The organism is Nocardia jejuensis NBRC 103114 (genome assembly GCF_001613145.1).
GTDB classification, from domain to species: domain Bacteria; phylum Actinomycetota; class Actinomycetes; order Mycobacteriales; family Mycobacteriaceae; genus Nocardia; species Nocardia jejuensis.
This window is the reverse complement of sequence record NZ_BDBU01000023.1, coordinates 115,343-173,013: the sequence shown is the minus strand read 5'-3', so window position 1 is coordinate 173,013 and position 57,671 is coordinate 115,343. Positions and strand designations below refer to the sequence as shown.

The 57,671-nt window shown below is 68.3% G+C and carries 40 protein-coding genes and 3 pseudogenes (2 of these 43 running past the window's edge); 35 read left to right on the top strand and 8 right to left on the bottom strand.

From position 1 onward, the window contains the following. The 13 genes and pseudogenes from NJ1_RS40575 to NJ1_RS18620 form a co-directional block, all read left to right on the top strand. Positions 1-88, top strand: a pseudogene (locus NJ1_RS40575) (condensation domain-containing protein) (its annotated part extends 1,493 nt beyond the left edge of the window); the annotation flags it as partial. 270 nt (positions 89-358) lie between these two features. Beyond that, positions 359-1,990, top strand: a pseudogene (locus NJ1_RS40570) (non-ribosomal peptide synthetase); the annotation flags it as partial. Positions 1,991-2,121: 131 nt separating this feature from the next. Then, complete coding sequence (locus tag NJ1_RS18670; protein WP_084478474.1) at positions 2,122-3,096, top strand: ABC transporter substrate-binding protein; 975 nt, start codon at positions 2,122-2,124, stop codon at positions 3,094-3,096. A 29-nt stretch (positions 3,097-3,125) separates the two neighbouring features. Continuing rightward, on the top strand, positions 3,126-4,805 hold the full coding sequence (locus NJ1_RS18665; RefSeq protein ID WP_067695832.1) for a condensation domain-containing protein: 1,680 nt from the start codon (positions 3,126-3,128) through the stop codon (positions 4,803-4,805). Next, the gene (locus NJ1_RS18660) at positions 4,802-9,475 is read left to right on the top strand and encodes a non-ribosomal peptide synthetase (protein ID WP_245717454.1); all 4,674 of its coding nucleotides are present in this window, start codon (positions 4,802-4,804) and stop codon (positions 9,473-9,475) included. Before NJ1_RS18665 ends, NJ1_RS18660 begins: the two co-directional genes overlap by 4 nt. Positions 9,476-9,754: 279 nt before the next feature. After that, positions 9,755-13,219 carry a non-ribosomal peptide synthetase gene (locus NJ1_RS18655; protein WP_067695827.1) on the top strand — a complete coding sequence of 1,155 codons (3,465 nt, stop codon included), beginning with the start codon at positions 9,755-9,757 and terminating at the stop codon, positions 13,217-13,219. 83 nt (positions 13,220-13,302) lie between these two features. Further along, the gene (locus NJ1_RS18650) at positions 13,303-19,413 is read left to right on the top strand and encodes a non-ribosomal peptide synthetase (RefSeq protein WP_067695822.1); all 6,111 of its coding nucleotides are present in this window, start codon (positions 13,303-13,305) and stop codon (positions 19,411-19,413) included. Positions 19,414-19,486: 73 nt separating this feature from the next. Beyond that, the gene (locus NJ1_RS18645; protein WP_067695819.1) at positions 19,487-20,251 is read left to right on the top strand and encodes a thioesterase II family protein; all 765 of its coding nucleotides are present in this window, start codon (positions 19,487-19,489) and stop codon (positions 20,249-20,251) included. Next, positions 20,248-21,624, top strand: coding sequence for a beta-ketoacyl [acyl carrier protein] synthase domain-containing protein (locus NJ1_RS18640; protein WP_067695816.1), 1,377 nt, complete (start codon positions 20,248-20,250; stop codon positions 21,622-21,624). Before NJ1_RS18645 ends, NJ1_RS18640 begins: the two co-directional genes overlap by 4 nt. Continuing rightward, entirely contained in the window at positions 21,617-25,162 is a 3,546-nt protein-coding gene (locus NJ1_RS18635) for an SDR family NAD(P)-dependent oxidoreductase (protein WP_067695813.1), read from the top strand. The genes NJ1_RS18640 and NJ1_RS18635 overlap by 8 nt, the downstream gene beginning before the upstream one ends. 46 nt (positions 25,163-25,208) lie before the next feature. After that, positions 25,209-26,183 (top strand): ATP-binding cassette domain-containing protein, encoded by a 975-nt coding sequence (locus tag NJ1_RS18630; protein ID WP_422615760.1) that lies wholly within the window; start codon positions 25,209-25,211, stop codon positions 26,181-26,183. Then, complete coding sequence (locus NJ1_RS18625; protein ID WP_067695810.1) at positions 26,180-26,974, top strand: ABC transporter permease; 795 nt, start codon at positions 26,180-26,182, stop codon at positions 26,972-26,974. The genes NJ1_RS18630 and NJ1_RS18625 overlap by 4 nt, the downstream gene beginning before the upstream one ends. Next, entirely contained in the window at positions 26,971-27,810 is an 840-nt protein-coding gene (locus NJ1_RS18620) for an ABC transporter permease (RefSeq protein ID WP_067695807.1), read from the top strand. Before NJ1_RS18625 ends, NJ1_RS18620 begins: the two co-directional genes overlap by 4 nt. 56 nt (positions 27,811-27,866) lie before the next feature. On the opposite strand, the gene NJ1_RS18615 is transcribed toward NJ1_RS18620, so the two are convergent. The 3 genes and pseudogenes from NJ1_RS18615 to NJ1_RS18605 all read right to left on the bottom strand — a co-directional run bounded on the left by NJ1_RS18615 (position 27,867) and on the right by NJ1_RS18605 (position 33,103). Next, the gene (locus tag NJ1_RS18615) at positions 27,867-29,993 is read right to left on the bottom strand and encodes an amylo-alpha-1,6-glucosidase (RefSeq protein WP_067695804.1); all 2,127 of its coding nucleotides are present in this window, start codon (positions 29,991-29,993) and stop codon (positions 27,867-27,869) included. Positions 29,994-30,294: 301 nt separating this feature from the next. After that, positions 30,295-31,350: pseudogene (locus tag NJ1_RS18610) on the bottom strand (glycosyltransferase family 4 protein); the annotation flags it as partial. Between the two features lie 613 nt (positions 31,351-31,963). Then, on the bottom strand, positions 31,964-33,103 hold the full coding sequence (locus tag NJ1_RS18605) for an AMP-binding protein (RefSeq protein WP_157574081.1): 1,140 nt from the start codon (positions 33,101-33,103) through the stop codon (positions 31,964-31,966). A 182-nt stretch (positions 33,104-33,285) separates the two neighbouring features. Between NJ1_RS18605 and NJ1_RS18600 the strand changes: the two genes are divergently transcribed. Together NJ1_RS18600 and NJ1_RS18595 are read left to right on the top strand one after the other, a co-directional pair. Continuing rightward, positions 33,286-34,284 carry an ABC transporter substrate-binding protein gene (locus tag NJ1_RS18600; RefSeq protein ID WP_067695798.1) on the top strand — a complete coding sequence of 333 codons (999 nt, stop codon included), beginning with the start codon at positions 33,286-33,288 and terminating at the stop codon, positions 34,282-34,284. 163 nt (positions 34,285-34,447) lie between these two features. Then, positions 34,448-34,807 (top strand): MmcQ/YjbR family DNA-binding protein, encoded by a 360-nt coding sequence (locus tag NJ1_RS18595; protein ID WP_067695796.1) that lies wholly within the window; start codon positions 34,448-34,450, stop codon positions 34,805-34,807. Between the two features lie 42 nt (positions 34,808-34,849). On the opposite strand, the gene NJ1_RS18590 is transcribed toward NJ1_RS18595, so the two are convergent. Together NJ1_RS18590 and NJ1_RS18585 are read right to left on the bottom strand one after the other, a co-directional pair. Next, on the bottom strand, positions 34,850-36,907 hold the full coding sequence (locus NJ1_RS18590) for a M13 family metallopeptidase (RefSeq protein ID WP_067695793.1): 2,058 nt from the start codon (positions 36,905-36,907) through the stop codon (positions 34,850-34,852). Positions 36,908-37,018: 111 nt separating this feature from the next. Further along, positions 37,019-39,076, bottom strand: coding sequence for a M13 family metallopeptidase (locus tag NJ1_RS18585; RefSeq protein WP_245717453.1), 2,058 nt, complete (start codon positions 39,074-39,076; stop codon positions 37,019-37,021). A 388-nt stretch (positions 39,077-39,464) separates the two neighbouring features. Between NJ1_RS18585 and rplN the strand changes: the two genes are divergently transcribed. The 15 genes from rplN (at position 39,465) to map (ending at position 48,899) form a co-directional block, all read left to right on the top strand. Beyond that, the gene (gene rplN, locus NJ1_RS18580) at positions 39,465-39,833 is read left to right on the top strand and encodes a 50S ribosomal protein L14 (protein ID WP_067695790.1); all 369 of its coding nucleotides are present in this window, start codon (positions 39,465-39,467) and stop codon (positions 39,831-39,833) included. A 3-nt stretch (positions 39,834-39,836) separates the two neighbouring features. Then, on the top strand, positions 39,837-40,151 hold the full coding sequence (gene rplX, locus NJ1_RS18575) for a 50S ribosomal protein L24 (protein WP_067695787.1): 315 nt from the start codon (positions 39,837-39,839) through the stop codon (positions 40,149-40,151). A 1-nt stretch (position 40,152) separates the two neighbouring features. Further along, the gene (gene rplE / locus NJ1_RS18570) at positions 40,153-40,719 is read left to right on the top strand and encodes a 50S ribosomal protein L5 (protein ID WP_067695784.1); all 567 of its coding nucleotides are present in this window, start codon (positions 40,153-40,155) and stop codon (positions 40,717-40,719) included. Between the two features lie 4 nt (positions 40,720-40,723). Beyond that, entirely contained in the window at positions 40,724-40,909 is a 186-nt protein-coding gene (locus tag NJ1_RS18565) for a type Z 30S ribosomal protein S14 (RefSeq protein ID WP_067695781.1), read from the top strand. 224 nt (positions 40,910-41,133) lie between these two features. Beyond that, positions 41,134-42,051 carry an LLM class F420-dependent oxidoreductase gene (locus NJ1_RS18560; protein ID WP_067695778.1) on the top strand — a complete coding sequence of 306 codons (918 nt, stop codon included), beginning with the start codon at positions 41,134-41,136 and terminating at the stop codon, positions 42,049-42,051. Between the two features lie 232 nt (positions 42,052-42,283). Then, on the top strand, positions 42,284-43,066 hold the full coding sequence (locus NJ1_RS18555; protein WP_157574080.1) for an LppU/SCO3897 family protein: 783 nt from the start codon (positions 42,284-42,286) through the stop codon (positions 43,064-43,066). Positions 43,067-43,326: 260 nt separating this feature from the next. Next, positions 43,327-43,725, top strand: a complete 399-nt coding sequence (rpsH, locus tag NJ1_RS18550; protein ID WP_067695772.1) for a 30S ribosomal protein S8 — start codon at positions 43,327-43,329, stop codon at positions 43,723-43,725. 14 nt (positions 43,726-43,739) lie between these two features. Then, on the top strand, positions 43,740-44,279 hold the full coding sequence (gene rplF / locus NJ1_RS18545) for a 50S ribosomal protein L6 (RefSeq protein ID WP_067695769.1): 540 nt from the start codon (positions 43,740-43,742) through the stop codon (positions 44,277-44,279). 3 nt (positions 44,280-44,282) lie between these two features. Beyond that, positions 44,283-44,690: a 50S ribosomal protein L18 gene (gene rplR / locus NJ1_RS18540; protein WP_067695767.1), complete on the top strand. Its 408-nt coding sequence runs from the start codon at positions 44,283-44,285 to the stop codon at positions 44,688-44,690. A 31-nt stretch (positions 44,691-44,721) separates the two neighbouring features. Continuing rightward, positions 44,722-45,378 (top strand): 30S ribosomal protein S5, encoded by a 657-nt coding sequence (rpsE, locus tag NJ1_RS18535; protein WP_067695764.1) that lies wholly within the window; start codon positions 44,722-44,724, stop codon positions 45,376-45,378. Between the two features lies 1 nt (position 45,379). Continuing rightward, positions 45,380-45,565, top strand: coding sequence for a 50S ribosomal protein L30 (gene rpmD, locus NJ1_RS18530; protein ID WP_067695761.1), 186 nt, complete (start codon positions 45,380-45,382; stop codon positions 45,563-45,565). Continuing rightward, positions 45,562-46,008, top strand: a complete 447-nt coding sequence (rplO, locus tag NJ1_RS18525; protein ID WP_067695758.1) for a 50S ribosomal protein L15 — start codon at positions 45,562-45,564, stop codon at positions 46,006-46,008. The genes rpmD and rplO overlap by 4 nt, the downstream gene beginning before the upstream one ends. 228 nt (positions 46,009-46,236) lie before the next feature. After that, complete coding sequence (secY, locus tag NJ1_RS18520; RefSeq protein ID WP_067695755.1) at positions 46,237-47,556, top strand: preprotein translocase subunit SecY; 1,320 nt, start codon at positions 46,237-46,239, stop codon at positions 47,554-47,556. After that, entirely contained in the window at positions 47,553-48,098 is a 546-nt protein-coding gene (locus NJ1_RS18515; protein WP_067695752.1) for an adenylate kinase, read from the top strand. The genes secY and NJ1_RS18515 overlap by 4 nt, the downstream gene beginning before the upstream one ends. Then, on the top strand, positions 48,099-48,899 hold the full coding sequence (map, locus tag NJ1_RS18510) for a type I methionyl aminopeptidase (protein WP_067695749.1): 801 nt from the start codon (positions 48,099-48,101) through the stop codon (positions 48,897-48,899). Between the two features lie 154 nt (positions 48,900-49,053). On the opposite strand, the gene NJ1_RS40060 is transcribed toward map, so the two are convergent. From NJ1_RS40060 to dtd, 3 genes are all read right to left on the bottom strand, one after another. Continuing rightward, a complete protein-coding gene (locus tag NJ1_RS40060; protein WP_176580407.1) occupies positions 49,054-49,584 on the bottom strand; it encodes a hypothetical protein in 531 nt (176 codons plus the stop codon). Positions 49,585-49,966: 382 nt separating this feature from the next. Beyond that, positions 49,967-50,929: a hypothetical protein gene (locus tag NJ1_RS18500; protein WP_218025227.1), complete on the bottom strand. Its 963-nt coding sequence runs from the start codon at positions 50,927-50,929 to the stop codon at positions 49,967-49,969. Between the two features lie 375 nt (positions 50,930-51,304). Then, positions 51,305-51,748 (bottom strand): D-aminoacyl-tRNA deacylase, encoded by a 444-nt coding sequence (gene dtd / locus NJ1_RS18495; RefSeq protein WP_067695741.1) that lies wholly within the window; start codon positions 51,746-51,748, stop codon positions 51,305-51,307. Positions 51,749-51,946: 198 nt separating this feature from the next. Between dtd and NJ1_RS18490 the strand changes: the two genes are divergently transcribed. The 5 genes from NJ1_RS18490 to NJ1_RS18470 form a co-directional block, all read left to right on the top strand. Beyond that, complete coding sequence (locus NJ1_RS18490) at positions 51,947-53,896, top strand: hypothetical protein (protein WP_067695738.1); 1,950 nt, start codon at positions 51,947-51,949, stop codon at positions 53,894-53,896. Continuing rightward, complete coding sequence (locus NJ1_RS18485) at positions 53,893-54,681, top strand: ESX secretion-associated protein EspG (RefSeq protein ID WP_067695735.1); 789 nt, start codon at positions 53,893-53,895, stop codon at positions 54,679-54,681. Before NJ1_RS18490 ends, NJ1_RS18485 begins: the two co-directional genes overlap by 4 nt. Before the next feature lie 132 nt (positions 54,682-54,813). Beyond that, the gene (locus tag NJ1_RS18480) at positions 54,814-55,128 is read left to right on the top strand and encodes a hypothetical protein (protein ID WP_157574078.1); all 315 of its coding nucleotides are present in this window, start codon (positions 54,814-54,816) and stop codon (positions 55,126-55,128) included. Positions 55,129-55,138: 10 nt separating this feature from the next. Then, positions 55,139-55,636, top strand: a complete 498-nt coding sequence (locus NJ1_RS18475; protein ID WP_067695729.1) for a YbaB/EbfC family nucleoid-associated protein — start codon at positions 55,139-55,141, stop codon at positions 55,634-55,636. Between the two features lie 30 nt (positions 55,637-55,666). Next, positions 55,667-57,671: the 5' portion of a WXG100-like domain-containing protein gene (locus NJ1_RS18470; RefSeq protein ID WP_067695726.1), read on the top strand. 20,450 nt of this gene lie beyond the right edge of the window; the window shows 2,005 of its 22,455 coding nt (coding positions 1-2,005); the start codon lies at positions 55,667-55,669; its stop codon lies beyond the right edge, outside the window.

Genomic DNA, 57,671 nt, shown 5'->3' with positions numbered 1-57,671 from the left:
CACCCACTACGTGAGCCTGCTCGCCGACGGTGTGACCAATCCCGATCGCACCCTCGGCGCACTCGACATGCTCGGCGACGCCGAACGCGCTGAGCTGCTGACGATCTCGCACGGCGACCAGTCGCCGCTGCCCCCGACGACGCTGGTGGCCCTGTTCGAGGAGCGCGCTCACCTCTGCGCCGGGTCCATCGCTCTCGTGGCCCCCGACGGGGCGGGCACGACGTCGTCGCGGGCGAACCCGGCCGCGTCGACGACGTCGCCCAGCGGCCGTGCCGCCGGTACCTCGGGTGTCGGCGGAGCGTCGGCAGGTGCTCGCGGTTCGAGTGTGGGCCTCGGCAGCGCACCCCGCGCGGGCGCGGATCTCGAGCTGACCTACGGCGAGCTGAATCGGCGCGCGAATCGCCTGGCGCACTGGCTGATCGGCGAGGGCGTCGGCACGGAGGACGTCGTCGCGCTGCGGCTGTCGAACTCGGTGGAGTTCGTGGTGGCGGTGCTGGCGGTGCTCAAGTCCGGTGCGGCCTATCTGCCGATCGATCCGGCCTATCCGGACGAGCGGATCGACTTCCTGATCGAGGACGCGAAGCCCCGCCTGGTGCTGGGCCGGGTGGAGTTGGACGCGGCCGAGGAGCAGGCCTCCGGTGCGGCGGAACACGATCCGTCCGACGCCGACCGGCTGCGGCCGCTGCGGCCGGGCAATCTGGCCTATGTCATCTACACCTCCGGTTCCACCGGCCGCCCCAAGGGTGTTCCGGTCAGCCATGCCGCGATCGCCGATCATCTGGTCGGTTTCATCGGCCAGTGGGGGATGACTTCGCGGGACCGCCTGCTGCAGGCGTCCTCGGTGAGCTTCGACGCCTCGCTGCTCGACGTCTTCGTGACGCTGACTCTCGGTGCGCGCCTGATCATTCCGCGTGCGGGCGGCTTCTCGGACCTGGCCTACATCGCGGGCCTGATGCCGCGCTACGGCGTGACGGTGCTGCACATGGTGCCGTCCCTGCTGCGCACCTTCCTCTCGCTCCCACAGGTGAGCGACTGGCGCACACTGCGTTTCGTGCCGGTGGGCGGTGAGGCGCTGCTGGGCGAGGTCGCCGATCGCTTCGCGGGTGTGCTGGACGCGGAGTTGCGCAATCACTACGGCCCGACCGAGGCGGTGGTCAGCGCCACCCACATGCCGGTGCGGGGCCCGCAGGGGGGCCGTATCGTGCCGATCGGCGGACCGAACCGCAATGTGGATCTGTACCTGCTGGACGAGCGCATGCGCCTGGTCCCGGCCGGTGTGATCGGTGAGATCTACCTGGGCGGTGCGCAATTGGCGCGCGGCTACCAGGACCGCTCGGCGGCGACCGCGGAACGTTTCGTGGCCGACCCGTTCGCCGCGGGAGCGCGTCTGTACCGGACCGGGGACCTGGCCCGCCGCAACCTCGACGGTGAGCTCGAATTCGTCGGCCGTGCGGACGAACAGGTGAAGGTGCGCGGCTATCGGGTGGAACTCGGCGAGGTGCAGGCCGCGCTGGTCACGCATCCCGAGGTGCGCGACTGCGTGGTGACCATAGCCGGTGACGCGGCCCTGGGCCCGGTGCTGGCCGCCTACCTGGTGCCGAGCTCGGACGCGCTGCGGGTGGAGTCGGTGCGCGCGCACGCGGCGCGCTCGCTGCCGGAGTTCATGGTGCCCACCGCGTTCGCCCTGATCGAGGCGATCCCGCTGACCGAGCACGGCAAGCTGGACCGCCGCGCCCTACCCGAGCCGGTCCGCCTGGCGGCCCTGCCGTACCGGGAACCGGTGACCGGCACCGAGATTCGGCTCGCGGCGCTCTACGGGCAGCTGCTCGGGCACGCCGTGGTCGGTGCGGACGATTCGTTCTTCGAGCTAGGCGGGCACTCGCTGCTGGCCAATCAACTGGTGGCGCGCATCCACGCCGAGTTCGACTTCGAGATCGATGTGCGGGTGGTGTTCGACACCCCGTCGGTCTGCGGTCTGGCAGCCGTGCTGGAGGCCTCGGCGGTCTCCGCCGCCGTGCCCGTGCGCGAGTCGCTGTCGCGCCCCACCGAACTACCGTCGGGCGGTAGAGCAACGCAGGGGACCGCGAGGTCCTCGTCCAACGGATTCGAGGAGCGAACACGATGAGAACAGGTCGACTGCGGGGACTGATGCGCCGCGCCGGACTCGGGGTGCTGGCCGCGGGACTCGTGATCGGCACTGCCGCTTGCGGTTCCGGTGACGGTGACAACGGGGGCGGTGAGATCACGGTCAAGCACGTGATGGGGGAGACCTCCATCAAGGGCACTCCCAAGCGCATCGTGACCCTGGGTCCGCAGTGGTTCGACGCCGTGCTCTCGCTGGGGGTCACCCCCGTCGGTTACGCGGTGCCCGGTCTGACCGCGGGCACCACGGTGCCGTGGGAGCCCAAGATCCCGGAGTCGGCCAAGGTCATCAACATGGGCGGTGACTACAGCGAGCAGATCGCCGCGCTGGAACCGGATCTCATCGTGGCCCCGGCCTTCATGGCGGACAAGAACGTCTACGAGAAGCTGTCCAAGCTCGCGCCGACCATCGATTCGCTCTCCTCCGCCCAGATCGACTCCTGGCAGGACCAGGTGACCACGCTGGGCAAGGTGCTCGGCAAACAGGACGAGGCGGCCAAGGTCGTCTCGGACGTCAACGGCAAGTCCGACGCGGTTCTCGCCAAGTACCCGGGTCTGAAGGGCAAGACCTTCCTGACCTGCATGCTGACCGGTCCGGCCCAACTGATGGTGCTGGCCGATCCCAAGGACGGCTCGGCCGAGCTGTTCGAACGCCTGGGCCTGACCATGCCGGCGAAGATCGTCGCCGAGGCCCCCACCGGCGGGCGGCTCGCACTGTCCCCGGAGCGCCTGAGCGATCTCACCGCGGATCTGCTGGTGTGCGGCGCGATGCCGGCGCTGGAGGCCAAGTTCAAGGAACTGCCGGGTTACGGCGATCTGCCCGCGGTGCGCCACAACGGAATCGCTTTCGTCGACGTGGTCACCATCAACGCCATCAACCAGCCGACGCCGCTCTCGGTGCCGTACGTGCTGGAAAAGCTGGATTCGACGTTCGCGAACGTCGCCGGCAGCTAGTCGCCGGTCGCAGGAAGGACTCTCTCGTCATGTCGCTCGATACCCACGCCGTGCCCGCCGCCCCGGCCCGGTCCGCCGATCGCGGTGTGCCGCTGTCGCCGGCCCAGCAGGCCGCGCTGCTGCCGGAAAGGCTGGCCCGCACCGCCGCCGCCAATGTGTTCGTGGCCCTGGAGATCTCGTCGGGACTCGCGGACGGTGTGGTCGAGCGGGCCGCGGCGCTGCTGGGCGACAACGAGATCCTGCGCACGATCTATCCGGATGATCGCCGGGTGCCGTACCAGCGGGTCGAGGCCGCTCCGGCCGTGGCCGTCGAGGTGCTCGAGCTGGATGCGGCGGCGCTGCCCGTCGCACTCATGACCGACGCCGGTCATCGCTTCGACCTGGTGCGGGAGCTGCCGATTCGGATGCGGTTGTACCGCCTCGCCGACCACGCGGTGCTGTCGGTCGCGGCGCATCCGGTCGCGGCCGATGACCGAACCCTGGATCTGCTGGTGTCGGAGCTGTTCGAGGACTCCGCGGGCGAACCCGCCGCGCAATACCGGGATTTCGCCGCCGTGCAGATGAAACTGCTGGCCGCCGAGGATGATTCGCTGGCCTACTGGAAGCAGCGATTGGCCGGACTGCCCGAGCAGACCCTGCCGATGCGTGAGCGCCCGCGGACGCCGCGCAGCGCCCGCGCCGAGGTGCGGATTCCGGCCGCGACGCTGGCCGCCCTGCCCTTCGAACCCGACGCCGTGCTCACCGCGCTGATCGCGGACGCGCTGCGGGAACTCGGCGCCGTGGCCGATGTGCCGATCGGCATCGCCGCCCCGGCCCGCCCCGACGGCGCGGAGCGGGTGCTCGGAAATTTCGCCAACTACCTGGTGCTGCGGGTGGATTCGCCGCGAGCGGATGCCCCGGCACGCCTGATCGCCGACACCGCCCGGCTGCTGGACGAGGCGCGTGAGCACGCGGGCACCCGCATCGAGCGGCTCACCCATCAGTTGCGCGGTCCCGGCGGAGCCGCCAAGGGCGGTCTGTTCCAGGTGCTGGCCTCGGTGCGTCCGGCGGTCCTCGGCCTGGACCTGCCGGGTGGTTCGGTGCGCGAGATCGCGCGCGCCGCGGCCCGCCCGCACGGCGTCGATCTGATCGTGGACGCGATCACCGGCGAGGACGGCTGGATCCTCACCGTCGATCTCGCCGAGGAGCTCTCGCGCCGGTATTCGGCACAGGACTTCTCGCTCGCCCTGCTCGAGACCATCGAGTCGTGGTCGGCCGCACCGGATTCCGCGCTCGGCACCGATGTCCCGGTGCGGCCGTGCGGCTGGTTCGAGGCCGACGACGATGATCTGGCACTGGATCCCCTGGCCATCTCCGGGCTCGGCGGCCCGCCGCAGACCCCGAACGAGCAGGCCGTCGCGGACGCGCTGCGCGAGATCCTGGAGTTGGACGAGGACGACGAGGTCGGTCGTAAGGACAACTTCTTCGCACTCGGCGGGGACAGCGTGGCCGCGCTGCGCTTCGTGACCGTGCTGGCCGAGCACGGCCACATACTCGATGTGCAGCAGGTTTTCGAGTTCCCGACGGTGCACGAGATGGCCGCCAATATCGGCGGCGCGGACGCGGCGGCCACGCCCGCCGAGCCGGTCGCCGAGGTCGCCCCGCTGGCCGCCTCCGGCCTCGACGCGGGTGCGCTCGCGGCCCTGGCCGGAAAGCTCGCCGGCCGGTGAGCGTGGAGATTCTCGATGTGGTCGCGCTGTCTCCGCTGCAGCGCGGCCTGTACTCGGTCAGCACCATGTCCGGGGCGGTGGACCCGTACCTGGTCACCTTCGCGGTGCGGATCGAGGGCCTGACCGACATTTCGAAGCTGCGTGCGGCGTTCGACGGTGTGCTGCAGCGCTATCCGCATCTGGGCGGCTCGGTGGTGACCGACGGTCTTCCGCATCCGGTGCTGGTGATCACCACCGGCGGCCGGATCGGCTGGCGTGAGATGGATCTGCGCTCGGCCGTGGATCCGGCCGAGGCCGCGCGCAAACTGTACTGGGACGAGGGCCGCCGCCGCATCGATCTGGACAACGGTCCGCTGTTCCGGGTGGTGGCCGCGCGCGTCGGCGAGCACGACTACGAGCTGATCTGCACCGCGCACCACATCATCATCGACGGCTGGTCGATCCCGCTGTTGTTCGCGGATCTCATCGCGCTGCACACCGATCCGGCGGTCGCACTGCCGCCCGCGCCGCCGTTGCGCGCGCACGCCGCCTGGCTGGCCTCCCGCGATACGGCCGCCTCGACCCGCGCGTGGTCCGACGCACTGGACGGCCTCGCGCCGATGTCCATGCTGGCCGCGCCCGCGCCCGCGGACATCCCCGTGCTGGGCGAGGCCCGCTTCGATCGCGCCGAGACCGACCGGGTCACCGCCTGGGCTCGCAGCCACGGCCTCACCCTCAACACCGTCCTGCAAATGGCCTGGGGCCGAATCCTTTCCGGGCTGACCGGCCGGGACGACGTGGTCTTCGGCCAGACCACCTCCGGCCGCGACGCCTCCCTGCCGGATGCCGAACGACTGGTGGGCGCCCTCGTCACCACCATCCCGGTCCGGGTCCGCCCCGACGAGCGCGCCCCCGCCGAGATCGGCGCGGCCCTGCAGCGTCAGGTCGCGCAACTGCGCGCCCACGAATACCTCGGCATCGCCGAGATCACCCGTGCCTGCGGCGGCAGCCAGCTCTTCGACACCCTCCTGGTCTTCGAGAACACCCCGCTGGGCGGCGTCACCGCCGACATGCCCATGGGCCACGGCGCGCGCCTGATGCCCCGCCGGGTGGATTCCCCGAGCCACTACCCGATCGCGGTGGTCCCGGTGGTCGAACAGGGCGAGTTGATCACCCGCGTCGAGATCCGTCCCGACCTCACCGCACGCTTCGACCCCGACAGCCTCGCCCGCCGCATGCTCGCGGTCGTCAGCCGCATCGCCGACGCCACCCGCGCCAGCGACGTCAGCCTCCTGCTCGACACCGAGCCCGCGACCCTCACTTCCCCTGCGGGGCAAGCGACTTCCATCGATGCGAGTGCCGTGCCCGATACGCGGGCCCATCTCGAGGCCGGAGCCTCGGATGCCGCATCGCCGCACACGACTTCCCCCGCTGCGGTGGGCGGAGCGCACCTCTCTCCCGCGCACCAGGCGTCGCGGGGCACCTCAGCGGTCTCCGATGCGGGTGCCGCGGTGGCGACAGCGACCGGCGCCGACGTCACCGTGACCGGAGCGGAACACGTTGGCCGCATTGCCGATTCCGCCGCGGTCACTGTCGGTGGCGGGCCGGTGTCCGAAGTTCTGCTCGCCGCCGCCGCGCGCGCGGGTGACACGGTCGCCGTCGTGGACGGGGAGGGCGATCAGACCTTCGCCGAATTCGGCGCTGCCGTGCTGACTCTGGCCGCGAACCTGCGCGCGAGCGGTCTGAGGCCCGGCGAGGCCGTGGCCGTGGTGCTCCCGCGTGATCGCCGAGTTCTGCACGCGCCCTTCGCCATCGCGCACGCGGGCGGTCTGACCGTGCACGTCGATCCCGGCACCCCGGCCGACCGCATCGCCTACCTGCTGGAGACCTCGGGCGCGCGCCTGGTCCTGGGCGCCGACTCGCTGGTGGACGTGCTGGTGCAGGTTCGCGCCCAGGGCGTGGACTGCGTGCACGGGGTGACCGGCGGCGACGGCTCGCTGCGCCTCATCGGCTCGGTTGACGGGTTGCACACCGGAGCAACGGATCTCGCCGACGCGGTCTCCGCCACCCTCAGCCCTGCCGCCGCGCTCGGGATCGGTGGTGTCGCGACCGACAGCGACCGGAGCCCGGTGATCACCACCCCGGACACGCCGTTCTACGTGATCTTCACCTCCGGCACCACGGGACGCCCGAAAGGCGTCGTGGTGCCCCATCGCGCGCTGCTCAACCACTGGGCCAACCACGAACGCCGGATCTTCGCCCCCGCCGCCGCGCGGACCGGCAGGCAGTTGCGGATCGGCCACGGCTGGTCCACCGGTTTCGATGCCGCCTGGCAGCCGACCGTGGCCCTGCTCAGCGGCCACACCGTGGTCATGCTGGGGGAGCACGAGCGCACCGATGCCGAGCAGATCGCGGCGGCCATCACGCACCACGGCATCGACATCTTCGACACCTCGCCCTCGATGTTGCCGCGCCTCATCGCATTCGGGCTGTTCACCGAGCGCGACGGCGTGGAGCACTGCCCGCTCGCGGTGCTCGCGCTGGGCGGCGAGGCCATCGACCCGGACACCTGGAAGCGTCTGCAGGGCCTGCCCGAAACCCGCGTCATCAATTTCTACGGCCCCACCGAAACCACGGTCGAGGCACTGATGGCCGATGTGCGCGACCATGTTTCGCCCACCATCGGCCACACCTTCGACGGGATGACCGCCGAGATCCTCGATCACCGGCTGCGTGCGGTGCCGCCGGGCGGTCTGGGCGAGCTGTACCTGTCGGGCCCCCAGCTGGCTCTGGGTTATCTGGGGCGTCCCGCCACCACGGCGGCGACCTTCGTGGCGGGGGCGGCCGGAAGGCGTTACCGCACCGGGGATCTGGTGCGCCGCGCCACCGATGGCACCGTGATCTACGAGGGCCGCATCGACAGCCAGGTCAAGATCAACGGCTATCGGGTGGAACCCGACGAGGCGGCCGTCGTGCTGCGCGAACTCGACGGCGTCGAGCACGCCGCCGTGCTGGCCTACACCGACAACGGCCGCACCCGGCTGGGCGCGCTCGTGGTCAGCGCCGTGCCGGTTCCGCAGTTGCGGGCGAGCCTGGCGCGGCGCCTGCCGCGCTTCCTGGTGCCCACGGCCATCATCCCGGTCGACGAGATTCCGTTGAACCGCAACGACAAACTGGATGTGCACGCCGCGACCGCCCTGCTGACCGCGCCCGTCGCGGGCTCGGGCGGTGCGGAGCCCGCCACCGACACCGAACGGGCGCTGCTCGAGGTCATCTCGGCCCTGAGCTCGACCGCCGGTCCGGGCATCACCGACAGCCTGGTCGATCTGGGTATCGACAGCATCGGCGTGATCGACCTGGTATCGCGTTTGCGCGGAGCCGGTTTCCGCGTCGCGGCCCGAGACATCCTGGGCGCCGGTCATCTTCGCGACCTGGCCACCCGTCTGGACGAACTGGCCGCGAACGGCGGCGAGGAGGAGCTCGCACCGGTCACTCCGGCCGGGACGATCCTGCCGCTCACCGCACTGGCCCGCGAGATCATCGCCAACGGCGACTACCGCTATCTCGCTCAGTCCCAGGTCATCTCGCTGCCCGCCGAGGCGACACGGGCAACGGTCGAGCCCACCCTGACCGCACTCGCCACCGCGCACCCGACCCTGCGCTCACGTCTGACCATCGACGCGGACGGCGCCCCGTCCCTGGTGGTCGGTGATCTTCCGGAGTCGGGCGAGTGGCTGCACAGCGCCCCTGAGACCGATTCCGCCGCGGCACAACTGACCGCGTCCGTGGCGCGCCTGGATCCACAGGACGGCCGCATGGTGGCCGCCACGATCCTGGAGGGCCCCGATCCGCGTCTGCTGCTCTCGATCCACCACTTGGCGGTGGACGTGGTGTCCTGGCTCATCCTGGTGGACGATCTGCGCATGCTGGCGCAGGATCGCCAGCCGCTGAACGAAACCCCGTACGGCGATACCGATTCGGTGACGGTCACCTCCGGAACCGAGGTGCTGGGCGCGCCCTTGGCGGGCCGTCTGACCGATCCGGCCGTGGACCGGGCGGGCGCCACGGTGCAGCGCGTTATCGACCTGGGGCCCGACCTGACCGAACGCCTGCTGGCGCACTGCGCGGACACCGGCGTCGCCCTCGAGGAAGCGCTGATCCTGGCCTGCGCCAGAACCTTTCCCGATATCGCCGACGACGCGGGCCGGATCGCCGTCACCCGCGAATCGCACGGCCGCCCCGGTGACGACGACACCCGTCGAGTCGGCTGGTTCACCGTCGAGGAGACCGTTCTGGTCCCGCCCACCGCGATCGCTCGCGGTCTCGAGTCCGGCACGCCGGATCTGTCGGACCGCACCTTCGAGGCCCGAGGCCAGTTGCGCGTCAACCACCTCGGCCGCTTCGACGTGCTCCAATTCGGCACCGGCCCATGGTCGCCGCTCCCGCTGGCCGAGTTCACCAGCGAGTTCGGCGTCGCCGCGCACCCGTCCCTGCCGCTGCGCTTCACGGTCGACGTGACCACGGCGGTCGTCCCGCGCGAGGGCAGGCCGTCCCTGGTCACCCAGTTCGACGTGAACGCGGCCGTGCTCGGCGATTCCCTCGTCGATGCCCGCGCGCAGGCGTGGACCTCCACTCTGACGGAGTTCGCCGAAGCCTCCACGAGTATCGAGAACACGGAGTTCGCCAGGTAGTCGGCACCGCAGAGCGGCCCGATTCCTCCCGGTGGCACGGTCGCCGCCGGACCGGGTCGCTCGCGGACCCGGAGGTGCCCTCGGGGCCGGTGCGGCAGGTAGCCACACCGGCCCCGTCGGCGTATTCGCTTGTCAGAGGCGTGAAACCATCGCATTAGGTTAGCCAAACCACACCGCTGTACCCGGCGGGTGGCCATGGGCTACCATCCCTTTGAGGTTAGGCAAGCCTTGCCTACTGCATTTGGACGAAGGCTGACGGTTAGCTGATGAGGGAGTTCCATGCTCGACATTGCTGAGGTTCGCGACACCGTGGCGACGGCGCTGGACGTGGCGCCCGCCTCGATCGGGGACGACGACGATCTCGTGAGCCTGGGAATGCACTCCATGATGCTCATGAAGCTTTCGGCCAAGTGGCGCAAGCAGGGCTATGAGGTCCGCAGCTCGGCACTCGCGCTGGAACCCACCATCGCCGCCTGGGCCGCCCTGCTGGGCGCGGGCCGGGTCGAGGCCCCCGAGGCCCCCGCGGCCCCCGAAACCCCCGAGGCGCCCGCACAGCCCGCCGCCGCACCGGGTACGCCCGGCGAGGAATTCGCCCTCGCCACCATGCAGCACGCCTACTGGATGGGCCGCCGCCAGGATCAGGCCCTGGGTGGGGTCGCCGCTCACCTCTACGTCGAATTCGACGGCGCCGGTCTGGAACCCGACCGCCTGCGCCGCGCCGTCACCCGCCTGGTGCGCCGGCACGAGCAGCTGCGCGCCCAGTTCACCGACAGCGGCACACAGCGCACCCTGCCCGAGCCGCGGCGCCCGGTCTTCGAATCGGTCACCCTCACCGCCGAATCCGAGATCTCCGAGCTCGAGCGCCTGCGTCAGGCCAAGAGTCATCAGCGCATGGACGTGGACGCCGGTCAGGTCATCGACATCACCCTGTCCTCGCTGCCGGGCGGCCGGCACCGTCTGCACGTGGACGTGGACATGCTCGCCGCCGACGCGCAGAGCTACCGCCGCATCCTCGAGGATCTGGCCACCCTGTACGAGTCGGACGAGGACACCCTCGCCCCGCTCGGCTACTCCTTCCGCGACTACCTCTCGGCGAAAGACCAGGCCGCGCCCGACAATTCGGCCGACCGTCGCTGGTGGGCCGAGCGCCTGGGCGATCTTCCCGACATCCCGGCGCTGCCGGTGCTGCCCGAGGCCGAGCGTCGCGATCCCAGCGCCAGCGTGCGCCTACACCACTGGTTCGACGCCGAGGCCAAGGCTCTGCTGCACAAGGCCGCGCACGGCCACGGCGTGACCCCCGCGGTCACCCTGGCCACCGTGTTCTCCGAGGCCATCGCTCGCTGGTCGGCCCGGCAGCGCTTCCTGCTGAACGTCCCGCTGTTCAACCGCGAGCCACTGCACGACGACGTCGAACAGGTGGTCGGCGACTTCACCAACTCCGTGCTGATCGACGTGGACGCGAGCGAACGCGAGTCCACGGTCTCGCGCGCCAAGCGCCTGCAGCGCGAATTGCACACCTGCGCAGCACATTCGGTCTACGAGGGTCTGGACGTGCTGCGTGACCTCGGCCGTCTGCGGGGCGCCCCGGTCACGCCGTCGGTGGTGTTCACCTCCGGCCTGGACCTGGGCGAACTGTTCTCCGAGCGAGTGCTGCGCACGTTCGGTGAGCCGGTGTGGATCATCTCGCAGGGCCCGCAGGTGGACCTCGACGCACAGGTCGTCGAGCTCAACGGCGGCATCCTGGTGAACTGGGACATCCGCCGCGACGCGCTGCCCGAGGGCGTGGCCGAGGCCATGTTCGCCGAATTCCGTTCCCTGCTGGAGGGTCTCGTCGCGCCCGGCGCGGACTGGAACGCGGAACTGGCCATCGCCCTCCCGTCCGCCCAGCGCGCGATCCGCGACTCGGTCAACGCCACCGATATAGAACTCGGCGGCCCGCGCACCCTGCACGAGGCGTTCTTCGCGCTGGCGCAACGGCATCCGGACCGCCCCGCGCTGCGCCGGCAGGGCGCGGCGAGCACCTACGCGGAACTGGCCGGCCAGGCGCTGGCCGTCGGCCACGCGCTGGCCGAGGCGGGGGTGCGTCCCGGCGACACCGTCGCGGTGATGATTCCCAAGGGGCACAGGCAGATTCCGGCCGTACTCGGCGTGCTGGCCGCGGGTGCGACCTACCTGCCGATCAGCACCGAGCAGCCGCGGGCCCGTCGCGACCGCATCCTGGAGCGCGGTGGCGCTCGCGTGGTGCTGCTGGAGGCTCCCGTGGAGCTGCCCGCGCGGGTCACCCCGCTGCTGCTGGCCGACGCCGTCGCGGGCGAGCGTATGGACTCCGCCGTGATCGCGCCCGCCGACTCGATCGCCTACGTGCTGTTCACCTCCGGCTCCACCGGTGAGCCCAAGGGTGTCGAGGTGAGCCACCGCGCCGCGGCCAACACCATCGACGCCATCATCACCCACTTCGGCCTCGGCTCGGACGATCACACCATCGGCCTGTCCGCGCTGGAGTTCGATCTCTCGGTCTTCGACATCTTCGCTCCGCTGTCGCTGGGCGGCGCGGTGGTCGCGATCGAGGCGAGCATCGAACGCGACGCCGTGGCCTGGTCCGAGCTGATCGCGGAAACCGGTGTGACCGTGGTGAACTGCGCCCCCGGTCTGATCACCATGCTGCTGGACACCGCCTCGGCCCAGCAGCTGCGCACCGTGCGCGTGGTGATCACCGGCGGTGACCGCGTGAAATCCCAGCAGGGCCATCGCTTCCGGGAACTCGTCCCGGCCGTGCGCTTCGCGGGTCTCGGCGGCACCACCGAGACGGCCATCCACTCCACCATCTGCGAGATGACCGACGACTATCCGGCCGACTGGGCCAACGTGCCCTACGGCACTCCGATGGCCAATGTGCGCTGCCGCGTGGTCAATACGCGCGGGGAGGACTGCCCGGACTTCGTCCCGGGTGAACTCTGGATCGGCGGCGTCAGCGTGGCCGACGGCTACCGCGGCGATGCCGAGCGCACCGCGGACCGCTTCGTCACGGTCGAGGGCATCCGCTGGTACCGCACCGGTGATATGGCCCGCTACCTGCCCGACGGGTCCCTGGACTTCCTGGGCCGCGCGGACCACCAGGTGAAGGTCCGCGGCTTCCGCGTGGAGCTGGGCGAGGTGGAATCCGCGCTCGCCGAACAGCCGGGCATCGGCGAAGCCGTTGCGCTGGTGACCGATTCGGGCCGCCTGGCCGCGGTCGCCGCCGCCGGAGCCGAGGTGCGCGCCGACGAGGTGAGCACCGCACTGCGGGATCTGCTGCCCGCGCACATGATTCCCGAGATCCTGGAACTGGTGCCCGCGATCCCGCTGACCGGCAACGGCAAACTGGACCGCGCCGCCATTCGCCGCATGGTCGCCGCCGGCGACGAGGCCGCCCGCGACACCTACTCCGCACCCGAGACCCCGCTCGAAGCGGCCGTGGAATACATCGCGGCCCAGGTGCTCGGTATCGAGAAGCTCGGCGCGACAACCGATTTCTTCGATGTCGGCGGCAACTCGATCCTGGCCACCACGCTCACCGCCAAGCTGCGAGGCCTGCTCGCGGTGGAGGGCTTCGGCGTCACCGGCGTGCTGGAGGGCCGCACCGTGCGCGGCATCTGCGCGGCGCTGTCGGCCGGGGAGAGCGAACCCGGCCGCCTGGATCAGGTGGCCCGCATTCTGCTCGAACTCGCCGAGGTCGCCCTGCCCGAACCGGTGGCCGTGCACTGAGCATCGCCGCCGGGACCGCGGGTTCGGGCGGAACACGCTGCGGTGCAAGGGATTATCGAGAACAAGGATTGGTTCGACATCAGATGAGATCACTGGAAGACCTACAGGAAGCCATGCTCGCCCGGTTGGCGCGAGAAGGCCTGTCCACCACTCCTGCGGTTCCGGCTCGCCGTGATCCCACCCGTGCGCCGCTGTCCTTCGGGCAGCGCAATGTCTGGGCGCATCAGCAGATCTCGCCCGACAGCGCCGCCTACAACCTGTGCCTGGCCCTGACCTTCGACGGCGAGGTGGACGGCGACGCGCTGCGCCGCGCGTTCGTGGCCCTGGTGCGGCGGCACGAGGTGCTGCGAACCACCTATCACACCGACGAATCCGGGGATCCCTATCAGCTCATCCACGACGAGCTGCCCCCGCGCCTGACCGACGCCGACCTGACCGGCGGTGATGCCGCCGAGGTCGATGTCCGGCTGCGTGAGCTGGCCCGCGCCGCCGCGTACGAGACCTTCGACCTCACCGCCGAGTCCTCGCTGCGCATCACCTTCGCCCGCACCCGGCCGGACCGGCTGGTCGCGATCCTGGTGATCCAGCACATCGCCTGGGACGGCATGACCCTGCCGGCCCTGTCCCGCGATGTGGAGAACTACTACCGGCAGGCGCGCAGCGGCGACATCACGGTGGAGCCGCTGCGCCTGCAGGTCGCGGATTTCGCCGAATGGGAGCAGGACCGCTTCCGCGACGGTGACCACAGCGCCGATACCGCCTTCTGGGAGAACCAGTTCGACGGCGAGGTGCCCGAACTGCAGCTGCCCTACGACCGCCGGCCGGTCACCGTCAGCGAGCGCGGCGAACGCTTCGACCGGCTGCTGGGCGCGCGGGCCGACGCGAATCTGCGCCGCCTCGCCGCGGACCTGCACAGCACGCCGTTCTCGGTGTTCCTGGCCGCCTACTACCTCGCCCTGCGCCAGACCACCGGTCAGCGCGACATCGTGGTCGGCACCACGGTCGCCAACCGCGAGGAGTCCGGTCAGGAACTGCTGATCGGCAACCTGTCCAACATGATTCCGCTGCGCTTCACCGGCGCGGGCGCGGGCAGCTTCGCCGAACTGGTCGAGCAGGTGCGTGGCACCACCACCGAGGCGTTCCGGCACAAGCACTTTCCGCAGGAGCGCATCATCCGCGCGGCGAACCGCGCGACCGGCCACGTCGGCTCCAAGCTGTTCGACACCATGGTGCTGTTCCTGCACCAGAAGATCGACGGCCCCCAGTTGCCCGGCGTGGTCACCAGCTGGGAGCTGATCGACAACGGCGGCGCGCTGCTGCCGCTGGTGGTCGAGACCTTCATGCACCACGACCGCACCGATGTCCAGATCACCTACCGCACCGACCTTTTCGACCAAGGCACCATCGAGCGCCTGCACGAGTACATCGATCAGGTGCTGGCCGCCGCGACTCCCGGTGCGAGCCTGGAGTCGCTCGAGACGCTGTCGGCGTCCGATCGCGCCCGCCTGGACGACTGGTCCCACGGTGACCGCCCCGCCATCACCCCCGAGACCGTCGACGCCATGATCCGCACCTCGGCGCGGGATCATCCCGAGCGGGTGGCCGTGGTGTTCGAGGACACCGAGCTCGACTACGCCGAATTCGATTCCCGGGTCAACGGACTCACCCGCATGCTGCTGGAACGCGGTGTGCGCAACGGTGATCGAGTCGGCGTCTACGCCGAGCGCAGCGAATGGCTGCCGGTGATCTTCGCCGCCGTGCTGCGCGCGGGCGCGGTCTACGTGCCCGCCGATCCCAGCTACCCCCTCGATCGCATCGAATACATGCTCGGGGACTCCGAACAGCGCCTGATGGTCACCGCGGTGTCCCCGGAACGCCGGCTCGCCGCCGAAATCTCCATCCCGGTCCTGGATCTCGCGGACGAGGCGGTGCGCGCCGAACTGGCCGCCGCCGAGCGCACCCCGATCCGCGCCGACGAGCTGGCCCGCCCGATCCATCCCCTGGACGCGGCCTACCTGCTCTACACCTCCGGCACCACCGGCCGCCCCAAGGGCGTGGTGGTCCACCACCGGGCCGTCGCCAACCACGTGCAGTGGATGCGCGACTACCTCGGCTTCGGGGTGGAGCGCATCCTGCAGAAGGCCCCGATCGGCTTCGACGTGTCGGTGTTCGAACTGGTCAACGCGCTGTGCACCGGCTCGGCCACGGTGCTGCCGCATCCACAGTGGTGGCAGGCCGATGTCGAGGCGCTGGCCGGAATCATCGAGCGGCACAGGGTGACTCAGCTGTCGCTGGTGCCCAGCGTGACCCGCGCCTTCCTCGACGCCGGTCCCGATCCGGCCCGGCTGCAATCGATGCGCTATGTCTACCTCGGCGGCGAATCGGTGCCCCCCGCCCTGGTCGAGGAGGCGAGCCGGGTCTTCGGCGGCACGGTGCTGGGTCTGTACGGCCCGACCGAGGCCGCCATGGACCTCACCCATGAAGACTTCGCGGGCACCAGCGGCGGCGACGAGATCCGTTCCGCCCTCATCGGCGTTCCCGAATCGAATTCGTCGGTCTATGTGCTCGACGAGCAGCTGCGCCAGGTATCTCCCGGTGTCACCGGCGAGCTCTATCTGGGCGGCGTCCAACTTGCCCAGGGTTATCACCACCGTCCCGGATTGAGCGCGGCCACCTTCGTGGCCTGCCCGTTCGCCGGTGAGCCCAGCGCCCGCATGTACCGCACCGGCGATATCGTGCGCTGGAACTCGCGCGGCCGGCTCGAGTACCTGGGCCGGGTCGACGACCAGGTGAAGATTCGCGGGCATCGCATCGAACTCGGCGAGATCGGCACCACCCTGCGCCGCATGCCGGGGATCGGCTCGGCCGCCGCCGTGGCGCTCCCGCGCGGCAACGACGCGGTGCTGGTCGGCTACTACGTGGCCGAGCCGGCCACCGAGTCCGCCCTCGAGCCCGAATCCGCCGTGGCCGGCCGGATCCGCGCCTACCTGGCAGAACGCCTGCCCGACTACATGATTCCCGCCGCTCTGGTTCGCCTGCCCGCTCTGCCGCTGACCGCCAACGGCAAGCTGGATCGCCGGGCGCTGCCGGAGCCGGATCTGGGCGGCAGCTCCGGTCGCGGTCGTGAGCTCGCCAACGGCGCGGAGACGATCGTCGCCGAGGTGACCCGTCAGGTTCTGGGCCTGAGCGAGGATGTCGACCTCGCGGCCGACGACGATTTCCTCGCCCTCGGCGGCGATTCCATCACCGCCATCCGGATGGCCTCCGCACTCAAGAAGCGCGGGCTGGCCATCACCACGAGCGCCCTGTTCGAGGCCCGCACCATCGCGGCCATCGCCGCGGCCACCGAGCCGATCACCGACATCGGCGCACCGGCCCTGATCGACGCGGGCGCGGCGACCGGCTGGATTCCGCTCAATCCGATCGCCGCCATGCTCGTCGAAAAGGTCGGCGAATACACCGGATACAGCCAGGCCACCGCCGTGGTCACGCCCGCCGACGCCACCGTCGAGCGGCTCACCGCCGCCGTGCGCGGCCTGTTGGACCGGCACGCGCTGCTGCGCGCCCGGATCGGCGTCGATCCCGAAGGCGCTCTCGCGTACTACGTTCCGGCCCTGGACGAACCGCAGGTGGCGGTACCGGTCACCGAGGTCGTGATCGATGCCGCCGAATGGGATTCGGTCACACCGGAACTCCTGCAGGAGCAGTTGCACGCCACCGGCGCCGGTCTCGATCCCGCTTCGGGGCGCATGGTCGGCGCGGTGTGGGCGCGCACTCCGGACCGCTCCACCGGCCGCCTGCTGCTGGTCGTGCACCACCTGGTGGTGGACGGCGTCTCCTGGCGCATCCTGCACGACGATCTGCGCCAGTTCTGGCGGGACGGCGCGCTGGAGCCGGAGACCGGCACCTCGGTGAAGACCTGGAACACCAACCTGGTCCGCTATGCGGGCGGCGAGGAACTGGCCGCGGAGCTCCCGCACTGGCAGGGCGTCGCCGCGAGCGAGGACCCGCTGCTGGGCAACCGCGCCTTCGATCCGGCCGTGGACACCATCGCGACCCTGCACGAGGTGACCACCGAGCTGGACTCCGAGGACACCCGCTTCCTGATGACCACCGGCGCACAGGCGTTCGGCTGTGACTTCCTGGACATCCAGGTGGCCGCGCTGGCCGTGGCCGTGCACCGCTTCCGGCGCTCCCGCGACAACGACACGAAGACCGTCTCGCTCACCATGGAGCGGCACGGCCGCGCCGAATCCCTTTTCGCGGGAGCGGATCTGGCCAATACCGTCGGCTGGTTCACCAGTGCCTACCCGGTCGCTCTCTCCGTTTTGAGGGGCGGGGAGGCCGAGGTGGTGGACGCGGTGAAGGCGGTCAAGGAGCAGCTGCTCGCAGTCCCCGACGCCGGAATCGGCTGGGGCCTGCTGCGCTGGCTGAACCCCGAGACCCGCGAGGTACTCGGCGACCGGCCGGTGCCGCAGCTCAGCTTCAACTACATGGGCCGCTTCGCCGTGGCGGCCGCGGCCGAAACCTGGGAGGCCGCACCGGAGTTCGGTTACCTCGGTGGCCACGCCGACCCCGCCATGCCGGTGGCGGCGGTGCTGGACGTGAACACCGTGACCGTCACCGACGGCGACAGCGCCACCCTGCGGGCCTCGTTCCGCTTCCCCGGCGGCGTGCTCAGCGACGCCGAGGTGCACGAACTGGCGGACCTGTTCGCCAATGGACTGCGCGATTTCGCGAAGACGGTGCGGGACAACCCGGTTCGCCGCTTCACCCCCAGTGATGTGCTGGCCCGCTCGGTCACCCAGCTGGATCTGGATCGCTGGCAGAGGCTCTACGGCGCGTTCGCCGACGTGCACCCGCTCGCGCCCATGCAGGCCGGGCTGTACTTCACCGCCCTCGGGTCCGGTGGCAAGGACTTCTACAACGTGCAGACCATGATCGCCGTGCGCGGCGCACTGGACCTGCCCCGGCTGACGTCCGCGCTCGACACCGTGGTGAACCGCTATCCCAATCTGCGCGTGGCGATTTCGGTCTCGCACGCCGGTGAGCCGTTCGCCATCGTCACCGAGCACGTGGACGTCCCGGTTCGCGTGGTCGACTTCGCCGATCACCCCGACGCCGATCAGAGCCTGCGCGAGTTCCTGCTCTCGGATCAGGGCGAACAGTTCGACCTCTCGCGCGGACCGCTGACCCGTGCCACCGTGGTGCATCTGCCCGATGCGGTGCACATGCTGGTGCTCACCTCGCACCACCTGCTCACCGACGGCTGGTCCGGACAGCTGCTGCCACAGGAGATCTTCGGCGCGTACCTCAGCGACGGCGCCGCCGCACCGCTGGGCGATCCGAACACCTTCGCGGACTTCCTGCGCCTGACCCAGGATCGCGAAGCCGCCACCGAGGCGGCCTGGTCCGGCTACCTGGACGGCGTGCAGCCGTGCCTGGTCGCCCCCAACCGGGTGCCCGAGGGCGGCGGCGTGCCGACCGGCCGCTCCGCCCCGATCGACACGGAGGTGGTGGACCGGCTCACCGCGCTGGCCGCCGAGCTCGGCACCACCTTCAGCGTGGTCTGCCAGCTGGCCTGGGCCAATGTGCTGCACTACGTGACCGGCTCGGACACAGCCGTTTTCGGTGAGGTCGTCTCCGGTCGCCCGGCCGATCTCGACGAGGTGGACAATGCCGTCGGCTGCTTCGCCAACACCATCCCGGTCGCGGTCGGGCTGCGCCCGGACGCGAGCTGGCGCGAACTGCTCACCGAGGTGCAGCGTCGTCGCATGGAACTCATGGAGTTCCACCAGTATCGGATGACCTCGGCCATCAAGGCCACCGGCGTTCGCAAGCTGTTCGACTCCATGTTCGTCTTCCAGTCCTACCCGCCCGGTCGCGAGGAGCTGGAAAGCCTGCTGGCACAGGCGAATCTGGAGCTGGTCACCTTCGAAGGCGGCGGCGCGACGGACAACGCGCTACTGGTGATGATCTTCCCGGCCAACTCGCTGCTGCCCGCCGACGGCGTGCAGGCGGTGGTCTTCTACGCGGAGGACTCCTTCGATCCCACCGAGGCCGAGATCATCGAGGCCGCTTTCCACGACACGTTGCGCGCCATCGCCTTCGACCCCGATCGGCCGACCGCCGAGACCGCCGTGGTGAACGACGAGGACCACGGCCTCCTGGTGATGCGGCGGATGTGGCAGTGAGCATTCGGCCGAACACCCCGATTCCAGCAGTGAGCGCCGCCCACCGAGCGCCGAAAACAGGAGCAGACAACCGATGAGCAACGCACTCGGATGGATCCGGAAATTCCATCGGCCCCGTACCGCAGGCAACCTGCCTCTGGTGATCTGCCCGCACGCGGGCGGCGGCGCATCGACCTATCGCCCCTTCTCCAAGGCGCTCAGCGAGCAGTTCGACGTGTCGATCTTCCAGTACCCGGGCCGTCAGGATCGCGCCCGCGAGGAGGCGCTGCGCAGCGTGCCCGAGATCGCGGCGGGCGCGTTCGCCGAATTCGTGCGCTCACCGGCGAACAACGGTGCGCCCGTGACGGTCTACGGGCACAGCATGGGCTCGGTCGTCGCGTTCGAATTCACCCGCCTGGCCGAATCCGCCGGTATTCCGGTGCGGATGCTCGGCGTCTCCGGCGCGGTCGCGCCGTGGCGGGTGGCGGACATGCCGCCGCATCCGACCCAGGACGAGCAGCTGCTCGATCATGTCGGCGGGCTCCAGGGCACCGGTGCGGACGTACTGGGCAATCGTGAACTGATGCGCATGGCGCTGCCGGCCCTCAAGGCCGACTATGCCGCGTTCGATGCCTACACCTGCGAGAAGGATGTGCTGCTCGACGTCCCGCTGCACGCCATGGGCGGGGAGGACGACGAGTTCGTGACCATGGGCGACCTGTACGGCTGGCAGGCGCACACCCCGCACGAACTCCAGGTCACCATGTTCGAGGGCGGCCACTTCTATCTGCACGACCATGTCGCGGCCATCGCGGAAACCCTGGCGGCGGAACCGATCCGGGAGCCGGTGGCACGATGAGCACGAACAACGACGACCCGATCGTCATCACCGGGATGGCCGTGGAGGCTCCCGGCGGTGTGGAAACCCTCGCGGACTACTGGGCGGCGCTGGCCGAATCGCGGGATCTGCTGGGACCTTTCCCCCGAGATCGCGGCTGGCCGCTCGAGCGGTTGCTCTCGCTCTCGGAGACCGAGGGCTGGGGCATGGTGCGCGACTCCGGCGGATTCCTGGACGGCGCGGCCGATTTCGATCCGCAGTTCTTCGGCATCACCCCGCGCGAAGCGGTCGCGATGGATCCGCAGCAGCGCGTCGCGCTGCGGGTGGCCTGGCGCGCGCTCGAGAACGCCGGCATCAATCCCTCCGATCTCGGTGACGACGAGATCGGTTGCTACATGGGCGCTTCCAACACCGAGTACGGTCCGCACGGCGCGGAGGTCAACGACTACACCGGCTATCGCGCCGGTGGCGCGGCCCTCGGCGCGGTGGCCGGTCGACTCTCCAACGTCCTGGGCCTGAACGGGCCCTCGGTGGTCGTCGATGTGGCGTGCGCGTCCTCGCTGGCCGCGGTGCACATGGCCGCCTCCGCCATCCGCAACGGGGAGTGCGACTGGGCACTGGCCGGTGCGGCCTGCGTGATCGGCTCGCCCGGCGCGTTCTTCGAATTCTCCAAGAACAACGCGCTCGCCGCGGACGGGCAGTGCAAGCCCTACGCCGAGGACGCGCAGGGCACGCTCTGGGGCGAGGGCGTGGGTGTGCTCGTGCTGGAACGTGAATCACGTGCCCGCGAGCTCGGTCACCGGATCTACGGCCGCCTGCTCGGCTCGCGGATCAACCACAACGGCAAGGGCGCGCCCATCGCGGTGCCCAGCACCGAGGCGCAGGAGCGGCTCATGCGCGCGACCGTCGCCGCATCGGGCGTCGCCCCCGAACTGATCGACATGATCGAGGGCCACGGGACCGGAACCGCCGTCGGTGATCCACTGGAACTGACCGCGCTGCAACAGGTTTACGGCGGACCCCGGCCCGACGGCAGCGGCCCGCTGCTCGGCTCGGTGAAATCCAACCTGGGCCACGCGCAGGCCGCCGCCGGCCTGCTCGGCCTGATCAAGGTGCTGCTCAGCGGAGTGCACGGGCAGATCGCGCCGACCCGCCACGCCGCCAATCCCACCACCCGCGTCGACTGGAACGCGTCCGGTCTGCGACTGGCCTCCGAACTGCGCGACTGGGCGCCGCGCGACGGCGTGCGCTACGCCGCCGTCTCGTCCTTCGGCGTCAGCGGCACCAATGCGCACGCCGTACTCGCCATGCCGGTGCTGCAGGAGCCCGCTCTCGCGGGTGCGACGTCCGGTGGCGCTGCCGAAAGCTCTGCTGAAGGAAACACTCATGCCTGACTACCGACTTCCCGACGGCAGCATCCCGATTCCGCTGTCCGCCGACACCCCGGACGCCCTCGCCCGGGAAGCCGCGGCGCTGGCGGCCTATCTGCTCGAGCGCCCGCGGGTGACGCCGGACGAGGTCGCGGACATGCTGCTGCGCACCCGCGGCGGGCGTCGCCATCGCGCGCTGGCCATGGTGCGGGACCGGGAGCAACTGCTCACCGCGCTCGACGCCATCGCCGCCGGGCGGCCGAATCAGGCTGTGATCACCGGTGACAGCGCGGCCTCGGCCCGCCGCATCGCCTACGTGTTCCCCGGACAGGGCAGCCAGCGTCCCGGCATGGGCCTGCTGTACTACCGCAATTCCGAGGTCTTCCGCACCACCGTGCGGGAGTGCGACGCGAAATTCCAGGAGCAGCACGGCATCTCGCCGCTCGCCTACCTGCTGCACGAGGAGGGCGAGGCCGACGAGGGCGTCGAGATCGTGCAGCCCGCGCTGTTCATGCAGATGCTCGGCCTGGCCGCCATGTGGCGTGCGGTCGGCGTCGAACCGGACGTGACGATCGGCCACAGTCAGGGCGAGATCGCCGCCGCGGTGGTCTCGGGCATCATCTCCCTGGCCGACGGCATCCGGGTGGTCACCCTGCGCGCGCAGCTGGTCGGATCGCTCGAGCGTGAGAACGACTGGACCGGTCAGTGGGCCATGGCCGTGCTCGGCGTCGATCGGGACGAATGCGAGGCGCTGCTGGCCCGCAACTCCGGCTGGGCCGAGCTCGCGGTGGTCAACTCCGCGCACGTGCTCGCGGTCTCGGGTGAACGCCCGGCCGTCTCCGAACTGGTCGCCACCCTCACCGCACAGGGCAAGTTCGCCAAGGAGATTCGCGTCGAGTACCCGGCGCACACCTCCTTCGTGTCCAAATTCCGGGAGAACCTCGAAGACACCCTGCGCGACACTCTCGACAACCAGGCCTTCCTGCCGACCGAGATCGAATGCCTCGGAGCGACCCTGGGCGAACCGGTCACCCCGGAACTGCCGCCCGCGGAATACTGGTACTGGAACCTGCGTAACCGCGTCCGCTTCGATCTGGCCATCGCCGCCGGAGCCGCCCGCGGCATCGACATCTTCCTCGAGATCGCCGACCACCCCGCCCTCATGCTCTCCATGCAGGAAACCCTGAGTGGCGTCACCCCGGCCCGCGATTTCCGCACCATCGGAACCTCCCGCCGCACCGCCGAGGACCTGCGCGAATTCACCCGCAACCTCGCCCAGATCGCCGTCCTGAGCACCGGTTTCACCTGGACCGCCCTCCGCGAGGACACCGCACCCCGCCGCCTCCCGCTCCTGGACTTCCCCAACTCCCAGACCACCCCCAAAAAACTCTGGGCTCCCTTCGACTACCGCCCCGAACCCGCCGAGATCACCGCGGCCGAGAACGCCGCCTTCGCCGCCGGTTACGCCGAGGCCACCGCCCGCGGCCAGGCCGCCGAATCCGCCTCCTTCGCAGCGGGTTACGCCCAAGCCGTTGCCGACGGGGCTCCCGCCGCCAACCTCCCACTCACCGCGAACGGACCACTCGCCGCGAACCGACAGTCGGCCGCGAACGGCCTCGGCGCGGTGAACGCACACGCGGCCGCAGGCGGACAGTTCGCCGCGCACGGTCAGTCGGCCGGAATCGGCACCGCCCTACACGGATCCGTGACGGGAGCGAATGCCAACAGTGGGGCGTGGACGCCCTCCGGCGCGGGAGCCGCTGTGACCACCGGTTCGCACTCCGTTCCCCAGGGAGCCGAATCCTATACCGCGGCAGCCGAATCCGCCTTCCAGCCGCAGCGCCTGGCTGAACGCTGGGTCCGCCTGGAGAAGCGCAAGCTCGTCCCGCCCCGCACCCTCGCGGTGCTGGACCACACCGGTCGCTGCGCGGACTTCGCCGAGGCCATCGAACACGCCGCCTCCCGCCACGGTGCGGCCGTGGTCGGCGCGGACAGCGGCGCGTCCTTCGACACCGCGGTCATACTCCTCCCACCGCCTGGATCCGAGATCCGCACAGCGGTACCGTCATCCACCGCTGGCCAGGACCGGACCGCCACGGCAGCTGCGGTACAGGCATCCGGGCTCGGTGCCGATGTCGCGACGATCGTCGCGGAAACCGCCGCGTTCGTGGGGGATCGGGCGTGGTTGCCGGAGTTGGCCGGGGTTCGGGATGTGTGGCTGGTGACGACCGGGGGAGAGCCGGTGCTTGCCGCGGAGCTGCCGGATCCGGTGCACGCGGCCGCGCAGGCGGCGTTCCGGTGCCTGGCATCCGAGCATCTCGGGACCGCGTTCCGGCATGTGGATCTGCAAGCCGGACAGCCGCTTCCGGCCGCGGCCAAGGCGCTGATCGGGGCGGTGCACACCGCCGGTGAGCCGGAATTGGCCGTCCGCGAGGGCAAGGTGTACGCCAAGCGACTGCTGCTCGACGAGACCGCCGAGGATCAGCCCCTCACCGCCGGGGACCTGGCGGAGGTCGTGATCGTGGGCGGCACAGGCAAACTCGGCCTCGATTTCTGTGCGGAGTTCGTACGCGCCGGGGCCCACCGCATCACCCTGGTCGGTCGCTCCGGTGGTTCGGCCGAGGCGCTCGACAGAGTGCGCGAACTGTCGAATTCGGGCACGACCATCGAGATCCGCCGTGCCGATGTCACCGACGAGGCCGCAGTCGCCGCCCTCGCCGCGGCACTGCCCGCTCCCCTCACCCTGCTCGTGCACGCCGCGGTCGACTACGATGCCGCGGCGGCCGACATCACGCCCGACACCGTGGTCACCGCAGCGGAATCCAAGCTGGTCGCCTTCGACCGCCTGGTCCGGCTGCTCCCGTTGGCTCCCGCCGCACGTGTGCTGGCCTGCTCCTCGCTCTCGGCCACCATCGGCGGCCGTGGCCACGCCGTCTACGCCGCGATCAACCGCATGCTCGACGTGGCCGCGATCCGCTACCGCCACAACGGCATCGGGGCCACCTCGGTGCAGTGGGGCCTGTGGCGCGCGGTCGGCGCGGACAATGCCGAGGCCATCGCCAAGATCAGCGGCACCGGCCTGCTCCCCATGGATCCGGTCGCCGCCGTGTCCACCGGCTTCGCCGCCCCGGGCAACCGCGTCGTCGTGGCCGCCGAATGGTTTACCCTCCGAACGATCTTCGCCCTCTTCGGCCTGGACCCGCTCTTCGCCGAGATTCCCGACGCGCCGGTCCAGGCAGGTGTCCCCGCGGCGGCAACCACCGCCACACCGGTCGGAACCACCGCCGAGATCGACACGAGCGCAGCGGCCGTCATCCCCGCACCCACCACCGACCCGGTCCCCGATGTCGCAGACCAGGTCCGCGATGCCCTGCGCTTCGTCATGGGCCTGGACGACGACGAAACCATCGACGGCGCCATGCCGCTCGTAGCCCTCGGCCTGGATTCGCTTCAGGCCCTGGATCTGCGCAAGCGCATCGAGGCCGACCTGAAGCGAGATCTGCCCGTCACCGCCATTCTCGGCGGGGCCTCACTGGACGACGTGGTGTCGCTGCTCGGTTAGGCGGCGCCCATCGACATATCAACGGAGCAGGGGGAATTACCGAATCATGAGGACGGAGAACACGGTGCCGGAACGGGATGACGCGATCGTCGTCGAGTCCGTGGAGAAATCTTTCGGGGAGGTGAAGGCCCTGCGGGGCATCAGCTTCACCGCCCCGACGGGCAGTGTGCTGGGGGTGCTCGGCCCGAACGGCGCCGGCAAGACCACCACCGTCTCGGTGCTGTCCACCCTGGTCCGCCCCGATGCGGGCCGGGCGACGGTGGCCGGTTACGACGTGGTCCGCCAGCCCGACGAGGTGCGTGCCTCGATCATGCTCACCGGTCAGTACGCCGCGCTGGACGAGGTGCTCACCGGTCGCGAGAATCTGGTGCTCTTCGGCCGGCTGATGGGCCTGCGCCGCAAGCAGGCCCAGGTCCGCGCGGAGGAACTGCTCGATCGCTTCGGGCTCACCGAGGCCGCCGATCGCCGGGTCGGTCAGTACTCCGGCGGTATGCGCCGCCGCATCGACATCGCCTGCGGCCTGGTGCGCGCACCCCGAGTGGTGTTCCTGGACGAGCCGACCACCGGCCTGGACCCGGTGAGCCGCCAGAGCCTGTGGGCGTTGGTGCGCGAGCTCAAGAGCCAGGGCGTCACCGTCCTGCTCACGACGCAGTACCTCGAAGAGGCGGATGCGCTCAGCGACAACATCATCGTGGTCGACAAGGGCACCGTGATCGCCGAGGGCACCGCGGATCAGCTCAAGGCCCGCTCGGGCTCGAGCTACTGCGAGGTGGTTCCGGTGGACGCCGCCGACGTGCCGCGCCTGGTCCAGGCCCTGTCGGGACTCGGCGAGATCACCGTCGCCGACTCCGCGGACCGGGTCTCGCTGCCCGCCCCCGGCGGCGCGGCCACCCTCACCGAGGCGCTGCACCGGATCACCGGCAGCGGTATCGAACTCATCGATATCGCGCTGCGCCGTCCGTCGCTGGACGAGGTGTTCATCGAACTCACCAAGCCCGCGGCGACGGAGGTGACCGCGTGAATCAGGCGGCCCCCGTCGGTATGAATCAGCCCGCCCCCATTCGTGTTCCGGCAGGAATGCAATGGACGGCGCTGAGCGAGCGCGGAATTCGCGCCGCGTTCCGCGAGGGTGATGTCATTCTGGCGATCGGTGCGCCGGTGGCCTTCTACATCTGCTTCTACATTCCGCTGCGCAAGTCGATGTCCGCCGCGGGCATCGACTTCGCCCAGTACCTGCTCCCGCTGATCGCGGTGTACGCCATGTTCTTCACCGCCATGTTCGCCGGTGACCGCGCCGGTCGAGAGGTGGCCGGCGGCATGGCCACCCGGCTGCGCTCGCTGCCGGTGCGCTCCTGGGTTCCGGTGGCCGCGCGCATGTCGGCGAACCTGGTGCGCGGGTGCGCGGCTCTGCTCGGCGCGCTCGTGGTGGGCTCGCTGTTCGGGTTCCGCTTCCACGATTCGGTCACCGCCGCGGTCTTCGTCCTGGTTTCGCTGGCCTTCGGCGCGGCCGTGGTGATCGGCGCGGACGCGCTCGGCACCGCGACCCGCAATCCGGAACTCGGTGCGACCGTGTTGTTCGTCCCGCAGCTGCTGCTGGTCATGACCTCGACGGGATTCGTTCCGGCCGAGGGCTTTCCGGGCTGGATCCAGCCGTGGGCCCGCAATCAGCCGGTCTCGCAGCTGACCGCCGCGCTGCGCGGCCTGGCCGAGGGCGAGTACCCCGCCGAACTGGGTGTGGCCGCACTGTGGATCGCGGGCCTGCTCGCGGTCGGCGCGGTACTGGCGATTCGAGCGGAAGGACGGCGGGCATGAGCATCGACCCCACGGCGACCACCCCGGCGGCGATCCCGAATCCGGCGGTCGCCCAGCCTCTCTCGCACCCCACCGGCTCCCTGGCCGGGCAGACCCTGATCGAGACCGGCCGCCTGCTGCGCCGCTGGTCCCGTCAGCAGGAGGTGATGAGCAGCACCCTGATCCTGCCGGTCCTGTTGCTGCTCATGTTCGATCTGGTCCTGAATCGGTCACTGGGCATCTCCTCCGACGCCGACCCGATCTACGGCTTCGTCCCCATGATCGCCATCGCCGGAGCCATGTACGGCGCGATGGGCACCGGCCTGTCGCTGTACGGCGAGCGTGAGAGCGGTCTGCTGCGCCGCTTCTGGGTGCTGCCCATCCACCGTTCGGCCGGATTGCTGGGCCGCCTGCTCGCCGAATGCGTCCGCGCCGCCGCCGTGGCGCTGGTGGTCATCGTGCTCGGTCTGATCCTCGGCCTGCGTTTCGAGCAGGGCTGGCCGGGATTCTTCGGCGCACTGGCGGTCCCGGTGATCGTGATCGCCGGTTTCACCCCGATCGTCATCATGGTCGGCGTGAGCAAGATCGGCGACAAGGTGGTGCAGCTGTTCTCCATCGTGGTGCTGATCGGCATGTTCTTCAATTCGGGTTTCGTTCCGGTGCAGAACTATCCGGACCTGATCCAGCCGATCGTCCGCGCCCAGCCCATGAGCTGTGCCATCGAGGCGATGCGCGGCTTCATTCTCGGCGGCCCCGTCGCCACCCCGCTCCTGCAGACCATCGCCTGGTCCGTGGGATTGGCGGCCGGATTCGGTGTCTTCGCGGTGCGCGGATACCGGGCAGCCGCCGAAAGCTGATCCCCTCGCGCCCCGCGCCCGTCCGGCGGTGCGGGGCGCGAGGAGGATCGGCGCTCTCAGTGCGTCACCAGCCGCCAATCCGCGGGCAGATTGGAGGCGGTGACCCGATCGCCCTCGATGACCAGATCGATTACATGCCCACCGAGCCGCAGATCGGTGAGCTCCACCCGCCCCCAGCGCGCGGGCAGATGCGGCAGCACGGTGAGGGTGCGGCGCGGGACATCCGGGTCCAGTCCGAGGAACGAGCGCACCAGCAGCAGCGGCGCCGCGCTCGCCCACGCCTGCGGCGAACACGACGTGGGGTAGGGGACCGGCGCCGCGAACTTGGAACGCGGGAAACCGCAGAACAATTCGGGCAGTCGCCCGCCGAACGCCCCCGCCGCGTCCAGCAGTCCCTCGGCCAGCCGGGTGGCCAGTTCGATCGCTCCGGGCAGGTGCCGGTACCGCAGCAGTCCCGCGACGGCGATGGCCGTGTCGTGCGGCCACACCGAACCGTTGTGATAACTCATCGGGTTGTACGCGCCCATGCCCGAAGCCAGTGTGCGCAAACCGAATCCGGTATCCATCTCCTCGGACGAGAGTGCGGCGATGATCTGTCCGGCATGCTCGTCGGTGACGATCCCCGACCACAGGCAGTGCCCCATATTGCTGGTCAGCGCGTCCATTTTGCGCTTGCCGCCGTCCAGAGCCACTGCGAACCAGCCTTTTTCGGGCAGCCAGAACGCCTCGATGAACTTGGTGCGCAACTCGGCGGCCCGATCCCGCAGATGTCCGGCGGTCGTCGAATCACCGAACTCCTCGGCCAGATCGGCGCGGGCGATCAGTGCGGCGTACGCGTAACCCTGTACCTCACACAGGGCGATGGGAGCCTCCGGGATATGCCCGGCAGCGTCGTTGATGCCGTCGAAACTGTCCTTCCAGCCCTGATTGATCAGACCGCGGTCGGTGGCACGCCGGTACTCGACGAACCCGTCACCGTCGCGATCGCCGTAGTCCGTCAGCCAGGCCAGTGCCGCGTCGGCGGCGGGCAGCAGCGCCTGCACCGCGTCCGCGTCCGCGCCCCACCGCCGGGCCTGCGCCAGCAGCATCACGAAAAGCGGTGTGGCGTCGACTGTTCCGTAGTACGTCTCCCCACCGAGTACCTGGCCACTGGCCGGGCCGCGTCGCATCTCGTGCATGATGCGGCCGGGTTCCTCCTCGTTCATCGGATCCACCCGCTGACCCTGCATCTCGGCCAGCTGCTGCATGGTGCCGACCGCCAGCCCGACATCCAGCGGCAGCGCCATCCACGCGGTGAGCAGGCTGTCGCGGCCGAACAGCGTCATGAACCAGGGCGCGCCGGCGGCCACGAAGGTGCGCCCGCCTCGGGAATCGTCGTGAATCTGCAAGGCGCCCAGATCACTTTCGGTGCGCTGCAGCACCGCGGCCAGCAGTGGGTCGGTCGCGGTGATATTGGTGGCGGTGTCGCGCCAGGCCGCGATCTTGCGGCTCGGCTCGCTGAAGTCGTAGTGCTCACCGGGACGCAGCGGGGAGTGGATGGGCTGGCTGCCCATGCTCGGCTGCGCCACGATATCTGTCTGCCAGATCCCGCCCGCCGGAACCACCACTCGCCAAGCCAGCGAACCGGGAAGCACCACAGGCGTTTCCGAGGAGGACACCGCCAAACCCCTGGTCCTATCGGACCTGTCGTTCAGCAGCAGCTCCACATCGGCGACCACGACCTCCGCGCGGGCACTGCCGCCACGACCCTCCTTGACCGCGAACAGATCCACGAAATCCGCGTCCACCAGCAGGGTCAGGTCCATTGCGGTGGTCTCGCGCCCGAGATTCTCCACCGTGATGGTCTCTCGTAAACCGTCCGCTACCAATCGCTCTCGCATGATCATCACCGTGCTGTCCGCTGCGCCGGCCCGGGGCGGCCGGCGCAGTATGAACCGGGCGGTGAAGGCCTCCGGGCTCAATATCGACAGCGGTTCGGGCCGCTGTCCGTCCAATCGCAGCTCCCAGCGGGAAAGTACGCGCGCGTCCCGGTAGAACAGTCCGTACGGCGTTCCGGGCTCGACATCGCCGCGGCGGTCCGACAGGCAGAACGTGCTGCCCTCCACCAGCGTCACCGGGCCCCCGCCACCGCCCAGATTGGACGGTTCACCGGCGTTCAGGGCGTTCGGGGCCTCACCGTTCATACGTTCCTTCCTCCGGCGCGCCCGCCTCCGGTGTGTCACCGAGGTCGACGATGGGCGCGGATCCTGCGTGATTCGCTTTGCCGGGCACCGTTTTACGGCCCGGAGCCGGAGCGCTTCCGGTCAAGAGGACTGGATCGACGACGAGATCGGACACCGAATCCAGCGGACCTGCGGGTGGCCGCCGGTGGTCGACCTGCCTGCCGGGCGAGTGGACCGCGGGTGCTCGGCCCGGACCGCTGCCCGCGGCGCGCACCGGTTGCGGGATCGATTGATACCCCGTCGTATTCGCCCACGAGCGCGTACCCACCCGTCCCGCGCGACGCGGCGGGTGCGTGCGCAGGACGCGGCGATAGATCTCCTCGTATCCACGTCCGAGCGTGTCCGATCCGAAGTGCTCGACCACATGATCGCGGATGGCCCGAGGATCGTAGGTCTGCACTTCCTTGATGGCCGAGGGCAGTTCATCCGGATCGTCGCAGATCCGTCCGGTGACGCCGTCCACGATCACCTCCGATACCGCGCCTCCGCGCAACGCCACCACCGGTGTGCCGCACACCATCGCCTCGATCATCACCATGCCGAAGGGCTCCTCCCAGCGCACCGGGAACAGCAGGCAGCGCGCTCCGGCGAGCAGTTTCCGCTTGGCCGCGGTGTCCGCCATTCCGAACATGTGATCGTGCTCGGTGAGCAACGGCCGCACCGCGCTGTCGAAATACGCGATCTCGGGCGGCTCGGCGCACTTGCCCGCGAGGATCAGCGGAAGACCCGCGATGTGCGCGGCCTCCAGCGCCAGGTGGGGCGCCTTCTCCGCGGTGAACCGGCCCAGGAAAAGCGCGTAGTCCTCCTTCTCCGGCTGGAAGGGCCAATCCGGGACCTTCAGCGCATTGTGTACGCGCCCGGCCCAATGCAGGCCGGGAGCGAGGCTGCGCTGCCGGTCGCTGATCGCCACCAGGTGGGCATCCTGGCCGAGTTCGCTGTAGTAGACGAAGGGGTCGCCGTTCACCGGTCCGTGCACGGTGACCACCATCGGCAGGCCGAGTTCACGGTAGACCGGCATGTTCAACGGTCCGGCGAAGGTGTGATCGTGCACCAGGTCCAGCCCGTCGGTCACCGCGAGCCGCTCCAGCACGCGCCGAACCTTCAAGGCGTGCACGATCTCCGGGAACGGATCACCCAGCCGATCGGATTGCGCGGCATCCCACACCGAGATCATCCTGCCCTTGGTGCCGTTCTCGCCCGCCCCGATCAGCGTCACGTCGTGACCACGATCGGCCAGCGCGTCCACGAGGTCCGCGACCACCGCTTCCACCCCGCCATAGGCTTTGGGCGGAATATCGAAATACGGTGGTACGACCATCGCGATTCGTAGTTTGCCGCGATCGGCCGCAGGGAATTCGTATGCGACCGAGGTCGCGCCGGGCGCCGAAGATTCCGCGCTCATGAGTTCTTCCTTCCAGGAACACAACCACTGACGCCGCCCGGGGTCTCCGCCTCGGACGTCGTTCTATGTGGGCCAGGGCAGGCGAGGATCGAAAACGGCTGTGCCGCAATGGACCGGCGCGGCCCGGACCCGTGCAGGTGTGTCCGGAGCAGAGTGCCGCGCGAGGAAGGTCCGCCAGCACGCTCTCGGGTTGAACGTCTGAAGATCATCACGCCGACCGGTGCACTCGACTCGGACCGGGCGCGTTCACATGCGCCTCGGGCGACTCCAGCGCCGATGGTGAGTCCCTGTCGATTGCACCCCGAGACGCGTCATCGCGCTCGGCGGCCATTCGGGTGAGTTCCACGATATCGCCGAAGAACACGCGAACCGGTCGGATCGATGATGTTCCGAGGTTTCTTCGGACAAAGTCCGGCGCACGCGAGTGTGTGCGGTCCTTCGGTGCCCGACGAATGCGAGCTCCGACGTTCGTGCAGGTGAATCACCGTCCGGCGGAATCTTTCTCGCGCCGTGGACTTGCGTGGGAGAGTCAGGCCGCCGCGTAATCGAGGTCGTCGCCGGTGCCGGGCGCCACATCGGCCAGGCTGATCAGGTCGGCCGCGCCGGAACGCACTGCCGCGTCGATGGATTCGGCCATGTCGAAGACCAGCCAGCCGTCGGCCGTCCAGTGGCCCCGCGCACCGGTCCGCGCGAGGCGCCCGACAGGACGGAACGGATCGGCGATGCTGTCCGTGCTGAAATCCGAGCCGAAATCCGATGCGGTATCGGCGAGTTCGATCGCCAGCGCCGCGCCGCCGAGATACACGTCCCCGGCCGCACCGGGCCCGACGAGTGCGAGCGTGTCGTCCAGGACCAGCAGGCGTGCTCCCGGAATCGGCCGGACCCGGCCGGACCCGTCGAGCGGACCGCGCGCGGCGACGCCCGCGTAATCGGATGTGGTGAAGGCGAATCCGGCGCACGAGCCCGGTGCCAGTTCCCGCAGCAATCCGGGAAGCACCGCGGGGCAACCGGTTCCCAGCACGTCCCAGCGGCGCACGGTCGGCAGTTCCGGCTGTGCGGAAAGGTCCGCGAAGGCGGCGAGGGTGTCGGCGGTGGCCACCACGTGGGTGGCGGCGCTGGTGGCGATCAGATCGGCCAGGGTGGCGATGTCACCGCGCTGCGCGGCGGTGGAGAGCACCAGGGTCGCGCCGTCCGCGAGCGCGGCCAGCAGTTCGACCGAGGCGTCGGTGGTATCCCAGTGGGTGGCAAGCAGTCGCACGTCGGGCGAGCCGTACGCGCGATCGACGCGGCAGGGGGAGCGCAGATCGGCGGCCACCGCCCGGCGGTCGTCGGCTGCGGCGGCCACCGCGCCGGGGGTCAGTCCGGTCCCGGCCGGTCCCAGCTCGGCCAGCAGCGCGCCGGTCTGCGCGGCCGCGGCGATATCGCTGAGCAGGCGGGCCAGATCGTCGAGGGTCGGTCCGGCGGTGCCGATGCGAGCGCCGTCCAGGCGGGCGTAGAGCTCGGCATAGGTGAGGATGTGGCCACCGCAGCGGATCGCGGTGCGCACGGACGGCACGCGGCGTCCGCTCTCGATGAGGCTCGCGACGGACGGCAGGTCGTACAGTTCGACCCCATCGGCCCATTCGTCCGCGAGCCGGGATCGCTCGACCGTGGACAAGTTCTCGGGCACCGCACGCTCCATCGTTCACCTACTAGTTATGCAACCCTAACCTAATTGACCCCGGACACGATAGTCACCCCTGTCCGGGATCGAACCGGCAACGACGCTCCGGTCGCCGCCAATTAATTAGGCTAGGCTCACCTACTGCTCGACCGCAGGAGTTCGGGCAATCCTGAACAGGGAGGTCATCGATGTCCGCATCGATCGGGCAGGTGGTCCGCGGACCACGCGGCCGCACACGACTCGTCACCGCCGTGATGGCGGGCGCACTCACCCTCGGCCTGGTGGCCTGCGGCTCCGATTCCGACGAGGCCGCCGGCAGCGGCGAACCCGTCACCATCACCCATACGCAGGGTCAGACGACCATCAACGGCACCCCGAAACGGATTGTCGCCCTGGGCAACCAGTGGCTCGACACCGCGCAGTCGCTGGGCGTGACCCCGGTCGGCTACGTCGACAATGTCGCCATTCTGAGCAAGACCCAGCCGCCCTGGGAACCCGAATCCCTGAAGTCGGCCAAGTCCCTGGACACCACCGGCAATCTCGCCGAGCAGGTCGCCGCGCTGAACCCGGATCTCATCCTCGTCGACACCTTCATCGCCGACGCCAAGACCTACGGCGACATGTCGAAGATCGCGCCGACCGTTCCGGGCCTGAACAAGGCGACAGTCACCCCCTGGTCGGACCAGGTCCGGGCACTCGGCAAGATCCTGCACGCCACCGACAAGGCCGACAAGGTCATCGCGGACCTCGATGCCCGCATCGACGGCATCGCACAGCGCAATCCCGGCCTGAAGGGCAAGACCTTCCTGAGCACCTGGCTGGGCGGCCCGAGCCAGCTCATGGTCCTCACCGACCCCAACGATGGTTCCAGCCAGGTGTTCACCCAGCTCGGCATGACCATTCCCAAGCACCTCACCGAGCAGAGCGGCAGCAGCGGTGGCCGCCTGTCGCTGTCCCCGGAACGCGTGGACGAACTCGATTCCGACTTCCTCATCGCGGGCTACTCCCCGGGCCAGGACGAGAAATACCGCCAGCTCCCCGGCTACGCCGACCTCCCCGCGGTCAAGAAGAACGCCGTCGCCTTCCTTACCGTTCTCGACATCACCGCGATCAACCAGCCCACCCCCCTCGCCCTCCCCTACATCCTCGACAAGATCGAACCCACCCTCGCCAACGCCGCCAAGTAGCCTTCGGCGGCAAGATCGAACGAGACGAGTACGCGGCCGCGGGTATCCCGCACTACTGGATCGTCGACTTCCGGCCGGTGCCGTGGATCGAGGCTCTCCACCTGGAGCGAGGGCGGTACGGCCGGATCCCTTCGTGTCGCACCCGGCTGGGAGGATCGCGGCCATGACGGCGAGTGGGGATCAGGTGCGGGAGGTGGCGCTCGCGCTTCCCGGGGTGCGGGAGTTGTTCGAGTGGGACATGCCCACCTTCCGGGTGCGGGGGAAGTTGTTCCTGACACTGCCCGAGGGGGAAACCTCGATGGCGGTGAAGTGCCCGATCGTGGACCGGGACGAATTGGTGCTCGCGGAGCCGGAGAAGTTCTGGATCGCCCCGCACGAGGCGGGCGGGGCCTGGGTGCGCGTGCGCCTCGCGGTCCTGGACGACGCGGGTGAACTGTCGGCGATCGTGCTGGACTCCTGGCGGCTGGCCGCCTCCCGGCAGTTGCTGCAGGAGTACGACGAAACCGGTTCCGACGCCCGGTGATTCGCCGCTACGGCGAATCACCGGGTCTCATCGGCACTCGGATCAGAAAGACACGCGCTGGTCCTGCGGCAGGAAGAGCTTGTCGCCCTCCTTGACCCCATAGGTGGCGTAGAACTCCGGCTGATTGCGCACCGTCTGATTGGCGCGCACCTCGCCGGGGGAGTGGGTGTCGTTGGCGAGCAGGTTCTCCTGGTACTCCGTGGTCGACTTGTCCCGCCAGTTGCGGCCCCAGGACTCGAACATCGGCGTGTAGTCCGGCTGATCGACATTGGCGCGCTTCTGCGCGATCCGGTACGCGGCCAGGCTCATCTGCAAACCGCGGTTGTCGGCCACGTTCTCACCGAGGGTGAGCTCGCCGTCCACATGCTTGTCCGGGGCCAGGCCCTCGGGAACCAGCACGTTGTACTGCTCGATGAGCTTCTTGGTGCGCGACTCGAATGCCGCCCGGTCGTCCGCCGACCACCAATCCTTCAGATTGCCGTCGCCGTCGTACTTGGAGCCCTGATCGTCGAAGCCGTGCCCGATCTCGTGGCCGATCACCGCGCCGCCCGCGCCGTAGTTCACCGCCTCCTGCGCCGCCGGATCGAAGAACGGCGGCTGCAGGAACGCGGCCGGAAACACGATCTCGTTGTTGACCGGCGTGTAGTACGCGTTCACCGTCTGCGGCGACATGCCCCACTCGGACTTGTCCACCGGCTTTCCCAGCCGGTCGAACATCTTCTTGGCGCCGAAAGTGTTGACCGCGCGCAGAGATTCGATGAGCTTGCCGCGGGTGATTGTCAGACCGGTGTAGTCCTCCCACTTGTCCGGGTAGCCGATCTTGACGCCCATCTTGGCGAGCTTGGCCAGCGCGGCGTCGCGGGTGGGCTGGGTCATCCAGCTGGAATTGGTGAAGTTGTCCTTGTACGCCGCGACCAGATCGTCCACCATGGCCAGCGCGCGCTTCTTGGCCTCGGGCGGGAAGTGCTTGTCCACGTACAGCTTTCCGAGCTGTTCGCCGACCGCCTCGTCCACGGTCGCGACCGCGGACTTCCAGCGCTCGGGCCGCTGCTCGAGCCCGTTCATCACGGTGCCGAAGAAGTCGAAGTTGGCGTCCGCGATGGCCTTGGGCAGGTATCGGGCGTTCTCGCGCACCAGGTACAGCTTCAGGTAGTCCTTCCACACCGCGAGATCCACGTCGTGCCACAGGTTTCCGGCGTGGGTGAGGTAGGACGGCTGACCCACGATCATGGTGTCGAACAGGTTCTTCGGCTTGTCGGTATTGCCGGAAAGCCAGCTGTCCCAATCGAATTGCGGTCCGAGCGCGACCATGTCCTTCCAGGACATCTTGTTGTACGTGGCCTCGGCGTTGCGCAGCTTCACGCTGTCCCAGAATCCGCTCGCGATCCGCGTCTCCAGGTCCACCACCCGGCCCGCCGCGGCGGTCGGATCGGTCAGGCCCGCGCCAGCGGCGATCTTCTCCATGAAGGTCTTGTATCCGGCGAGCTTGTCGGCGAGTTCGGGCTTGCGGTAGTACTTCTCGCCCAACCCGATGCCGGACTGCCCCACCGAGGGCACATTGGCGTTGGAGTTCTTGCGATCCGCGCCGACCCCGAGCCCGATCAACCCGCCGATGGGCAGCGAGCCCATCACCTTCGCGAGATCGGCCTTGGTGGCGGCCTTGTCGATCTGCTCGAACTCCGCTGCCAGCGGCGTCATCCCCAGCTTCTCGATCTCGTCGACATCCATGCGGGCGTCGTACAGATCGCGGATCTGCTGCTCGGCGGTGCCGGCCTTGGGATCCTTGATGCCCTCGATGATCTCCTTGAGCTGCTGCTGAACCCGATCGCCCACCTCGTCGAAGGTACCGAAGGACACCTTGTCCGGCGGCAGCTGATACTCCTTCAGCCACTTGCCGTTGACCGACCGGTACAGGTCGTCCTGCGGCCGCACGGCCGGATCCGCACCGGACAGATCGGGCCCCTGCAGCGGCGTGGTCACCGCCTTGTCACTGGTGTCGTCCTTGGTGCAGGCAGCCGCCCAGGCGGCCGTGGGCACCAGACCGAGTGCGATCAGAAATCGGCGGCGGTCGAGACCGACCGGACGACCGGAGGATGTCACGGGCTTTCCTCTCCCCGAAGAAGCTGTGCTGGAGGCGGTACCGACGCGAGGCTACTGGAACAGCACTGATCGCGTCGGTACCTGTGAATCGTTCCTGTCCGCGCTGGCGGGTCAGAAGACGACGCGCTGATCCTCGGGCAGGTACATCGGGTCGCTCTGGCGCACCTGGAAGGTGGTGTAGAACTCCGGCAGATTGCGCACCACCTGATTGGCGCGGAACTCGGCGGGAGAGTGCGGATCCTCGGCGATCTGCATCTGCACGTACTCGGTGGTGGCCTTGGTCCGCCAGGTGCGTGCCCAGGCCTCGAACATCGGCTTGTAGTCCGGTGTCTCGACGCCGCGGCGCTGTTCGGCGATCGCGTACGCGGCCAGCGCCATCTGCAATCCGTGGATGTCGGCCACGTTCTCCCCGAGCGTGAGCTCGCCGTTGACCCGCTGCTCGGGCCTGCACCCCTCGGGCACCAGCGCGCTGTACTGCGCGACGACCTTGTCGGTGCGCGACTTGAACGCGGCACGATCGGCGGGCGTCCACCAGTCGTGCAGATTGCCGTTGCCGTCGTACTGCGAGCCCTGATCGTCGAAGCCGTGCCCGATCTCGTGCCCTATCACCGCGCCGACCGCCGCGTAGTTCACCGCGGCGATCGCATCCGGATCGAAGAACGGCGGCTGCAGGAACGCGGCGGGGAACACGATCTCGTTGTTGACCGGGTTGTAGTAGGCGTTCACCGTCTGCGGCGACATCCCCCACTCGGACTTGTCGACCGGCTTGCCGAGCTTGTCGAAATCGCGGCGGGTGTGGAACATCTCGGCCGCCAGCACCGACTCCAGCAGTTTCCCGCGGGTGATCTTCAGCCCCGAGAAGTCCTGCCACTTGTCCGGGTAGCCGATCTTGGTGTCGATCTTCTCCAGCTTGGCCAGCGCCGCGTCCCGGGTCGGCTGTGACATCCAGGTGGAGCCGCGAAAATCGTCGCGGTAGGCGGCCATCAGATCGGCCACCATCTCCAGGGCGCGCTTCTTGGCGTCGGGCGGGAAGTGCTGGGCCACATAGAGTTTGCCGAGCTGCTCGCCGACCTCGCCGGTGACCACGTCGAGCCCGTCGCGCCATCGCTCGCGCGGCTTCGCCATGCCCTGCAGGTCCTTGACGAAGAAGTCGAAGTACGGGTCGTGGAACGACGCGGGCAGGAACCGCGCGAACTTGTTGAGCACCGACAGCTTCAGGTAGTCCTTCCACATCCCGAGATCGGTGTCCTGCCAGACGGTTCCGGCGTGGGTCAGGTACGAAGGCTGCTCCACTATGACCGAATCGAACAGGTTCCGGGGTCGGTCGGTGGCTCCGGCGAGCCACTGGTCCCACTCGAATTGCGGTGCGAGCGCGACCATTTCGTCCCACCGCAGTTTGTTGTAGGTGGCCTCGGGATCGCGCAGGCGCACGTTGTCCCAGAAGCCGGCGGCGATCCGCGTCTCCAGCTCCACGACCCGCGCGGCCGTGCCGCCCGGATCGGCGAAACCGGCGGCGGTGGCGATGCGGCCCAGGTAGGCGCGGTACCCGGACACCTTGTCCGCGTACTCGGGCTTGCGGTAGTACTGCTCCGGCAGTCCCAGCCCGCTCTGCCCGACCGAGGCGATGGTGGCGGTCGACTTCTTGGAATCGGCGGTGACGCCGATGCCGATCAGCGCGCCGATCGGCAGTCCGCCCAGCACCCCGGCCAGTTCCGCCTTGCCGGGCGCCGCGTCGATCCGGGCCAGCAGTTCCGATACCGGTGTCAGGCCAAGTTTCTCGATGGCGTCGGTATCCATCCAGGCGTCGTACAGATCCCGGATCTGCTGGGCGGCACTGCCCTGCTCGGGATCCTCGATGCCCTCGACGATGGCCCGCAGTTGCTCCTCGACGCGGTCGTTGACCTCGTCGAAGGTGCCGTAGGAGACCCGGTCCGGCGGCAGCTGATAATCACGCAGCCAGGCGCCGTTGACGCTGCGATAGAGGTCTCGCGCCGGGCCGACCCCGGGATCGCCGCCGGACAGATCGGGGCCGGTCATGGCCCGGGGCGATTCGGTCAGACCGTCCTTGCCGCAGGCGGCGAGCGCCGCGGCGGCGGGGGCCAGCCCGAGGGCGATGAGGATCTTGCGGCGAGAGAGACTCGAAGCTGCTGGACGTCCCGGCAAGGTCACGCGGTTCCTCTCCTGAGAACTCGAGGTTGTAGCCAATCGGTTGCTAGGGGGAGTGCGACAGCGAGGCTACCCACATTCGGGACCGGTCGCGGGGGATGATCGCGGCGTCGGCTCCGTCACATCGGCGGCGCCGAGCCCCCACATCGGCGGCGCCGAGGCCCCCGATTTGGGGTCGACCTGCGGCGAAGCTACACTTGACCGGTTGTCTGCGGGACCTGTACCCGCACTCCGGCCGCGAACCCCCAGTGGCGAATGATCCCTGATCATGCAAAACCGCTGGCAGGCGCGCGTTTGCATCCCCCCGGGGAGGCGTTCCGAAGGACAACTGACCATGCCCGTCGGGTCGGCAATCCGGCGTGCATATCGTCCAGGTCTAGGAGGAGCTGAAGTGATTCAGCAAGAGTCGCGACTGCGCGTCGCCGACAACACGGGTGCCAAGGAAATCCTTTGCATCCGCGTGCTCGGTGGTTCGTCGCGTCGCTATGCCGGTATCGGCGACATCATCGTCGCCACCGTGAAGGACGCCATCCCCGGTGGCAACGTCAAGAAGGGCGAGGTCGTCAAGGCCGTCGTCGTGCGCACCGTCAAGGAGCGTCGTCGCCCGGACGGCTCGTACATCAAGTTCGACGAGAACGCAGCGGTGCTGATCAAGCCGGACAACGATCCGCGCGGCACCCGCATCTTCGGCCCGGTCGGCCGTGAGCTGCGTGAGAAGAAGTTCATGAAGATCGTGTCGCTGGCTCCGGAGGTGCTCTGACTTATGAAGGTGCACAAGGGCGATACCGTCATCGTCGTCTCGGGCAAGGACAAGGGCGCTAAGGGCAAGGTCATTCAGGCCTTCCCCGCGACCGGCAAGGTCCTGGTCGAGGGCGTGAACCGGATCAAGAAGCACGTCGCGAACTCCGCGAACCAGCGTGGTGCCAGCTCGGGCGGCATCGTCACGCAGGAAGCCGCTATCCAGGCCTCCAACGTGATGGTCGTCGACTCCGACGGCAACCCCACTCGCGTGGGTTACCGCACCGATGAGAACGGCAAGCGCGTTCGCATCTCCCGTCGTAACGGGAAGGACATCTGAGATGACTTCGACCGAGAACAAGGTCCAGCCCCGGCTGAAGACTCGCTACCGCGAGGAAATCAAGCCCGCGCTGAACACCGAATTCAGCTACGCGAACGTGATGCAGATCCCGGGCGTCGTGAAGGTTGTCGTGAACATGGGTGTCGGCGACGCCGCCCGTGACGCGAAGCTGATCAACGGCGCTGTCGCGGACCTGACCCTGATCACCGGCCAGAAGCCGGAGATCCGCAAGGCCACCAAGTCCATCGCGCAGTTCAAGCTTCGCGAGGGCATGCCGATCGGCGCGAAGGTCACCCTTCGTGGCGACCGCATGTGGGAGTTCCTGGATCGCCTGATCTCCATCGCGCTGCCGCGTATCCGCGACTTCCGCGGCCTGTCGCCGAAGCAGTTCGACGGCAACGGCAACTACACGTTCGGCCTCTCGGAGCAGTCCATGTTCCACGAGATCGATGTGGACCGGATCGACCGTCCGCGCGGTATGGACATCACCGTCGTGACCACGGCGACCAACAACGAGGAAGGCCGCGCCCTCCTCAAGCACCTCGGCTTCCCGTTCAAGGAGAACTGAGCACATGGCTAAGAAAGCTCTCGTCAACAAGGCCAACGCGAAGCCGAAGTTCGCTGTCCGCGCCTACACCCGCTGCCAGCGTTGCGGTCGCCCGCACGCGGTCTACCGCAAGTTCGGCCTGTGCCGTATCTGCCTGCGCGAGATGGCCCACCGCGGCGAACTCCCGGGCGTGCACAAGTCGTCCTGGTGACCCGACCAGCCTCGCGCTGATCGACTGAACCCCGAAGGCCCCCACCGAGATTCGTCTCGGTGGGGGCCTTCGGCGTCCGTGCGAGACCGATGCCGCCGTATCACGGACAGGTATGACGAGAGGCGGGCGAGCCCCCGCCGTTCGGCCCGTTCGGTGTCGGACGATCGAAATGTCCACCTGTTCGGCGGGCGGCCTATGCTCCTTTCGGACGAGAGGAGAGGTGGATGCGAATCGGCATTCTGCTCGATGAGGGCCGCGGCCCCGATGCCCTGGTGCGACTGACCGATGAGGTAGCAGCGGCTGCTGGGGACGGGTTTGCTTCCGCCTGGCTGCCCCATATTTTCGGCCTGGACGCGCTTACCGCGCTGGCGGTCGCGGGTAGTCGGGTGCCGGGCATCGAATTGGGTCCTGCCGTCGTGCCCACCTACCCTCGGCATCCCGCCGCGCTCGCGCAGCAGGCGCGCACCACCGCGCTTGCTCTGGGGCCGGACCGGCTGACCCTCGGTATCGGGCTGTCTCATCGCATCGTGATCGAGAATATGTTCGGCCTGGATTACGACCGCCCGGCGCGGCACATGCGTGAATACCTCTCGGTCCTGTCACCGCTGCTGGCTGGTGAACCGGTCTCGTTCGAGGGAGAAACCTTGCGCGCCAACGTGATCCTGTCCACGCCGGCTGAGGGGCGGATCCCGGTACTGCTGGCCGCACTCGGTCCGCACATGCTCAAACTCGCGGGCAAGGCCACCGCGGGCACCATTCTGTGGATGACCGGACCGGTCACCATCGCCGGCCACATCGCCCCGGTGATCACCGAGGCCGCGACGGCAGCGGGCCGCCCCGCCCCGCGTATCGTCTGCAATCTCCCGATCTGCGTCACCGACGATCCTGACACCGCCCGCGCAGCGGCCGGGGAAGCCTTCGCCGTATACGGCACCCTCCCGTCCTATCGCGCCATGATGGATCGCGAAGGTGCGGCGGGCCCCGCTGACCTGGCTGTCATCGGCACCGAAGAGCAGGTAGCCACCCAACTCGCGACCATCGCCGCGGCCGGGGCCACCGATTTCGTCGGCAGCATCTACACCCGAAACGACACTCGAACTCGAAAGTTCCTGTCCGAGTTCGCATCCGACGCGAACAGCTGATATCGCGAGGAGTCTCCGATCGCCATCGCGCCGATTCGGCCGCGGTCCCTGACCGAGCTCGAATCCGGCGTCGCCGAGCGCCTCGGTTTCCCGTTTGTCGTAGTCGTACCGGCCCGCTACGGTGACTGCCGTCGGATATCGACAGGCGAGCCGGGCGGATCCGCATGCGCTGGCCTGTGGGGGTAGAGGATTCGCGGACGAACGATCCGCCGAATCGGGGGAGGGTTCTCGAATGCGCTGGGTAATCGCTGTGTTGGCACTCGTGCTGGCGCTGTTCACGACCGGTTGCGGTCTGATCGACGGGATATCGTCCGCGCAGCCGGGTGACTGTGTGAAGAAGTCCGGGGAGGACAGCTTCGACAAGGTGTCCTGCGATGCCTCCGACGCGGGTTTCGTGGTGTTGGCGCGCGCCGGTTCCGGTAACGCGCAGAAGGAATGCATCGACGTCGCGGGCACCGAATACGTCTACTACGACAAGGGCGACGGTTCGATCTGCGTCGGTATCAAGGGCGCCGACACCGCGCAGGCGGTGAACGCGGCCCAGAAGGGCGACTGCCTCACCGACACCGCGGGCAACGACGTCAAGAAGGCCGACTGCGCCTCGCCCGCGGCCGTCTACCGCGTCCTCGAACGCCGCGAGACGACCAGCTTCTCCTCGAACATGGCCTGCGACAAGGTCGCCGGCACCCAGACCTCCTACAGCTACGTCCTCAAATCCAAGAGCGGTATCGGCTCGATCGGCTCCGGCGTCGCATTCTGTTTGATCGCAAAGGATTCCGACCCCACCCGCACGATCGACAACGCCAAAGTCGGCGACTGCCTGAAGAAAAAAGGCTCCGAAGACGTAGAGATCACCCCCTGCGCGAGCCCCGACGCCGAATACGAAATCCTGAACGACGCGATGCTCAGCGACTCCATGTGCGATCGAGTCAAAGGCTCCATAGCCACCTACAGCTACACCCCCGCCGCCTCCTTCAGCCTCCCCAAAACCCTCTGCCTCGGCGCAGCCGGCTGATCTCCGCCGTGAGCCCGCTCACTCCGAATCGGTGTACCGCTACCCCGATTTGGTGAGCTCAGGGGCGTTGCCTACACTAGGACGGTTGCTCGGGCACCACTATGTCCGCACGCGTCGGCGTGCTGGGCGTGTTTCGAGCCTCGAAGAATGATCCGGTCGCACCTTATGTCGACCGGACCGCCCCGAATTGTCGTAGGCCCACGACCGCCGAAATGACGGTGTTGGATGGGAACCGCGGCGAGAAAGGTAACGGTCAACACATGACCATGACTGACCCCATTGCAGACTTCTTGACTCGTCTGCGCAACGCCAACTCGGCGTACCACGATCAGGTGAAGGCGCCGCACTCGAAGATCAAGGTGAACATCGCCGAGATCCTCAAGCGCGAGGGCTACATCACCGACTTCCGCGTCGAAGACGCCCCCGTCGGTAAGGCGCTCGTCGTCGACCTCAAGTACGGCCCGAGCCGTGAGCGCAGCCTGCAGGGCCTGCGTCGCGTGTCGAAGCCCGGCTTGCGTGTGTACGCGAAGTCCACCAACCTGCCCAAGGTGCTCGGTGGCCTGGGCGTGGCGATCATCTCCACGTCCACCGGCCTCCTGACGGACCGTCAGGCCAAGCAGCAAGGTGTAGGCGGGGAAGTCCTCGCCTACGTCTGGTAAGGGAGGTAGGAACAATGTCGCGTATCGGTAAGAAGCCGATCCCGGTTCCCGCCGGCGTCGAGGTGAACATCGACGGCCAGAACGTGTCGGTCAAGGGTCCCAAGGGCACCCTGACTCACGTGATCGCCGAACCGATCACCGTCGCCCGCTCGGAGTCCGGTGAGCTCGAGGTCGTTCGTCCGAACGACGAGCGTCAGAACCGCTCGCTCCACGGCCTGACTCGCACCCTGATCAGCAACATGATCGAGGGCGTGACCAAGGGCTACGAGAAGAAGATGGAAATCTTCGGCGTCGGTTACCGCGTGCAGGCCAAGGGCTCGAACCTCGAGTTCGCTCTGGGCTACAGCCACGCCGTGCCGGTCGAGGCCCCGGAAGGCATCACCTTCGCGGTCGAGGCTCCGACCAAGTTCTCGGTGTCGGGTATCGACAAGCAGAAGGTCGGCCAGATCGCAGCGGTGATCCACGGCCTGCGCAAGCCCGACCCGTACAAGGGCAAGGGCATCCGCTACGCCGGCGAGGTCGTTCGCCGCAAGGTCGGAAAGACGGGTAAGTAAGCCATGGCACAAACCGAAAATCAGAAGGCCAAGCGCCTGCCGATCGGTACCGACGCGTCGACCAAGCGTCGTCTGTCCAAGACGCGTCGCCACTTCCGTCTGCGCAAGAAGGTCGTCGGAACGACGGAGCGTCCGCGCCTCGTGGTGCACCGCTCCTCGCGTCACCTGCACGCTCAGCTCATCGACGACTCGATCGGCCAGACCGTGGCCGCCGCGTCCTCGATCGAAGCCGATGTTCGTGCTTTCGAGGGTGACAAGTCCGCCAAGAGCGCCAAGGTCGGCGAGCTCATCGCCGCCCGCGCGAAGGCTGCCGGCGTCGACGCCGTCGTGTTCGACCGTGGTGGTCACGACTACCACGGCCGTATCGCGGCGCTCGCCGATGCCGCCCGTGAAGGTGGGCTGAAGTTCTGATGACTGTTAACACAAACGGAAGGAACGTCTGATGCCGGGACGTCAGCGGCACGGCGGACAGAACAACGGGCCCGCCGGACAGAACAACAACGCAGGTGGCCCGAACGACAACAACCAGCGTGGTGGCGGCCGTGACCGTCGCGGCGGTGGCGATCGTCAGGGCAGCCAGGCCGAGAAGAACCAGCTCGAGCGCGTCGTCGCGATCAACCGCGTCTCCAAGGTCGTGAAGGGTGGTCGTCGCTTCAGCTTCACCGCCCTCGTGATCGTCGGTGACGGCAACGGTCTGGTCGGCGTCGGCTACGGCAAGGCCAAGGAAGTTCCCGCGGCCATCCAGAAGGGTGTCGAGGAGGCTCGCAAGAGCTTCTTCCGCGTCCCGATGATCGGCTCGACCATCGTCCACCCGGTTCAGGGTGAGGCGGCGGCCGGTGTCGTCATGCTGCGTCCGGCTTCGCCCGGTACCGGTGTGATCGCCGGTGGCGCGTGCCGTGCCGTGCTCGAATGCGCTGGTATCCACGACATTCTGTCGAAGTCGCTCGGTAGCGACAACGCCATCAACGTCGTGCACGCCACCGTAGCGGCGCTCAAGCTGCTGCAGCGCCCCGAAGAGGTTGCCGCTCGCCGCGGTCTGCCGATCGAGGATGTTGCTCCGGCCGGAATGCTCCGTGCACGCGCGGGACAGGGGGCCTGACATGGCACAGCTCAAGGTCACTCAGACCAAGTCCAGCATCGGCGCCAAGTCGAATCAGAAGGACTCGCTCCGCACCCTCGGGCTGCGTGGCATCCGTCAGACGGTGGTTCGTGACGACAACGCGCAGAACCGCGGTCTGATCAACGTCGTGCGCCACCTCGTTCAGGTTGAGGAGGTTCAGGCATGACACCGATCAAGTTGCATCACCTGCGTCCTGCTCCTGGTGCCAAGACCGCCAAGACTCGCGTCGGTCGCGGTGAAGGCTCCAAGGGTAAGACCGCGGGCCGCGGTACCAAGGGTACGAAGGCTCGCAAGAATGTTCCGGTCCGCTTCGAGGGCGGGCAGATGCCGATCCACATGCGTCTGCCCAAGCTCAAGGGCTTCAAGAACCCGTTCCGCACCGAGTACCAGGTCGTGAACGTCGGTGACATCGCCCGGGTCTTCCCCAAGGGCGGCACCATCGGCAAGTCCGAGCTCGTCGCCGCAGGTCTCGTTCGCAAGAACGAGCTGGTGAAGGTGCTCGCCGAGGGCGATATCGCTGTGGCCGTTCAGGTCTCGGCGGACAAGTTCTCGGGCTCCGCCACGGAGAAGATCACCGCGGCCGGCGGCACCACCACGGTTCTGGGCTGACCATCCCGTAGCGACACGCCACGCGGTCGCCACGGGACCGTTCCGAGCGACGCGCGAGCTGTCGCCACGGGACCGGTAACCTGAATACACAGCTGACACCGGACGAGTCGAGAGCTCGTCCGGTGTCACTGTTAGAGTTCAAGTGTTGTCAACACCGTCATGGGGATCGGCGCCTTCCGATAATCGCTGAATCCATGGCCTGACCCATGTCGTTCGCCAGGAGGATGTGTGCTTTCCGCCTTCGTGTCGGCTTTCCGGACTCCGGACTTACGGCGGAAGATTCTCTTCACGCTGGGCCTGATCGCGCTCTACCGGATCGGTGCCGCGCTGCCCTCACCGGGCGTCAGCTACAAGAACATCCAGGAATGCGTCGACCTGGTATCCGGTGGTGACTCAGCCGGTATTTACCAGCTCATCAATCTCTTCTCCGGCGGTGCGCTGCTGCAGCTTTCGGTGTTCGCGATCGGCATCATGCCGTACATCACCGCGAGCATCATCATCCAGCTGCTGACCGTCGTGATTCCGCGGTTCGAGGAACTGCGAAAAGAAGGCCAATCGGGTCAGAACAAGATGACCCAGTACACCCGGTACCTCTCGGTCGCTCTGGCGGTCCTGCAGGCCACGGGTCTGGTGGCGCTCGCTTCGCGCGGACAACTGCTGCGCGGGTGCCCCAAGGACATTCTCGACGACACCTCCATCTTCGGCATGATCATCATCGTGCTGGTCATGACGGCCGGTGCGTCGCTGGTCATGTGGTTCGGCGAGCAGATCACCGAGCGCGGTGTCGGCAACGGCATGTCGCTGCTGATCTTCGCTGGTATCGCGGCCCGTATCCCGTCCGAGGGCAAGACGATCTGGGACAGCGGTTCCCACATCAAGTTCGGCCTGGTCATCCTGGCCGCGGTCGTCGTCATCGTCGGTGTCATCTTCGTCGAGCAGGGCCAGCGCCGGATTCCGGTGCAGTACGCCAAGCGCGTGGTCGGCCGGAAGATGTACGGCGGGTCCTCCACCTATCTGCCTTTGAAGGTCAACCAGGCAGGCGTGATCCCCGTGATCTTCGCTTCGTCGCTGTTGTACCTGCCCAATCTGCTGGCTCAGCTGACACAGAAGAACACGGGCGATCCCGCCAAGTGGCAGGAGCTGATCCAGAAGTACCTGGTGAACCCGAGCAACCCGGTGTACGTCGGAATCTACTTCGCGCTCATCGTGTTCTTCACCTACTTCTACGTGGCGATCACCTTCAATCCGGAGGAGCGCGCGGACGAGATGAAGAAGTTCGGCGGCTTCATTCCGGGCTATCGCCCCGGCAAGCCGACCGCGGACTACCTCAACTATGTGCTCAGTCGGATCACACTGCCCGGCTCCATCTACCTCGGTGCCGTGGCCGTACTACCCAACGTCTTCCTCAACATCGGCAATAACAGCGGTGTTCAGAGTCTGCCGTTCGGCGGTACCGCTGTGTTGATCATGGTGAGTGTCGGCCTCGATACCGTGAAACAGATCGAGAGCCAGTTGATGAACCGAAACTACGAAGGGTTCCTGAAGTGAGACTCGTACTGCTCGGCCCGCCCGGAGCCGGTAAAGGAACGCAGGCCGAATTGTTGTCGGAAAAGCTCGGTGTTCCGCACATCTCAACCGGGAACCTGTTCCGTACCAACATCGCGGAGCAGACCCCGCTGGGTCGCGAAGCGCAGAAGTACCTCGATGCCGGTGACCTGGTCCCGTCCGACGTGACCAACCGCATGGTCGAGGCTCGGATCGCCGAGCCGGACGCCGGCAACGGGTTCATCCTGGACGGCTACCCGCGCACCGTGGATCAGGCCGAGGCGCTGGAGAAGATGCTGAAGGAGTCGGGCCTCGAGCTCGACGCCGTGCTGTGCTTCGTGGTCGACGAGGACGTGGTGGTCGGTCGCATGCTGGCCCGCGGCCGCGGCGACGACAACGAGGGCGTCATCCGCAACCGCCTGCGCGTGTACCGCGAGGAGACCGAGCCGCTGCTGCAGCACTACGACGGCCACGTGGTGTCGGTCGACGGCATCGGTGAGATCGACGACGTCAACGCGCGCGCACTCGCGGCGCTGGGACGCTGAATGGTCTTCGGCCGTAAGAACAAGAAGGTGGTGCCGTTCCGCACCGCCGGTGAACTCGACGCCATGGCGGCGGCCGGCGAGATCGTCGGCCGTGCCCTGGTGGCGGTGCGCAATGCCGCCAAGCCCGGGGTGTCCACCCTGGAATTGGACGAGGTCGCAGAGCAGCTCATCCGCGAAGCCGGGGCGGTTCCGTCCTTCAAGGGCTACCACGGCTTCCCGGGGTCGATCTGCTCCTCGGTCAACGACCGTGTCGTGCACGGGATCCCGACGGCCGAGGACATCCTCGCCGAGGGCGATCTGGTGTCGATCGACTGCGGCGCGATCCTGGACGGCTGGCACGGCGACTCGGCCTGGACCTTCGGCGTGGGCAACATCATCGATGCCGATCGTCTGCTGAGTGACGCGACCCGGATCTCCATGGAGGCCGGAATCGCCGCCATGCTGCCGGGCAATCGCCTCACCGATGTCTCCTACGCCATCGAAATGGGCACGCGCGCAGCCGAAGCCGAGCACGGCCGGGCCTACGGCATCGTCGACGGCTACGGCGGTCACGCCATCGGCCGCGAGATGCACATGGACCCGTTCCTGCCGAACGAGGGCAAGCCCGGCAAGGGCCCGCTCCTGCGCGTGGGTTCCGTGCTGGCGATCGAGCCCATGCTGACTCTCGGCACCACCGAGACGAAGACCCTCGAGGACGACTGGACCGTCGTCACCACCGACGGCACCCGTGCGGCCCACTGGGAGCACACGGTCGCGGTCACCGAGAACGGTCCGCGCATCCTGACCCTGCGCCCGGAGTAGTTCGCTTCTCCCGCAAGAAGTTCGACGAAGGCCCGCTCCGAATCACGGAGCGGGCCTTCGTTCGCGTTCAGTGTGCGCAGAGTCGGGATGCGCGGCCCTCGGTGTGCGCGGGGCGGCCGGTGTGGCGACCGCGCCGCGCGTAAAGGCTGGTGGCTCAGAGAATGAACGGGAACACGGTCAGGTCCTGGGTCGCGATGCCCGCGCCGGTACCCGCGCCGAGTGCACCGCCGCCTGCGGTCCCGACCGCGACGCCGACGACCGCTCCGATCGCGCCGCCGATGAGCGCTCCGGGAATCGCTCCGAACCCGGCGACCGGCGCTCCGACGAGTCCGCCGATGAGCGCGCCGATTCCGGCTCCGACTACTCCGGCTCCGACCGCGCCGACCCCGGCCCCGATACCGCCGCCGATGACCGCGCCATTGTCCTGGGGCGTGTAATAGGCAATGGGCTGAACGTAATAGGCAGCGGGTTGAACGCCGTTAGAGATTTCCGCACCGCTCACCTCGTGGACCGCGGGCAGGTAGTACGCCAGAGGCTGCACGGCCGGGGCCGACCCGGCCTCGGCGACGGCCGGGTTCGCGCCCGGCTGCACGCTGACCTGCTGTGCGTCGGCGACCGGCTGTGCGGACGCGGTTCCCATCGCGCCGACCAGGGTGATCGCGGACGGTACCGCGACCACCGCCATCGTCCGGAATGCATTCTGGCGGTGAGTATTCCGCCGGTGGCGGCCGGAATTGGTCATCGGATGGTTCCTTTACGTCGAGAGCGCGATGATCTCAGTTTAGTAAAGGCGGTTTCTGGCCACAATTCATCCATATGTCATTCGTGTGAAAGATGTGTGGTGAGGAGCCGATCCGCCCGGCCTGAGCGGACACCCACCGGCCGCTGCGCGACCCCACGCCCGCGACGACGACTGAGCGGGCATACGCCTGTAGCCGGGGCCGTGATCGTCCTCGGGTTGCGCCGCACGGGTCCTGGGACTTGCGATGACAGGCCTCGGCCATCAGCGGCCGGGGCCGTGGTCGGCGGGTGTCGCCGCGCGGCGGGGGCGGGCGCGAAGGTCGGCGTTACCGGTTGAGTTGCTCCAGCAATTGCTCGTAACGGTTCGCGTCGTGGAGGTCACCAGGAGTGAAAGGCGCAGGCTCGCCGCCGATTTCGGTATAGCGCTGCTTCAGGTGTCTCAGCCCGAACGCCGTCACCGGATCAGTCTCCGGGGCTGCTCGAATCAGGCTCTCCCACTGCCCGTATCGGAGACTGCCCTCTCGGACGGACCGCGTGTAGTCGGGGAACGAGCTGTAGAGATCCCTGTTGAATTCGTTGAGCGCAGCGGGATTCAGGCCGTCCCGCTCCAGCGACCAGTTCATGACCTGCCGGGACCACCGGCCACTGTCACCCATGAGCCATGGATGGATGCCGACGAGGCGTCGCTGCAGTTCCGCGGCAGTGCCGTAGGCGTCATAACCCGGTCTGCCTGTCGCACCGTTGTACCATTCGGCCACCGAATGCAACTCGGTGCGGAAGTCATTGAATCGCGGATAGAAAATGACGCCGTGTTCCTGCGCTACCGGGCCGGGTACGAACGCCGACAGCGGATCACGGTCGATCGCGGCTCTCTCCGTATCGGTCAAAGGCCGGTCCAGTTCACGGAACCAGCGGGCTCCTTCCTGGCCTGCCCGCCTCGGTTCCATCACGAGTCCGAATTCCCCTGCCTCGAAGGGCGGTGGAACGTAGGAGAGCAACGGGTTGCCTTCGACGGCGGCGATCTCCTCATCGGTCAACGGCTTCGTCAGCCCGCCCCAGCCCTTGCCACGCCCGTCGGTGAGCACACCACCCCATTCGGGGTTATCGGTGTGCATTTGAAATCGTTTGTGCAGGTCCCGCATGAAGTCGACGGTCAATGGTCGACGGCCGTATTCCCGGGCGGCGAGCCGAGCTTCGAGATGTCCGGCCCACTCGGCTTTTCCGAAGAGGATTTCCGGTCGCGGCTGGCCGGAGACGAGGGCGATGTCCAGGAACTTCCGGTCGATCAACAGTCTCGCCTCGAGCGTCCGCTGAGCGTCGGTGTGTATGCCGAGCTCTGCTTCGAGCCTGCGGATCGTGGTGTCGATCGAGCTGTCGCTCCCGCCCTCACGATGCGCGGTGCTTACCGGTCGAGCACCTTCCTCGGCGGTGTGTGATGACCGTTCCGCATCACGCGCGCTCGCCGCGACCCGCTGCCCACCGCGCTCATCGGCGCCCTCGGACCTGCGCACCGCGTGGCGGATCTCACCGGCCTCGCCCTCGTACCTGGCGTGCAGGTGACCGGCAACCCGGCGACTGAGCAGTTCGTCCAGGTCGTCCCGCAATCGCCGTAACAGCGCATTGGTCTCACCAGCAAAGAAACCGCTCACCGCCGACCATCCCGGTCACGACTCGAGCAGGATTGTGACGGGCCCGTCATTGGTCAACTCCACCTGCATGTGTGCTCCGAACTTCCCGGTCGCGACGGTGGCCCCGAGCTCGCGAAGCGCATCGGCGAAGGCGTCGACGATCGGCTCGGCCACGGCCCCCGGCGCGGCCGCGTTCCAGGACGGCCTGCGCCCCTTCGCCGTATCCGCGTAGAGCGTGAACTGACTGATCACCAGAATCGGCGCGTTCAGATCGGCCGCGGACCGCTCGCCCTCGAGGATTCTGAGCCGGAAGAGCTTGTCGGCCAGCGCCTTCGCGATCGCCTCGGTATCGGAGTGCGTGACCCCCACCAACGCCACCAACCCGTGCGGCGCACCGTGCGCTCCCGGATCGATTCGCCCGACCGTCTCCCCATCCACACTGACCTGCGCCGAACTCACCCGCTGCACCAGTATTCGCACCGGACGATCCTCCCAGATGCCATCGCGCAGCCGATAAGAGCCACAATCGCCTCCACCACCCCACACTTCCGTTGTCGCGCGCCCCGGCCCGCACTCGGCTACCGTCGAACACTGAATTTCCTTGTGCGCCACCGCCAGTTCACGCGCATAGGCTGTGCTGGCACAAAGAGCTGATACCGGGGAGCGACGTAGTAACCGATGGCACCTGACACCAAAGACAACACGGCTTGGCCGGGCCTGAAGACGCAGGCGGGCGCGCACACGTTGCAGTTCGAGCCGCGCGATGCCGCGACGGCCATGCACGCCACGTCCGACATGGTGCGAGACATGCGTGGTTTCAAAGAAGCGGTGACGCACGCGAACCTGAACAATCTGCCGCCGATCGGCAATCTGCCGTCGGGTTCGGCGTTGCAGGCGGCGCTGAGTCGGCGCGGGATCGAGTTCCAGACGGTCATCGACACCCACATCGCGATTCTCACGGACATGCTCGAGACGTTCCGGGCGGCGGGTCAGTCCTACAAGGTCGCGGACGACACCTCCAAAGAGCAGTTCGTGCGGACGAACAACGCCATCGGCGCTCTGCGGGACATCAAGCTCGCGGACGGGGCGGCAGACGTCGGATACAAACCGGGACAGCGGATCGCGGGACTCGGCGACCCGGGTCCCTACGAGGACGATTTCCCCGACAGCCTGAAGAAGCTGCGTGACAACAAGACTCCCGGGGCCAAGGACTCGGTCTACATCCGCTGGGAGAACAAGGACGAGATGGGCTGGGACCAGCTCATCAGCCTGGGGCAGTCGATCAATGCCTCGCCCTACATCTGGGCCGGTCAGGACTGGAAGTCGCTGGCCGACGGGATGGAAAAGAAGCTGGGCGGCTTCATTACCAAGATCGAGGGGCTCAGCAACAGCTGGATCGGCGCCGGGTCCGATGCCGCCCGCGCGGCGGTGCGCGCCTATGGCGAAGATGTGAAGCCGCTGGCCGACACCATGCGACTGGCCGGCGATCTGCTGGATTTCGTCGGCCACTGGCTGGTGTCGACGAAGAACTCGATGCCGACCAAGAAGGAAGACAAGGCCTGCACGGACGACCTGGGCAATTACCGGCGGTACTTCGAGCGTGACTACGTCAACAATGGCAAGGACACGGCGACGGCGATCCCCGTGGTGCCCGGTCCGAAGATGAATGCGCCTGTCGCACCGAAGGTTCCGGGCGATCCAGCCAAACCGGAGAATCCCCCGAAGAAGCAGGAACAGCCGGCGAACCCGGGCGGCGGAACCCAACAGCCGGGCGGCGGCACGCAGCAGCCGGGCGGTGGCAGTCAACAGCAGCCGAAGCCCCAGGACAAGCCGAAGACGCAGGACAAGCCCAAGACGCAAGACAAACCGACTGATCAGACCAAACCGACTGATCAGACCAAGCCCACCGATCAAACAAAGCCCACCGATCAGACCAAGCCCACAACTGATCCGAACGCGACCACCCCGAACACCACGCTGCCGAGCACGTCCCTGCCGTCCACGACGACGCCGGGCACCAGCGGTTCGACGAGCCCCGGTTCGAGCAGCTCCGACAGTGGTCAGGGCCTGTCCCAGTTGACCAGCATGCTCAGTTCGCTGATGAGCGCCGGATCCTCGGCGCTGCAACAGCTGCCGACGCTGCTCACCGCACTCGATACCGCGCTGAAGACCGACGACACCTCGACGCTGGCGCAGTTGCTCGGTGTGCCGGAGGACAAAGTGACCTCGGCGATCGCGCAGATCCAGGAGAACCCGGACAAGCTAGCCGAGTTGTCGCAACTGCTGGGACTCACCACTTCTCCGGACGCCGCGCTTCCGGCGGTGGACGAGGCGCAGATCGTTCCCGTCGCCGGTCTGCCGGCCGACGGCGCGGCCGCGGTGACACCGGTGGTCGGTCAGGTCACCACCGAACCGGCCGCGTTCACGAATCTGTTCGGTGGTCGCGCCGGTATCGACGAGAGCTTCGTGCACTCGGCGCTCGGTGTGACGACGGGGGTCGATGCCGGTCAGCTGGCCGGTTCGGTCACCGCGGGCGCGGATCAGGCGCCGGACCCGGCCGATCTCCTGGAGGCGATCGTCCACGCCGTCGCGGCTCCGGCCGGTCCTGATGCCGAGGTGCAGGCGTGAACTGGGAGTTCACCGACGTCGAGTTCAAGGTGCTGTGCAACCGATACCTGGACGAGTGGGTGCCGGTACCGCTCGCGTACACCAGCCGCACCCGCTATCTCGACGATTACGAGCGTGAGCTCGCCGACGTGGAGGCCCAGCTGGGGGATCGTCTGGACTCCAGCATCGGTGCGGTGTTCGAGACGATTCGCAATCCGGAGGTGTTCGTCATCTCCTCCGGCTGGTGTGACAGCGATACCGACAACCCGGAGAAGCGATTTCGCGCGCACGGTGCCCGGCGTGGCCGGCGTGCGGTCATGGTCACTCAGAAGCCGGGTGAAACCGTCTATCACAGTGGCGGTTTCACCCTGACCGAATGCGACCCGGAGGACCTGCCCGGTCTGCTGGTGGCGCAATTGCCTGCCGCCGAGGCGGCACGCGGATCCGCGGTCCCGATCGTGGTCGAGCCGCCGGAACGCGACCCGTACGAGGTCAAGCAGTCCATGGCCTTCGATTCCTTCGACGACTCCTCCGAAACCCGAAGTCTCGCTTTCCTGTCCAAGCCGGCCGAGTGGACCGGTTTCGTCCGGGTTCTTCAGGGCCGGTCGATCTATGGTCCGCGCGGTGTCATGGAGACGACCATGCTCTGGCGTGATCTGCCCGACGACGGCCGCTATCTCATCGAGCTCGACGAGCCCGAGATGCGGGCGGTGGGGGTGAGCGCGAGCAAGCTCGCCGACCGGATCCAGTACCGGGTCGAGCGCGTACTCGACCACATGGCCGCTCGCGGCGAGGAAGAGGTGTGACCGGATCCGGCGCGGGCGACTCGCCCTGCGCTGATCGGCACTCTCCGTTAACGTTCCGTCAACTGACTGGTCGCTCCGGCCTGTAAGTGTGGGAGCCCCTGCGGTTCTCGCCCCCGAGTGACGGAGTTGATCGTGACCGACCGGTTGGAGTCCTACAAGGACCTGCTGCGCACCGCCTCGAACAAGACCGGCAAGGTGCGCGACGGCATCGATGACGTTGTGGATCAGCTCATTTCGAGCACCGAGGGTCGTGGTGAGCCGTGGGGCAACGACACCATGGGCCGGGGCTTCGCCACCGGTGAGAACGGCTACGTGGCGAGCAGCACCAACATCGTGACGGGCGCTCGCAATATGTCCGGTACGTTCGCCAACTTCTCCAAGGGGCAGTTGGACGCCCTGGCGCTGTTGACGAATATGGATGACGGCAACGCCGGCGCGTACAAGTGAGGCGAGTCCGATGAGCAACGAGCGCGCCCGCGCGGACCTGAACGACATTCTGGAAGGCTTCGCCGACCAGATGCGCACCATCACCGAATTGCAGCGTGAGCGTGCGGCTTTGACCGCGACGGCCACCGTGCGTCAGAAGCGCGTCACGGTGACGGTGAATGCCGAGGGCACCGTGATCGAGACCAAATTCGGTTCCGGCATAGAGGATCTGGACTACGCGGAGATCGCGAAGGCGGTGACCGAGGCGGCGCAGCAGGCATCCGCGGAGGTGGCCGCACGCGGCCGCGAGGTGCTCGCGCCGGTCTCACAGAACCGGGACCGGCTGCCCAAGCTCTCGGATCTGGTGCCCGGCATGCCGGACCTGAGCCGAGAGTTGCGCGCCCCGGAGCCGCCGGTCGTCTCCACCGCCCCGCCCAAATCGCCCGAACGTCTTGCCGCACAGCCGAAGCCCGAGTCGGATGGGTCCGCCGCACCGCGTCGCAGCGCCGCCACCGATTCGGGTTGGTAGCGGGCGGGCTCACGGGGTGAACCTCCGCACATGATCGAACTGCCCGGATCGCTCGAATGGCTGGGCTGGATCGTCGGCATGGAATGGCCCGACGGCAACGAAGACCAGATGAGGGCGCTGGCACAGGACTGGCGCGACGGCGGCGATGGTCTGCGCCGGTTGCTCTCGTCCATCGACGACGCCAAATACGCGACGCTGGCGTCATATCCCGACGGCAAGGGCATCGAGGAGATGTCCAAGGCCTTCGATTCGCTGGCGGGAAAGGGTGGGGGAGAGGGCACCTCGCTGCCGGATCTGGCGAAGTATTTCGATCAGATCGGTGAATCGGCGGACGGGGTCGCCACCGAGATCGAATACACCAAGCTGATGTTCTACTCCTCGCTGGCGCTGCTGGCGGGTGAGATCGCCGCGGCCTGGCTTTTCCCGCCGACCGCGCCGGCGGCGGAGGCCGTGGCGATCGCGTTCACGCGGGTCGCGGTGCGCATCATCGGCCGTGAAGCGCTGGACGCGATCCTGGCGCGGGTGGCGCGCATGGCCGGTGCGTCGTTCGTGAAGTTCCTGCTCAAGCATGTCGCCATCGACACCCTGCTGGGCACGGTGCAGGAGATCGGCATTCAGGAATGGCAGGTGGCGCAGGGGCATCGCAAGGATGTCAACTGGACCCAGGTCGGCGTCACCGTGGTCAGCTCCGCGGCCGGTGGCGCGGCGGCCGGTCCGCTCGGTGAGTGGGCAGGCAACAAGCTGGCCCATGCCGGGGTCAACCATCTGGTGGCGGCTCGGATCACCGGCCTCGGTGCTGGAATCGTGGGTGCGGGAGCGGGTTTCGTCGCAGCCACCGGAACTCAGTTCGCCGCCGACGTCATGCAGCACGGCTGGGACAAGGCCGTGGAGAACCTGGCCAATACCCAGTTCGACCCGCGCATGCTCACCGCGGGCATGTCGAACGGCCTGATGTCCGGCGACCAGCATGCCCGCGCGCATTCCTTCTGGGATTCTCGCCTGGGCGGAAGCGGTCGCAACCTCCCCGGAATCGGTTTCCGCCCACCGGAATTCGACGGTCAAGGCCCCGGAGTCCACCCGGGAGGGAACGGCGCCGGTCCGCAGCTGGGCAATGGCCACACCGGTGACGGGTCACCGGGGAACGGACAGAACGGTACGACGGGGAACGGTCAGAACGGCGATGGTTCAACCGGCAACGGACAGAACGGTAATGGCCAGAACGGCAGTGGTCAGAACAGCAGTGGGCAAAACGGCAGCGTTCACAACGGGAGTGGCACCGGGTCCAACGCGGACGGCAGCACTCCTCGTCCCGCCAGCGCCGCCGATCCAGGCGAGTCCGGCGCCCGGGACCCCGTAACCGATCGCAACGCCGGCGGCGAAGACCACAACCGCCCCACCTCCGACGTGGCCCCGGTCGCTGACAACAGCCGTCCCGCCGCCAACGACGCCAAGCCGAACGACCCCGGTGCACAATCGGACCCCGGCGCGAACGGGTCGTCCCCCCATTCCGATACGCACACCCCGCCCTCCGATTCCACCGGCGCCACCACCGCATCCGCTGACCCGGGCTCCCGTGCCGGAGTCCCGCAGAGTACCGACGCCTCGCAACCCTCCGCCGCCGTCGCGGACACGGCTCCGGCGAGCACAGCCCCCGCTGCCGCCCCCGCTCCGGCAAGCAGCGCCGCTCCGGCGAGCAGTTCAGCCCCAGGCGGAAGTTCGTCGCCGACCAGCGGTGCGGCACCGGGCAGCGCATCGCCGAGTACGACCCCCGCCGGTTCCCCCCAATCCTCCGCAGCGGCAACGAGTCCCGCGACCTCCAGCGCTGCTGCCCCGGCAGCCGGAGCCCCGGGCGCGGGCTCGAACCCCAGCACGGCCGCAAACTCCGGGTCCGGTCCGGCCCAGAACGCCACCACGGGTGCGGCGAATTCGAGCGCCGCCCCCCGAGCGGGCGCGGCCCCGGCCCCCCTGTCCGGAATCAACCAGGCCGTCGACGGAGCCCCGAACCCCAACTCACCCGGTGCCACCTCCGGCGTGA

Bases quoted from the DNA above. Each gene is read 5' to 3' on its own strand.
- rpsE (WP_067695764.1), top strand. From the start codon at position 44,722: ATGCCGGGACGTCAGCGGCACGGCGGACAGAACAACGGGCCCGCCGGA.
- NJ1_RS18475 (WP_067695729.1), top strand. From the start codon at position 55,139: ATGAGCAACGAGCGCGCCCGCGCGGACCTGAACGACATTCTGGAAGGC.
- NJ1_RS18490 (WP_067695738.1), top strand. From the start codon at position 51,947: ATGGCACCTGACACCAAAGACAACACGGCTTGGCCGGGCCTGAAGACG.
- map (WP_067695749.1), top strand. From the start codon at position 48,099: ATGGTCTTCGGCCGTAAGAACAAGAAGGTGGTGCCGTTCCGCACCGCC.
- rplF (WP_067695769.1), top strand. From the start codon at position 43,740: ATGTCGCGTATCGGTAAGAAGCCGATCCCGGTTCCCGCCGGCGTCGAG.
- rplX (WP_067695787.1), top strand. From the start codon at position 39,837: ATGAAGGTGCACAAGGGCGATACCGTCATCGTCGTCTCGGGCAAGGAC.
- NJ1_RS18560 (WP_067695778.1), top strand. From the start codon at position 41,134: ATGCGAATCGGCATTCTGCTCGATGAGGGCCGCGGCCCCGATGCCCTG.
- rpsH (WP_067695772.1), top strand. From the start codon at position 43,327: ATGACCATGACTGACCCCATTGCAGACTTCTTGACTCGTCTGCGCAAC.
- NJ1_RS18620 (WP_067695807.1), top strand. From the start codon at position 26,971: ATGAGCATCGACCCCACGGCGACCACCCCGGCGGCGATCCCGAATCCG.
- rplR (WP_067695767.1), top strand. From the start codon at position 44,283: ATGGCACAAACCGAAAATCAGAAGGCCAAGCGCCTGCCGATCGGTACC.
- NJ1_RS18645 (WP_067695819.1), top strand. From the start codon at position 19,487: ATGAGCAACGCACTCGGATGGATCCGGAAATTCCATCGGCCCCGTACC.
- NJ1_RS18670 (WP_084478474.1), top strand. From the start codon at position 2,122: ATGAGAACAGGTCGACTGCGGGGACTGATGCGCCGCGCCGGACTCGGG.
- NJ1_RS18555 (WP_157574080.1), top strand. From the start codon at position 42,284: ATGCGCTGGGTAATCGCTGTGTTGGCACTCGTGCTGGCGCTGTTCACG.
- rpmD (WP_067695761.1), top strand. From the start codon at position 45,380: ATGGCACAGCTCAAGGTCACTCAGACCAAGTCCAGCATCGGCGCCAAG.
- NJ1_RS18615 (WP_067695804.1), bottom strand. From the start codon at position 29,993: ATGAACGGTGAGGCCCCGAACGCCCTGAACGCCGGTGAACCGTCCAAT.
- NJ1_RS18665 (WP_067695832.1), top strand. From the start codon at position 3,126: ATGTCGCTCGATACCCACGCCGTGCCCGCCGCCCCGGCCCGGTCCGCC.
- NJ1_RS18595 (WP_067695796.1), top strand. From the start codon at position 34,448: ATGACGGCGAGTGGGGATCAGGTGCGGGAGGTGGCGCTCGCGCTTCCC.
- NJ1_RS18650 (WP_067695822.1), top strand. From the start codon at position 13,303: ATGAGATCACTGGAAGACCTACAGGAAGCCATGCTCGCCCGGTTGGCG.
- NJ1_RS18655 (WP_067695827.1), top strand. From the start codon at position 9,755: ATGCTCGACATTGCTGAGGTTCGCGACACCGTGGCGACGGCGCTGGAC.
- NJ1_RS18630 (WP_422615760.1), top strand. From the start codon at position 25,209: ATGAGGACGGAGAACACGGTGCCGGAACGGGATGACGCGATCGTCGTC.
- NJ1_RS18600 (WP_067695798.1), top strand. From the start codon at position 33,286: ATGTCCGCATCGATCGGGCAGGTGGTCCGCGGACCACGCGGCCGCACA.
- rplE (WP_067695784.1), top strand. From the start codon at position 40,153: ATGACTTCGACCGAGAACAAGGTCCAGCCCCGGCTGAAGACTCGCTAC.
- NJ1_RS40060 (WP_176580407.1), bottom strand. From the start codon at position 49,584: ATGGCGGTGGTCGCGGTACCGTCCGCGATCACCCTGGTCGGCGCGATG.
- rplO (WP_067695758.1), top strand. From the start codon at position 45,562: ATGACACCGATCAAGTTGCATCACCTGCGTCCTGCTCCTGGTGCCAAG.
- NJ1_RS18635 (WP_067695813.1), top strand. From the start codon at position 21,617: ATGCCTGACTACCGACTTCCCGACGGCAGCATCCCGATTCCGCTGTCC.
- NJ1_RS18640 (WP_067695816.1), top strand. From the start codon at position 20,248: ATGAGCACGAACAACGACGACCCGATCGTCATCACCGGGATGGCCGTG.
- NJ1_RS18565 (WP_067695781.1), top strand. From the start codon at position 40,724: ATGGCTAAGAAAGCTCTCGTCAACAAGGCCAACGCGAAGCCGAAGTTC.